Origin of the sequence: Pseudoalteromonas sp. 0802 (assembly GCF_013350085.1) — a bacterium.
Lineage (GTDB): Bacteria > Pseudomonadota > Gammaproteobacteria > Enterobacterales > Alteromonadaceae > Pseudoalteromonas.
Genome location: NZ_JABVXE010000023.1, coordinates 1 through 43,308 on the forward strand (window position 1 = coordinate 1; position 43,308 = coordinate 43,308).

The 43,308-nt window shown below is 37.5% G+C and carries 37 protein-coding genes and 1 tRNA gene; 37 read left to right on the forward strand and 1 reads right to left on the reverse strand.

What is annotated here, in order from left to right; all coding sequences use genetic code 11:
- Positions 1-110: 110 nt before the first annotated feature.
- The 3 genes from HUS61_RS19045 (at position 111) to nagP (ending at position 6,126) form a co-directional block, all read left to right on the forward strand.
- A complete protein-coding gene (locus tag HUS61_RS19045; RefSeq protein ID WP_175083401.1) occupies positions 111-1,538 on the forward strand; it encodes an NAD-dependent succinate-semialdehyde dehydrogenase in 1,428 nt (475 codons plus the stop codon).
- 252 nt (positions 1,539-1,790) lie between these two features.
- Positions 1,791-4,439, forward strand: a complete 2,649-nt coding sequence (locus HUS61_RS19050; RefSeq protein ID WP_175083402.1) for a family 20 glycosylhydrolase — start codon at positions 1,791-1,793, stop codon at positions 4,437-4,439.
- Positions 4,440-4,839: 400 nt separating this feature from the next.
- Complete coding sequence (gene nagP, locus HUS61_RS19055; protein WP_095209730.1) at positions 4,840-6,126, forward strand: N-acetylglucosamine MFS transporter NagP; 1,287 nt, start codon at positions 4,840-4,842, stop codon at positions 6,124-6,126.
- Between the two features lie 648 nt (positions 6,127-6,774).
- Here nagP and HUS61_RS19060 read toward each other — a convergent pair.
- Positions 6,775-6,850 (reverse strand) — tRNA-His (locus HUS61_RS19060).
- 279 nt (positions 6,851-7,129) lie between these two features.
- Between HUS61_RS19060 and HUS61_RS19065 the strand changes: the two genes are divergently transcribed.
- From HUS61_RS19065 to HUS61_RS19230, 34 genes are all read left to right on the forward strand, one after another.
- Positions 7,130-7,948, forward strand: coding sequence for a mechanosensitive ion channel family protein (locus HUS61_RS19065; protein ID WP_054563554.1), 819 nt, complete (start codon positions 7,130-7,132; stop codon positions 7,946-7,948).
- Positions 7,949-7,985: 37 nt separating this feature from the next.
- The gene (locus HUS61_RS19070; protein WP_175079126.1) at positions 7,986-8,765 is read left to right on the forward strand and encodes a YdiY family protein; all 780 of its coding nucleotides are present in this window, start codon (positions 7,986-7,988) and stop codon (positions 8,763-8,765) included.
- A 126-nt stretch (positions 8,766-8,891) separates the two neighbouring features.
- Entirely contained in the window at positions 8,892-11,561 is a 2,670-nt protein-coding gene (locus tag HUS61_RS19075) for an SLBB domain-containing protein (protein WP_175083432.1), read from the forward strand.
- 9 nt (positions 11,562-11,570) lie between these two features.
- A complete protein-coding gene (locus HUS61_RS19080; RefSeq protein WP_258536046.1) occupies positions 11,571-12,488 on the forward strand; it encodes a Wzz/FepE/Etk N-terminal domain-containing protein in 918 nt (305 codons plus the stop codon).
- Positions 12,488-13,561, forward strand: a complete 1,074-nt coding sequence (gene wecA / locus HUS61_RS19085) for a UDP-N-acetylglucosamine--undecaprenyl-phosphate N-acetylglucosaminephosphotransferase (RefSeq protein ID WP_175083404.1) — start codon at positions 12,488-12,490, stop codon at positions 13,559-13,561. The genes HUS61_RS19080 and wecA overlap by 1 nt, the downstream gene beginning before the upstream one ends.
- Entirely contained in the window at positions 13,555-14,736 is a 1,182-nt protein-coding gene (locus tag HUS61_RS19090; protein WP_282658944.1) for a UDP-N-acetylglucosamine 4,6-dehydratase, read from the forward strand. The genes wecA and HUS61_RS19090 overlap by 7 nt, the downstream gene beginning before the upstream one ends.
- 14 nt (positions 14,737-14,750) lie before the next feature.
- Positions 14,751-15,905, forward strand: coding sequence for a LegC family aminotransferase (locus tag HUS61_RS19095; protein WP_175083406.1), 1,155 nt, complete (start codon positions 14,751-14,753; stop codon positions 15,903-15,905).
- 3 nt (positions 15,906-15,908) lie between these two features.
- Positions 15,909-17,057, forward strand: coding sequence for a UDP-N-acetylglucosamine 2-epimerase (gene neuC / locus HUS61_RS19100; protein WP_175083407.1), 1,149 nt, complete (start codon positions 15,909-15,911; stop codon positions 17,055-17,057).
- 7 nt (positions 17,058-17,064) lie between these two features.
- Entirely contained in the window at positions 17,065-18,135 is a 1,071-nt protein-coding gene (gene neuB / locus HUS61_RS19105; protein WP_175083408.1) for an N-acetylneuraminate synthase, read from the forward strand.
- The gene (locus HUS61_RS19110) at positions 18,128-18,784 is read left to right on the forward strand and encodes a NeuD/PglB/VioB family sugar acetyltransferase (RefSeq protein WP_175083409.1); all 657 of its coding nucleotides are present in this window, start codon (positions 18,128-18,130) and stop codon (positions 18,782-18,784) included. The genes neuB and HUS61_RS19110 overlap by 8 nt, the downstream gene beginning before the upstream one ends.
- Entirely contained in the window at positions 18,774-19,829 is a 1,056-nt protein-coding gene (locus HUS61_RS19115) for a nucleotidyltransferase family protein (RefSeq protein ID WP_175083410.1), read from the forward strand. The genes HUS61_RS19110 and HUS61_RS19115 overlap by 11 nt, the downstream gene beginning before the upstream one ends.
- Positions 19,826-20,518 carry a cytidylyltransferase domain-containing protein gene (locus HUS61_RS19120; protein WP_175083411.1) on the forward strand — a complete coding sequence of 231 codons (693 nt, stop codon included), beginning with the start codon at positions 19,826-19,828 and terminating at the stop codon, positions 20,516-20,518. The genes HUS61_RS19115 and HUS61_RS19120 overlap by 4 nt, the downstream gene beginning before the upstream one ends.
- Positions 20,519-20,521: 3 nt before the next feature.
- A complete protein-coding gene (locus HUS61_RS19125) occupies positions 20,522-21,730 on the forward strand; it encodes a hypothetical protein (RefSeq protein WP_175083412.1) in 1,209 nt (402 codons plus the stop codon).
- Complete coding sequence (locus HUS61_RS19130) at positions 21,717-22,952, forward strand: hypothetical protein (protein ID WP_175083413.1); 1,236 nt, start codon at positions 21,717-21,719, stop codon at positions 22,950-22,952. The genes HUS61_RS19125 and HUS61_RS19130 overlap by 14 nt, the downstream gene beginning before the upstream one ends.
- The gene (locus HUS61_RS19135) at positions 22,945-23,979 is read left to right on the forward strand and encodes a glycosyltransferase family 52 (protein ID WP_175083414.1); all 1,035 of its coding nucleotides are present in this window, start codon (positions 22,945-22,947) and stop codon (positions 23,977-23,979) included. Before HUS61_RS19130 ends, HUS61_RS19135 begins: the two co-directional genes overlap by 8 nt.
- Complete coding sequence (locus HUS61_RS19140) at positions 23,972-24,727, forward strand: WecB/TagA/CpsF family glycosyltransferase (RefSeq protein WP_175083415.1); 756 nt, start codon at positions 23,972-23,974, stop codon at positions 24,725-24,727. The genes HUS61_RS19135 and HUS61_RS19140 overlap by 8 nt, the downstream gene beginning before the upstream one ends.
- A gap of 990 nt (positions 24,728-25,717) precedes the next feature.
- On the forward strand, positions 25,718-26,203 hold the full coding sequence (rfaH, locus tag HUS61_RS19145; RefSeq protein ID WP_058583906.1) for a transcription/translation regulatory transformer protein RfaH: 486 nt from the start codon (positions 25,718-25,720) through the stop codon (positions 26,201-26,203).
- 566 nt (positions 26,204-26,769) lie between these two features.
- On the forward strand, positions 26,770-27,888 hold the full coding sequence (locus HUS61_RS19150; protein WP_175083416.1) for a polysaccharide export protein: 1,119 nt from the start codon (positions 26,770-26,772) through the stop codon (positions 27,886-27,888).
- Positions 27,889-27,897: 9 nt separating this feature from the next.
- The gene (locus HUS61_RS19155; protein WP_175083417.1) at positions 27,898-28,332 is read left to right on the forward strand and encodes a low molecular weight protein-tyrosine-phosphatase; all 435 of its coding nucleotides are present in this window, start codon (positions 27,898-27,900) and stop codon (positions 28,330-28,332) included.
- A gap of 14 nt (positions 28,333-28,346) precedes the next feature.
- Positions 28,347-30,602, forward strand: a complete 2,256-nt coding sequence (locus tag HUS61_RS19160) for a polysaccharide biosynthesis tyrosine autokinase (protein ID WP_175083418.1) — start codon at positions 28,347-28,349, stop codon at positions 30,600-30,602.
- A gap of 340 nt (positions 30,603-30,942) precedes the next feature.
- Positions 30,943-31,908 (forward strand): exopolysaccharide biosynthesis polyprenyl glycosylphosphotransferase, encoded by a 966-nt coding sequence (locus HUS61_RS19165; protein ID WP_371319683.1) that lies wholly within the window; start codon positions 30,943-30,945, stop codon positions 31,906-31,908.
- Position 31,909: 1 nt separating this feature from the next.
- Positions 31,910-32,656: a glycosyltransferase family 2 protein gene (locus tag HUS61_RS19170; protein WP_175083420.1), complete on the forward strand. Its 747-nt coding sequence runs from the start codon at positions 31,910-31,912 to the stop codon at positions 32,654-32,656.
- Entirely contained in the window at positions 32,653-33,750 is a 1,098-nt protein-coding gene (gene rfbB / locus HUS61_RS19175; protein ID WP_175083421.1) for a dTDP-glucose 4,6-dehydratase, read from the forward strand. The genes HUS61_RS19170 and rfbB overlap by 4 nt, the downstream gene beginning before the upstream one ends.
- 1 nt (position 33,751) lies before the next feature.
- Positions 33,752-34,627: a glucose-1-phosphate thymidylyltransferase RfbA gene (rfbA, locus tag HUS61_RS19180; protein WP_175083422.1), complete on the forward strand. Its 876-nt coding sequence runs from the start codon at positions 33,752-33,754 to the stop codon at positions 34,625-34,627.
- Between the two features lie 2 nt (positions 34,628-34,629).
- Positions 34,630-35,031 carry an FdtA/QdtA family cupin domain-containing protein gene (locus HUS61_RS19185; protein WP_175083423.1) on the forward strand — a complete coding sequence of 134 codons (402 nt, stop codon included), beginning with the start codon at positions 34,630-34,632 and terminating at the stop codon, positions 35,029-35,031.
- Positions 35,028-35,477 carry an acyltransferase gene (locus HUS61_RS19190; RefSeq protein ID WP_175083424.1) on the forward strand — a complete coding sequence of 150 codons (450 nt, stop codon included), beginning with the start codon at positions 35,028-35,030 and terminating at the stop codon, positions 35,475-35,477. Before HUS61_RS19185 ends, HUS61_RS19190 begins: the two co-directional genes overlap by 4 nt.
- Complete coding sequence (locus tag HUS61_RS19195; protein WP_175083425.1) at positions 35,474-36,574, forward strand: DegT/DnrJ/EryC1/StrS aminotransferase family protein; 1,101 nt, start codon at positions 35,474-35,476, stop codon at positions 36,572-36,574. The genes HUS61_RS19190 and HUS61_RS19195 overlap by 4 nt, the downstream gene beginning before the upstream one ends.
- Positions 36,571-37,839, forward strand: coding sequence for an O-antigen translocase (locus tag HUS61_RS19200; protein WP_175083426.1), 1,269 nt, complete (start codon positions 36,571-36,573; stop codon positions 37,837-37,839). Before HUS61_RS19195 ends, HUS61_RS19200 begins: the two co-directional genes overlap by 4 nt.
- On the forward strand, positions 37,829-38,641 hold the full coding sequence (locus HUS61_RS19205; RefSeq protein ID WP_175083427.1) for a glycosyltransferase: 813 nt from the start codon (positions 37,829-37,831) through the stop codon (positions 38,639-38,641). The genes HUS61_RS19200 and HUS61_RS19205 overlap by 11 nt, the downstream gene beginning before the upstream one ends.
- On the forward strand, positions 38,634-39,908 hold the full coding sequence (locus tag HUS61_RS19210; RefSeq protein ID WP_175083428.1) for a hypothetical protein: 1,275 nt from the start codon (positions 38,634-38,636) through the stop codon (positions 39,906-39,908). Before HUS61_RS19205 ends, HUS61_RS19210 begins: the two co-directional genes overlap by 8 nt.
- Before the next feature lie 41 nt (positions 39,909-39,949).
- Complete coding sequence (locus HUS61_RS19215) at positions 39,950-40,735, forward strand: glycosyltransferase (protein WP_175083429.1); 786 nt, start codon at positions 39,950-39,952, stop codon at positions 40,733-40,735.
- Positions 40,736-40,758: 23 nt separating this feature from the next.
- Positions 40,759-41,934, forward strand: coding sequence for a nucleotide sugar dehydrogenase (locus tag HUS61_RS19220; protein WP_175083430.1), 1,176 nt, complete (start codon positions 40,759-40,761; stop codon positions 41,932-41,934).
- 275 nt (positions 41,935-42,209) lie between these two features.
- Entirely contained in the window at positions 42,210-43,118 is a 909-nt protein-coding gene (gene galU, locus HUS61_RS19225; protein ID WP_175083431.1) for a UTP--glucose-1-phosphate uridylyltransferase GalU, read from the forward strand.
- A gap of 117 nt (positions 43,119-43,235) precedes the next feature.
- A partial coding sequence (locus HUS61_RS19230; RefSeq protein ID WP_175083433.1) for an NAD-dependent epimerase/dehydratase family protein occupies positions 43,236-43,308 on the forward strand: 73 nt, incomplete at its 3' end.

Consider the following 43,308-nt stretch of genomic DNA (forward strand, 5'->3'; position numbering starts at 1 on the left):
AGCTGATAGCTGATAGCTGATAGCTGATAGCTGATAGCTGATAGCTGATAGCTGATAGCTGATAGCTGATAGCTGATGGCTGATGGCTGATAGCTGATTTTGGAGGTTCTATGTCTGATTTGGTTTTTTCTGATTCGTTTATCGACGGTGACTTTTACTCTACGAGCCAGCGTTTTAGTGTAGATAACCCCGCAACCGCAGAGTCGATTACTCAGGTTTCTGATATTGATGAAGCTGGTGTTGAGCAGGCTTTAAAAAGTGCTGACGAGGCATTTAGCAAACTAAAGCAAACAACTGCAACCGAACGTAGTGAAACGCTGCGCCGATGGTATGAGTTGGTTATTGAGCACAAGCAACAGCTTGCTGAGTTAATGACTAAAGAGCAGGGTAAGCCTTTAAAAGAAGCCTTGGGCGAAGTGGAATACGGTGCAGGCTTTATTAAATGGTTTAGTGAAGAAGCAAAGCGTAGTTATGGCGACACAATTCCTGCTACCGACAGCAAGCATCGTTTAACAACGATAAAGCAACCAATTGGTGTAGTGGCTGGTATTACACCTTGGAATTTCCCGATTGCCATGATCACCCGTAAAGTGGCACCCGCTTATGCCGCGGGTTGTAGTTTTGTGATTAAACCTTCGGAGCATACGCCATTGTGCGCTATTGCCTTAGCCTATCTTGCTGATAAAGCCGGATTTGTAAAAGGTGCGCTGAACGTGGTGGTCTCTGAAAACGCAAAAATGGTGGGTGAGATCATGACCGAGTCGGAGCGTGTTCGTAAGTTCACATTCACTGGCTCAACCGGTGTAGGTAAGCAGTTACTATCGCAGTGTGCCTCAACAATTAAACAAACGTCAATGGAGCTCGGCGGCAATGCCCCGTTCATTATCTTTGATAATGCCGATTTAGATGAGGCTGTTGCTGGCCTTATGGGGGCTAAATTTAGAAACGCAGGACAAACCTGTGTTGCCGCTAACCGAATTTTTGTTCAGCGCTCAGTGCTTGAAACTGTGCTTGAGAAACTCACAGACAAAGTAGCTGAGTTAAAGGTAGGTAATGGTCTAGATGACGGGGTAGATATCGGCCCATTAATTTACCCTAAAGCAAAAGAGAAAGTTCAAACGCTTGTGCAAGATGCGGTTGATAAAGGGGCGTCGTTAATCGGTGACAACAGCGAGCTTGAAGGTAGCTTTCAAGCGCCATTAATTTTAACCGATGTGACCCCAGAGATGGATATCTATCATGATGAAGTGTTTGGCCCTGTAGTCAGCATAATCGCTTTTGATGATGAAGAAGAAGTACTTCAACTTGCGAACGACGTACCTTATGGTTTAGCTGCGTACTTTTATAGTGAAAACATCAAGCAAGTTTATCGCGTAAGCGAAGCACTTGAATACGGCATGATAGGTATTAACGAAGGTCTTATCTCAAACCCAGTAGCGCCATTTGGCGGCGTTAAACAGTCAGGCTTAGGCCGAGAAGGCGGCCACCAAGGGTTAGATGAGTATCTAGAAGAGAAGTATCTTTGTGTTAAGGTTTGAGCCGTCAGCCGTCAGCCGTCAGCCGTCAGCCGTCAGCCGTCAGCCGTCAGCCGTCAGACTGATAGCTGATAGCTGATAGCTGATAGCTGATAGCTGATAGCTGATAGCTGATAGCTAACTCCTCACCTTTATTTTTCATAAAATGATAGCGCTGTCATTTTAGTTTTTATATGATAGGAACGAATTATTAACAAAAATGAAAAATAGTACGCAGAAATACCGTACACTCAGGGCTTAAACGAGGAGAAAGTAATGGATTTTAAGAAGTCACTATTCGCGGTAATGCTAGCGACTGCGCCTTTAATGGCTAGTGCAGCATTAACTCAATCGCAAGTTGATCAGTTTGCGAAAGGTACCGAACTGCTGTTTTCGGTAGAAGATAACTTTCGTAATAAAGATGCGGGCTTTTTAGGAAAAATTACCCTCAACAATGGCTCTGATGTGGCGTTACCTGCAGGCGAGAGCGACTGGCAGCTTTATATTCACTCTGTTCGTAAAATCTCAACCGAGCATGTTGCTGGCCTAAACATTGAACACGTTAATGGTGACCTTCATCGCATCGTACCAACGAGCTCGTTTAAAGGTTTAGGTGCAGGTGAAAGTTTAGCGTTGCCGTTTGATGCGCAAGTATGGATTGTAGCTTACAGTGACTTTATGCCTCGGGCATTTTTTGTTTCAGGTAAGAATAAACCAGCCGTATTTGCCAACACTGACACTGAAGACTTTAAACAGTTTGTGACGCCATTTACCCGTGAAAATCAGTTACGCCGTTACAATGAGCCAAAAGATTTATCGGTTTTAGCAACGGCAAAAGTACGTTTCGAGCGTAATAGCGCTGATAAGTTGTCGGTTAGTAAAGAGGATGCTTTAAAGCGTATTATCCCTAAGCCTCGTAAAGTTGATTTTAACCGTGGCAGCGCAACGTTAAACAATAATTGGCAAATCAGTTATCAAGGTCAGCTTAAGCACGAAGTTATGGTGTTTATGCAAGACTTGCAAGATGACTATGGCATTAGCCTTAAAGCACAGCCTGATCATATCAATGTTGGCAAAGACAAAGTAATTCGCTTAAAAGTTGACCCTAAACTCAATAATGCAAAAGCAGAAAGCTACACCCTAGAGATTGATGATGAAGTGATCAATATCGTAGGTAGCGATAACGCAGGTGTGTTTTATGCGATGCAAAGCTTATTGAACCTCATTCCTGCAAATAGCCAAGGCAGTGCCAGCTTACCGCAGTTAGAAATTGAAGACTCACCGCGTTATGGTTGGCGTGGTATGCATTACGATAATGGTCGTAACTATCATGGCAAAGAGGCAATGTTCAAGCTGGTTGAGCAAATGGCTCGCTATAAAATGAATAAGCTACACTGGCACTTTTCAGAAGATGAAGGCTGGCGACTTGAGATCCCAGGCCTACCAGAGCTTACCGACGTTGGTGGCTATCGCTGCTTTGATTTAGAAGAGCGCGAGTGCTTATTAACTCAGCTTGGCACTGGACCGTTTAAATCAGGCTCAGGTAATGGTTATCTGAAACGTGATGAGTTTGTTGAGCTATTAAAGTTTGCGAAAGACCGCCACATTCAAATCATCCCAGAAGTTGAAGGGCCAGGCCATGCGCGTGCCTCAATCAAAGCGATGGAAGCGCGTTATCACAACATGTTAGAAGAAGCTGAGAAAGCCGCTAAAAACAACATAAAAACGCGCTCGGCAAACAAAGAAATTCAACACATAGATATGGGGCCAGCAACGCAATATTTGCTTACTGATCCAAAAGATACCTCTGTGTACATGACCGTACAAAACTACAAAGATAACTCAATGAATGTGTGTATGGACTCAACCTACGCATTTTTAGATAAAGTAACTTATGAACTTCAGCAGATGTATCGCGAAGCAGGTGTGCAGTTAAAGAACCTGCATATTGGTGGTGATGAAGTCGGTGCTGGTTCGTGGATAGGCTCGCCAATCTGTCAGGCGTTATTTGCTGATCCTAATAACGGTGTAGCTGGCCCGGCTGATTTAAAACCTTATTTCACACAACGTGTTGCAACCTTACTTGAAAAGCGCGGTATTTCTCCGGGGATTTGGGAAGATGGCATCATGTATGACCGTGAAAACTCGTTTAAACGTGATGAGTTCCCTAACAAAACCTTTACCGTTAATACTTGGGATAACATTTGGGAATGGGGTGTTGCCGATAGAGCATACCGCCTAGCAAATGCCGGTTATCAAGTGGTGTTATCACACGGTACGCATTTGTACTTTGACCACCCATACGAAGCAAGCCCTGAAGAGCGTGGTTATTACTGGGCCACTCGTTACACAGATACTAAAAAAGCCTTTAATTACATGCCTGATGACGTGTATGCCAATGCCGATTACACCCGCACTCGTGAGCCAATTGTTAATTTAGAAGCGTTGGTGGGTCGCCCATTACCTAAACTTGAAAAGCCAGAGAACATTCTGGGCATGCAAGGTCAGGTATGGTCAGAAACAATCCGTACTGAAGAGCAAGTATTAGCAATGATCTTCCCGCGTATTTTGTCTGTTGCAGAGCGCGCATGGCATAAAGCCGATTGGGAAGGCGAAAACGTCGATAGTAAAAAACAAGTAAAAGACTGGGCTGAGTTCTCAAGTGCTGTAGGCTTAAAAGAGCTTGATAAGTTAGCCAAAGATGGCATCAATCTGCATTTACCAGTACCAGGCGGTGTGATTGAAAATGGTAAGTTATTTACCAACAGTGCATTTGCTTATTTGAGCATTGAATACAGCCTAGACAACGGCCAAAGCTGGCAAACTTATGCCGAGCCTGTAAAAGTTGATAGTAATGCAAAAGTTGCGCTACGCACCCGTTTAAATGCAAAACAAACCAGTCGCGTGACCGTTGTTGGTGAGTAATGTTTCTGCGATAAATAAATATGATGCCTACAGCAAAGCGTAGGCGTCATTTTTGCTTGCGCGTTTGACTAAAATCTGGCGGCCTAAAAACTGCGCGCGAAATAAATTTCACGCCTACAATAACTCGCACCTCGCACCTCGCACCTCGCACCTCGTAGGCGTCACGCTTGCTTGGCGCGTCTTAAATTCAACACCGTTCGGCTCAAAACTGATAGCTGAAAGCTGACGGCTAATCCCAAAACTTCGCGCGAAATAAATTTCACGCCTACGGTATCTAAAAGAAATATGTCAGCGCTGTCATTTTTGTTGCGATAGTGTTATAAATATTTAATATCTCTTTTATATAATCATCTGAATCAGCAGCGCTGTAGAGTCGAACTGTGCTGTTATGGGAAATGTTATGTCTGAAATGAATAAACAAAGCAGTGTTGTGCCTATGGCGATTGTTGCCACGCTGTTTTTTATACTAGGTTTTGCTACATGGTTGAATGGTTCACTGATGCCATTTTTACAGCAAATTTTGCAGCTTTCACCGTTTCAGGCATCGCTGATTATTTTCTCGTTTTATATCGCCGTGACTTTTACGGCCCTACCTTCGGCGATGATCATCAGAAAGGTAGGTTATAAAAACGGTATGGCGCTGGGTATGGCAACCATGATGGTGGCAGGTTTACTGTTTATTCCTGCTGCAAAAACGCAAATTTTTGCACTGTTTTTATTCGCGCAGCTTGTTATGGGGGCTGGGCAAACGTTATTACAAACAGCGGTTAACCCATACGTAGTAAGAATTGGCCCCGAAGAATCAGCTGCGGCTCGCGTTAGTATTATGGGTATATTGAATAAAGGTGCGGGTGTTGTGGCACCGATTGTATTTACTGCTCTGATACTCAGCGATTTTAAAGGCTTTGTAGGTAAAGAGCTTAGCCAAACTGATATTGATGCCATGGCCAATGGCTTAATATTACCGTATTTAGGGATGGCTATTTTTATTGGTATACTCGGCTTTGCAGTTACTAAAATGCCATTACCAGAGTTAATTGATGACGACGTTGATGAACAAAAACCGGGGCAGGTAAAAGAAGCGCTGAGCCATCCGAGTCTTGCATTAGGAATTGTGGCACTTTTTGTTTATGTAGCTGTTGAAGTTATCGCTGGTGACACCATTGGTAGCTTTGCGTTGTCTTTAGGTGTTGAAAAATACAGTGTTATGACGTCATACACCATGGGTTGTATGGTGCTAGGTTACTTTTTAGGGATTTTACTTATCCCAAGAGTGTTATCGCAGCAAACAGCGCTGACAATTTCAGCGGTATTGGGTTGTGTGTTAACTCTAGCGATTGTTACAGGTAGCAATGAAACTGTATTTATATCAACATTATTTGGATTAAAATCGGTACTACCTGATACATTATTGCTCATTGCTGTGCTAGGCTTTGCTAATGCTATTGTATGGCCTGCAGTTTGGCCGTTAGCATTATCTGGTTTAGGTAAGCTAACTAGTGTAGGCTCTGGTTTGCTCGTTATGGGTATTGCCGGTGGAGCGTTTGGTCCATTATTTTGGGGCCTGGCAAGTGGCGGCGTAAAAAGCGCAGAAGCACAACAAATGGCTTATATTGTGATGTTGCCTTGTTATTTATTCATACTTTTCTATGCTGTTAAAGGCCACAAGATGAAAAGTTGGAAGTAATTATGAGTTTGAGGCTGGGTGAAAAGCGCACTGCCTTGAACTTTGAAAAGCATTTCTAGTAAATAGAAATAATCCCGTGTGTAATGCCACCGAAAGGTGGCATTTTTTTGTTTGGGGTTTGAAAAATTAGGCGCTAGGTATTAGGGGATAGGGTCTAGGCTTTCGCGTGAAATAAATTTCACGCCTACGATATGTCGCATCTCTCATCTCGTGGGAACGGCTTTAGCCGTGAATTATCCTTAAAGACTTCGGCACTAAAGTACCTCCTACATCGTAGGCGTCACGCTTGCTTGGCGCGCCTCAAACACGGCACTGCTGCTAACATTTCGCGCGAAATAAATTTCACGCCTACATTCCCCCGCATCTCGCATCTCGCATCTCGTGGGAACGTCTTTAGCCGTGAATTATCTTAGAGACTTCGGCACTAAAGTACTTCCTACATCGTAGGCGTCACGCTTGCTTGGCGCGTCTTACATTCAACACCTATCTGAAGGGGGAATGTATTGCGATCAAACAACACAGTTCGGCTCAAAACTGACAGCTGAAAGCTGACGGCTTTTTGAATTGAAAATAGGTGTTAAAGAAAAATCTTGAAATTCAAAATAAAAAATATTTAAGAAAATATAGGGATTTACAAAGGGGGAGAAGTGGGGCGACTGATGGGGCTTGAACCCACGACAACCGGAATCACAATCCGGGGCTCTACCAACTGAGCTACAGCCGCCACTGAGATACACCTCGTTTGGTGTGGCGCGCATATTACATAATTAAGGTTGGCTTGTGAAGCCCTAAATTGAAAAAAGTAGAAAAAACTTATTTGCCTCAGAAAATTCAGAAAACCACCACTGGTCAGCTCGCGTTCAGTTTCGCAGATTAGACTTGCGGCTTTTGTAATTGAGCAAATACTCATTTCGTAGTTTTATGCGTAATTTAATGATTTTTTAACCAAAGATCATATATAATTTGTACAGCGTGATGCTACAAATGAACTTCAGGAGAGAACATGGATACAATAATGAACTGGATCAACGAGAATTCAGGTTTAATCATACATTACGCCGTTCAGGCGGTTCTAGCGCTAATCATTTTCTTCATCGGTGGTCGCATCGCTAAATTCTGCGAAGGCTTAACTGAAAAAGCATTTGATAAAAAGAAAGTCGATAAAGCTGTAGGTTCATTTGTTGCTAGCATTGTCTATGCAATTGTATTTGCTGCAACAATCTTAATGGCACTATCTCAATTAGGTATTGAAACTACTTCATTCATTGCTATTTTAGGTGCGGCAGGTTTAGCAGTAGGTTTAGCACTTCAAGGTTCATTATCTAACTTTGCATCAGGTGTTTTAATCATCTTACTTCGCCCTTTCAAATCAGGTGACTATGTAGAAGCTGGCGGTAAAGCGGGTACGGTTAAGAAAATTGAAATCTTCTCTACAGAATTACGTACACCAGACAACAAAGTAATTATCATGCCTAACTCATCAATTATGGGCAGCCCAATTACAAACTTCTCTCGTGAATCAACTCGCCGTATCGATTTAGTTATCGGTGTTGGTTACGATGCAGATCTTAAAGAAGCAAAAGCAGTTCTTAAATCAGTTTTAGATAAAGAAGAGCGCTTACTAAAAGACCCTGCATACACAGTAGCAGTATCTGAGCTTGCAGATTCAAGCGTAAACTTTGTGGTTCGCCCTTGGGTTAACTCAGCTGATTACTGGCCAACGTATTTCGATTTAATGGAAAACATTAAGATCGCATTAGACGATGCCAACATCACAATCCCATTCCCGCAAATGGATGTTCATTTGCACAAAGAAGACTAATTAAGTCTAACGTACAAGTAGTAAAGGTTATTTTTTAATGAAATTAAAAGCATTATCAATTCTAGTTGCAGCAAGCGCTGCAACTAGCGCATTCGCAGCAGATGAAGCCAAAACTTGGGATGTAACCAGTGAATTAGGTGCTATCGTAACAAGCGGTAACACTGAAACAACCACACTTAAAGGTGGTATCAAGGTATTACATAACCTAGAAAACTGGAATAACGAGTACAAGTTAGACGGCATCTACAAAGAAGATGAGATCGAAAACGACCAAGGTGTAAAAGAAACACAGCGTACCAACGAAAAGTACTCAATTTCAGCGCAAGGTAACTATAAATTAAACGAAAAGCACTCACACTTATTCATCTACGGTTCGCACGTATCTGATTACTTTGGTGCATACCGTAACGAATCAGTTATCTCAGCGGGTTACGGTTTACGCTTAATCGACCGTTCTGACATGTGGCTAAATGCTGAAATCGGTCCAGGTTATAAGTATTTCCAATACCCTGATGACAGCACAGAAGTTGATGACAACGGTAATTCACTTGCAGGTGAGCGTGAGGGTGAAGCAATCGCCTTAGGTAAAGTTGATTACAACTGGCAAATTTCAGACAGCGCACGTTTTACTCAGTTAGTATCAGTTGAATATGGTGATACCAATACTAAAACACGTTCAGAGTCTGCAATCCTTGCTAAGATCAACGGCTCACTACAAATGAAAGTAGCTTACAACATCACTCACAACTCAGATGTTGCCGATGATAAAGAAAACACAGATACAGAAACGTCACTAACGCTAGTTTACAGTTTTTAACTAAATAAATCGTTTTGTTGACAATTTAATGACAAAAAGGGACGAAAGTCCCTTTTTTATTTCCCTGTATTTCAGGTAGAATAGACAATCTTTTTGACTGTAGAACTATGGATATCCCTACTTGTGATGTTATTTAAAAGACTCTTCATTACTTTTTTGCTGTTAACTTCCGCATCAGTATTGGCTTTTACTCCTACAGCCGCACAAATCGAACAATTTAAAAAGCTTCCTAGAGCGCAGCAAGAGGCACTAGCAAGGCAGTATGGTGTAGATTTATCGACGATTACAGGTAAGAAATCTTCAACCGAGCAAATTGAACAAGAATCAACAATACAACCTCGTTTAGAACAAGAAAAAGAACAATTAACAGATGAAGAGCGCTTTGCTCCGAAAGTTGATGAAGTAAAGCCTTTTGGTTATGACTTGTTTGCTGGTGAGCCAACATCATTTATGCCAAGTGAAAATGCGGCAGTTCCTGATACCTACTTAATTGGTCGTGGAGATACACTTAACATCAACTTTTACGGTAAAGAAAGCGAGAGCTATGAAGTTGTTGTTGACCGCGAAGGGCGTATCAGCATTCCAAACTTAAGTCCTGTTCAAGTGGCGGGTCTGACTTTTGCAGAAGTCAAAGAGTTAATCAAAGCAAAAGTTGAACAAGAAGTAATTGGTATTAAAGCATTTGTTTCAGTAGGTAAACTTCGTAGCATTCGTGTGCTAGTGCTTGGTGAAGCGTACAAACCGGGTAGTTATTCTGTTTCATCACTGACTACCGTATCGCATGCACTATTTGTTAGTGGTGGGGTATCTGATATTGCTTCACTACGTAATATTCAAGTTAAACGTGCGGGGAAGGTTGTTGCAAACTTTGACTTGTATGATCTATTAATCAACGGTGATAGCAGCAACGATATTATTTTAAAGCCTGGCGATGTGGTGTTTATCCCATCAGTTGGCTCACAAGTCGCTGTTGAAGGGTTGGTAAAGCGTCCTGCTATTTTTGAGCTAAAAAAAGGTGAAACAGCAGCACAGTTATTAAAAATGGCGGGTGGTTTAAAGCCGCAAGCTTACGCTAAAAAAGCAATTGTTGAACGCTTCAATAACAATAATATGAAAGAAGTATTATCAATTGACTTTAGCGGTAATCAAATTAATTATACCCCTCGTGATGGCGATCGTATTCGTTTTAATCCAGTAAGCTTCCAATATCAAAACAGCATTAGTTTAATTGGTGCTGTTGCACGTCCGGGTCATTATCAGTGGCATCAAGGTAAACACATCTCTGACGTTCTAACTTCAGTGCGTGGTGACTTGCTGCCTCAGGCTGACTTAGGGTACGGATTACTTGTTCGTGAAGTTAATGTAGCAGGCGATATTCAAGTTTTTCAATTTGATATAGCGCAAGCGATTGTTAAAGCTGCTGAGCATGATCTAGAGCTTAAAGCAAACGATAAGCTGTTTGTATTTAGCCGTTATCAAGAAAAGCAAGCTGAAGAAAGTGCTCTTGCGAATATGGCGCTTACCGAAGAGCAGCAACAGCAGCAATATAAAGTCAAGCAATGGCACGAATACCAGCAAAGAGAATTTGAAAAATATATTGGTGTCACAGGTACTATAGAAGATTTAAAGTTAAATGAAGACAGTGCTAAATCGATTGCTGATATTGCTAAGCACAATTTAAATAAAGATAAAGAGTTGCTTGACCCAAAAGATTACGCAGTTTTCAGTCGGTTTAATCTATTAAAGCCAATTATCTCTAAACTAAAGCAACAGGCTTCAGTCGCTTTGGCTATGCAACTTGTAGAAATAAATGGCCATGTAACTTACCCAGGTGTATATCCGCTTACAGTTAATGGCGAAGTAAATGATTTGATAGCCGCCGCAGGTGGTTTGCTTGAGTCTGCTTATACCGAGCAAGCTGAAATAACCCGTGTAATGGATGGTGATGCGTCAAAGGTTAAACATATAAAGTTTAATTTACAAGCCGCATTGTTGGGTAGTAATGGTGAAAATATCGCACTACGTAGTAAAGATAGTATTAACATTTTCTCTATTCCTAACTGGCAAGAAAACGTAAAAGTAGAGCTGAAAGGTGAAGTTAAATTCCCAGGGATCTATACAATTCGTCGTGGCGAAACATTAAGCAACTTACTAGAACGTGCTGGCGGTTTTTCTGAATTTGCCGCGCCAAATGCAGCTATTTTCACTCGCGAAGCAATTCGCAAACAAGAACAACAGCAATTAGCAAAACTTTCGGAAGATTTGCGTCGTGACATTGCATCGAAAAGCTTTGAGAATTCTGTAAGTAGTAACAGCCTTTCATATGATGAAATGAACAAGTTATTGAACGATCTCGCGAGTGTAGAAGCCGTTGGTCGTTTAGTCATTGATTTACCACTTATCGTTGAAGATAAGCAAAGGCTTGTTCTGCAAAATGGTGATGCGCTTTATGTACCAAGTAAGCGTGATTCAATTAGTGTAATAGGTGAAGTTAACTACGCAACCTCGCACTTATTTAAAAAAGGAATCACGGTTGATGACTATATTGATCTAAGTGGCGGCCTGAAGGAGCGTGCAGCAGATGAACGTATTTATATCATCAAAGCAAACGGCTCTGTTAAAATCCCAAGTACAGGTAGCTGGTTTGCAGTAAATGACGCAAACACGCTTGAAGCAGGTGACACCATTGTTGTACCAATGAATGCAGATTACATGGACAATCTCACTCTGTGGAGCACTGCAACACAGATCGTTTATCAGTTAGGTGTAGCTGTTGCTGCTATAAGTAGTATTTAAAGGTTTAAGATGAATAACAACCCATATGAGCTTACGGTCGGAGACTTTATAGCGAGTATCATGAAAGATAAGTGGTTAATCCTATTTCTGACTACGGCTTTTTCGATCGTATTCTTAGTTTTGGCTTTATATTTACCAAATAAATATAAGTCTGATATTTTGCTGATGCCAGTAACTGAGCAAGAAAGTAACCTAGCAGGGTTAAGTTCTCAACTCGGAGGGCTAGCTTCTATGGCTGGTATTAACCTTGGTGATCAATCGAATAAAACGGACTTAGCAATAGCAACCTTAAAAAGTCGCACATTTCTAATGGAGTTTATAGCGGATACTGATATCAAGGTTGAGCTTTTAGCTGTAAGAAAGTGGGACGTTGTTACTGGTGGTTATACATATGATGAAGATGTTTATGACCCAAATACCAAACAATGGATTCGGGATGTTTCGCCTCCAAAGCAAGCTGAACCTAGTCTGTTAGAAGCCTACGTATATTTTGTAGAGAATCTTTTAGAAGTAGAAGAAGATAAAGAAACAGGGTTTGTAAGAGTTACTATTAAACATATTTCATCTGTGTTTGCTGAAGAAATGGTTAAGAAGTTGATCCAACGTCTAGACAATAAGTTGCGTCAAGATGCTGAAATTGAAGCTGAAAAAAGTATTGAATATCTTCAGGGAGCAATTTTAAAAGCAAAAAATGCTGATTTAAAGTCGTTGTTGTATACATTAGTAGAGCAAGAGTTTCAGAAAAAAATGCTTACTAATGTTAGAGAAACTTATGCATTTAAAGTTATTGATAATGCGGTGGTTGCTGAAGATAAATACTCACCAAAAAGAGCTCTTCTATGTATTTTTGGCTTTATTTTAGGGGTGTGTTTTAGTTTATTTATTGTGTTTATTAAAGCTTTAAAAAGACCGAAGGAACAAGAGTAATGTACTATTCTATTTTTGTTTCTTTACTATCCACCTATGTAAGTATTCTTCTTTTGAATTCACTTTCTAATAAGCTAGGCTTAATTGATAGGCCATGTAGTCGTAAGTTACATCAAGGAGAAGTACCGCTAGTTGGTGGTATATCCATATTCTTTGGTATTGCTGCTGCTTTTATTATTTGTTCTGAGTTACAGCAAATAAGTATTTTATTTCTTATTTCTTCAGCAGTTATTGTCTTTATTGGGGTATTAGATGATAAGTACGATTTAAGTGTTCGCTCACGTATTATAGGGCAGCTTTTGGTTAGTTCTTTACTAATATTTGGATTGGGCGATTACATAAGTGATCTTGGGAACCTATTTTTGTTAGGTAATATCGATATTGGTAAGTTTGGAATCACTTTTACATTTATAGCTATATTAGCTGCGATAAATGCATACAACATGATCGATGGTATAGATGGGTTACTTGGTGGATTAGCTATTGTTTCTTTTACTGGAATTGCATTTTTAGGGATTAGCTCACATCATTTTTCTAGTTACTTGTCTGTCATTTTTATAACTGCATTAATTCCATTTTTTTTGGCAAATTTAGGCATATCACCTTTTAAAAAAGTGAAGATCTTTATGGGGGATGCTGGTTCTATGTTAATTGGGTTGGCTGTTATATGGGCCTTAGTTTATGGTTCACAAGTGACAGCAATTGGTGAACCAATATTTAGGCCTATATTTGCTCTTTATGTGGTAGCGATCCCTTTAATGGATATGATTGCAATTATGTTTAGAAGGCTCAGTAAGGGACAATCGCCTTTTAAACCAGACCGTGACCATATTCATCATATTTTCATGCGGTCGGGGTTTAGTTCCAAACAAGCGTTAGCGTTTATTGTTTCTTCGGCTTTATTGATATTATCAATAGGTATCTATGGTGAACTAAATCAAATAAAAGAACTATATCTATTATTAATAATTATAAGTTTGTTTGTTATTTATATTTTTGCAATTAAACATGCTTGGAAAGTAACTAAAATTTTTAAGGGCATTCTGAAGGGGATTAGACAGTGGAAATTTTAAACCTGATTGGTCGTAAAAAAGTGTTATTCAGTGAAGATGTAAAGAACGCTGAAGAAATCCTGAAAAAAGAAGTGTCAAGTTCACGTTTCCTTGTCCTAGGTGGAGCTGGTTCTATTGGACAAGCTGTCACAAAAGAAATCTTTAAGCGTAACCCTAAAAAATTACACGTAGTTGATATTAGCGAAAATAATATGGTTGAGCTAGTACGAGATATTCGTAGTTCGTTCGGTTATATTGATGGAGATTTTCAGACCTTTGCATTAGATATTGGCTCAATTGAATACGATGCCTTTATTGAGGCTGATGGCCAATATGATTTTGTTCTGAACTTATCTGCTTTAAAACATGTACGTAGTGAAAAAGATCCATACACACTGATGCGTATGATCGATGTGAACGTATTCAATACAGACAAGACTATTCAGCAGTCAATTGACAACGGCGTTAAGAAGTATTTTTGTGTATCAACTGATAAAGCAGCAAACCCTGTAAATATGATGGGCGCTTCAAAGCGTATTATGGAAATGTTTTTAATGCGCCGAAGTGAACAAATTGATATATCTACAGCGCGTTTTGCAAATGTTGCTTTTTCTGATGGTTCTTTACTACATGGCTTTAATCAACGTATCGAAAAAAAACAACCAATCGTTGCGCCAAGTGATATTAAACGCTATTTCGTGATCCCTCAAGAGTCAGGGGAGTTATGTTTAATGTCGTGTATCTTTGGTGATAATCGAGATATTTTCTTTCCAAAACTTAGTGAGTCATTACATTTAATCACGTTTGCTGAGATTGCTGAAAAGTACTTAGCTGAAAAAGGCTATGAAGCATATTTGTGTAAAAGTGAAGATGAGGCTCGCGAGCTAATTAAAACTCTACCAGCACAAGGTAAATGGCCTTGCTTATTCACGACAAGTGATACAACTGGAGAAAAAGATTTTGAAGAGTTTTTCACAGATAAAGAAACTCTCGATATGGAGCGTTTTGAAAACCTTGGCATTATTAAAAATATGCCAGAATATGATGCAGAATTATTAGCTTTATTTGAAGATACAATCAGCCAATTTAAACAACAAAAATCATGGTCAAAATCACAAATAGTTGACCTGTTTTTTAAAATGCTCCCAGATTTTGGTCATAAAGAAACTGGCAAATACTTAGATAGCAAAATGTAAATGAGCTTTTGATTATGACAAATAAACTAGTTTCATTTATAAAAGAACTTTATCAGACAGATGAGTTTATTCCGCTTCATGCACCAAGCTTTAATGGCAATGAACAGATCTATGTTTCAGAAACAATAAAAAGTACTTTTGTATCGAGTGTTGGTAAGTATGTTGATGATTTTGAAAGGCATATTGAAGCATATACTAAAAGTCCAAAAGCAGTAGCGACAGTTAATGGCACAGCGGCACTACACGCGGCTCTTTATATGGCAGGTGTTAGAGCAAATGATATTGTAATAACGCAAGCCCTAACATTTGTTGCAACATGTAATGCATTGCATCACATGGGGGCTGAACCAGCTTTTGTAGACGTGTCACCAGTAAGCTTAGGGTTGTGCCCCAAAGCATTAGCTGTTTTTTTAGATGAACACGCTACTTTAACCGAGCATGGCGCAGTACTTAAAATGACTAAGCAACGCATTAAAGCAATTGTACCCATGCATACCTTTGGTCATCCAGTTGAGCTAGATGAGCTTATGCTTATTTGCCATAATTGGGGAATTAGTTTGATTGAGGATGCTGCAGAAAGTTTAGGGTCTTTTTATAAGGGGCAGCATACAGGGACATTAGGTGACTTTGGCGCTATAAGCTTTAATGGTAACAAGATAATTACTACAGGCGGTGGCGGTATAGTGTTATGTAAAACGTTAGATTCAGGCGCACGTACCAAGCATGTAACGACAACGGCAAAAGTTCCACATCCTTACGAGTTTTATCATGATGAAGCAGGGTTTAATTACCGAATGCCTAATTTGAATGCCGCACTAGGGTGTGCTCAAATGGAAGTATTGTCTGAGTTTGTAAAGAATAAACGTAAGTTAGCACATTTATACAGTGATTTCTTTAGTGGTTCAGAGTTCAAGTTTGTGACTGAACCTGATTATGCGCATTCAAATTACTGGCTTAACGCGATTATCTGTCCAGCTCCTCAAGTGCGTGAAGCCTTATTAAAAGAAACGAATGAAAAAGGTGTAATGACAAGACCTATCTGGCAGCTAATGCATCGTTTACCAATGTATAAAAATGCCCTTAAAGGCGATCTTACATACTCAGAGTATATTGAAAGCCATTTAGTTAACATTCCAAGCTCACCTGTCAAAAGTTTAGCTGAGGTATAGCGTATGAAAGTTGCTGTATTTACAGGTACTCGTGCAGAGTATGGCTTGTTGTATTGGCTGTTAAAAGATATTCAAGACGACCCTGAGTTAGTTCTTCAATTATTAGTTTCGGGTATGCATTTATCTCCCGAGTTTGGCGAAACGTATCAACAAATAGAGCAAGATGGTTTTTTCATTGACGAAAAAATAGAAATATTGCTTTCTTCTGATAGCGCTGTTGGTACTGCGAAAAGCATGGGGCTAGGAGTTCTAGGCTTTGCAGATGCTTTAAATCGTTTGAAGCCAGATGTATTAGTAATACTAGGTGACCGATTCGAAGCGCTTGCTGCTGCTCAAACCGCGATGATTTTAAGAGTCCCTATCTTACATTTACACGGTGGTGAAATAACTGAAGGTGCATATGATGATGCAATACGACATGCTATTAGCAAGTTAAGTTATTTACATGGTACTTCAACTGAAGAGTATCGTCAGCGTGTAATTCAATTAGGAGAACAACCTGAACGAGTTAAAAATGTTGGTGCAATAGGGCTTGATCACTTAAAGCGTGCAGAGTTTATGGATGTTGCAGAAATTGCACGCTCATTAGACTTTCCACTAAACCAACCTTACTTTTTAGTAACATACCACCCAGTGACTCTTGCTGACGAAAAGCCCGAACAAAGCTTTAATGCCCTTCTCGATGCTTTAGATGAATTCAAAGATCATCAAGTTATTATAACTTACCCTAATGCAGATGATGGTGGGCGACGTATTATTCCTTTACTTGAGCAGTACGCAAAATCAAATCCACAACGTGTATGTGCTATTCCTTCACTTGGTCAAAAACGCTATTTAAGCACAGTAAAGAATGCGGCTGTAGTCATTGGTAACTCATCGAGTGGCATAATAGAAGTGCCATCATTTAATGTTCCTACAGTGAATGTTGGGGTTAGACAACAAGGCAGATTAGCTGCTAAAAGCGTTCTTAATTGTGACCCTAACAAACAGTCGATCATGGAGAGTATAAAATCGGCAATAAAACGAGAGTATAAAACGTCTAATGAGCATATACAGAACCCTTATGGTGCAGGGAATGCAAGTGGACAAGTAATCGCTATGCTCAAAAATATGCAGTTTGAACCAAGTAAATCTTTTTATGATTTAAAGTGAGAATTTTATGACTTTGATTATTGCTGAAGCTGGTGTAAACCACAATGGTAGCGACGAGCTGGCTTATGCATTAGTAGATGCAGCTTATCAAGCTGGAGCTGACATTGTTAAGTTTCAAACATTTAAAGCAAAAAATATTGTAACTGAAGAGGCTGAGCAGGCTGAATATCAAGTAACAAATAGCGGGCAAAAAGAATCGCAATTTTCAATGCTTAAGCGTTTAGAGTTAAGCTATGACACTCACCACAAGCTTGTGAAGTATTGTCATGATTTAGGAATCGAGTTTCTTTCTACAGCTTTCGATTCAGAAAGCTTAAACTTTTTAGTTAATGACCTTGGTATAACACGATTAAAACTGCCATCGGGCGAAATTACCAATGCCCCTCTAGTATTAGAGCATGCAAGAACGGATTGCGATTTAATCGTATCAACTGGGATGGCAACTCTTTCTGAAATTGAGCAGGTGCTATCAGTTATTGCATTTGGTTATTTAAATAAATCAGACTCCCCGACTGATGAGCTTTTACAAGCTGCTTACTTTAGTGACGAAGGTAAGCGTTTATTAAAGCAAAAAGTAACTTTGCTGCATTGTACAACAGAATATCCTGCTCCCTATAGTGATATAAACCTTAATGCAATGGATACCATGGCAGACAGTTTTAAACTTGCAGTGGGTTACTCAGATCATAGTGAAGGGATCACCGTGCCAATTGCAGCTGTAGCGAAAGGCGCTGTATTAATAGAAAAGCACTTCACGGTAGATAAAAGTCTGCCAGGACCTGATCATAAAGCTTCATTAGACCCTGCTGAACTAAAGGCCATGGTAGAGGGAATTCGCACAGTAGAGCAAGTGCTAGGTGATGGCATCAAAGGCCCAAGAGCATCAGAAGTAAAAAATAAAGCCGTTGCTCGTAAAAGCTTAGTCGCTGCAAAAGATATTGCAGTCGGTGAAGCCTTTAGCGAAAGTAACTTAGCAGTAAAAAGGCCAGGAAGTGGAATCAATCCAATACATTTTTGGCGTTATTTAGGCAGTCAAAGTAAGCAGAGTTATAAAGCAGGTGATTTAATAAATGAGTAAACCCTTAGGTTACTTAATTATTGGTGGCGGAGGACACGCAGCAGCTCTTGCCGAGATATTATTGAAACAAGGAAAAAAGCTTGTAGGCATAGTAGCACCAGAGATTATTGCAGGGCAGGTTGTTTTTAAAACAATCCCGCATTTTAAGAATGACGATGACGTTTTGAGATTTGATAAGCAAGAGGTCATGTTAGTAAATGGCATAGGTGCTATGCCTAGACAAAATTTAAGGGAAAGGCTTTACCATTATTACACACAGCAAGGCTATCAGTTTGCAACAGTTATTGCAGAGTCAGCACTGGTATCCGAATTTGCACTATTAGCTGATGGTGTACAAGTAATGAATAATGCAGTTATAAATATAGGCACTCGAATTGGCGAAAACAGTATTATAAATACGTCTTCAACGATTGATCATGATTGTACTATTGGTGGCCAGTGCCATATTGCTCCTGGTGTAACTATGAGTGGCCAAGTCACTGTTGAAAATAACGTACACATTGGAACTGGCGCTAATATTATAAATAATGTCGAGATAGGACAAAGTGCGATTATTTCTGTTGGCGCGAATGTGACTAAGCCGATTAGAAAAAGTTCTGTTGTTTTTGGAGCAAGAGCGGTAGTGAAAGGACAAAGTTATGACAGCTAATTGGCAAAAGGTGATTATTCCGCCAACAGCAAGTATTAGAGAAGCACTTGAAGTTATTGACAAAGAAGCATTACGTGTAGCTGTTGTTGTGCTTGGTTGCGATACGCTTGTTGGTGTTGTGACCGATGGTGATATTCGTCGCGGAATTTTAAAAGGCATAGAGCTATCAGCGCCAGTGAGTACAATAATGAATAAAGAGCCCACTAGCGCAAATGTTGCACTTAGCAGCTGTGAGCTTATGGCTATAATGCAAGATTGTAAAATCTTGTCATTACCTTTGGTCGATGATGAGGGTAAATTAGTTGGTCTAAAAACTCTATATGACACACTAGAAGTTGAGAAGCGTCAAAACCCAGTATTTATAATGGCTGGAGGGTTTGGTACTCGTCTAAGGCCACTAACTGATAACTGTCCAAAACCTATGTTAAAGGTTGGGGGTAAGCCAATGTTAGAGACGCTAATTAATAATTTCAAAAGCCACGGTTTTTATAAATTTTATATATCAACGCATTATTTGCCTGAAGTAATCGAAAATTATTTTGGTGATGGTAGCGCGCTGGGTATTGAGATTACATACGTCTATGAAAAAGAGCCTTTAGGTACAGGGGGAGCTTTATCGTTATTACCTAAGTCTTTACCTAAAGAGCCTTTAATTATGATTAATGGTGATATATTAACGAATGTAGATTTTGGCAAAGTACTTGATTTTCATGTCAAACAACTAAGTGATGCGACAATGTGTGTGCGAGACTATGAAATAAAAGTTCCGTTTGGTGTCATTGAAGGTGAAGGGCATGAGATCACCGATATAGTTGAGAAGCCTACCTATAGGTATTTCGTCAATGCCGGGATATATGTCATCTCAAATAATATTATAAAGTCTCTTCCAAGTAATGAGCATTTAGATATGCCAACACTTTTTGAGCAAAAGCAGCGTTTAGGTCATAAAGTGCTCAAATTTCCAATCCATGAGTATTGGCTTGATGTTGGCCGCCATGATGACTTTAACAAAGCACAAACAGACATTCATGAGCTAGGCATATGAGACCAAAAGTATTAGCAGTTGTACCTGCAAGAGCGGGCAGTAAAAGGTTGCCACAAAAGAATATAAAGTTATTAAATGGCAAACCTTTAATAGCTTATACGTTCGATGAAATTCAAAAGTCAAAATATATTACGACAACTGTAGCAACTTCAGATTGCTCTAAAGTAATACAAATTAGTGAGCAATATGCGAATACATACTCACTTCTGCGGCCAGAAGAATTAGCGTCAGATACAGCATCTTCAGTAGATGTATTGCTGCATGCTGTTGAATACGCGGAGCAGTTTGGTAGTTTTGATATTATATGCTTATTACAGCCAACATCACCTCTAAGAACGGCATCAGATATTGATAATGCCATTGAGCTTTATATAGATAAAAAAGCGAAAGGTGTTGTGTCTATGACTCAATGTGAGCATTCACCTTTATGGTCAACACCATTAGGGAATAAGAGTGACTTTAAAAATTTTATAAGTCAGCTGCAAAATACGCGCTCACAAGATTTACCAAACTATTATCAACTGAATGGTGCAATTTACTTAGTAGATAAACATACTCTATTTAGTCAAAGAAAGTTATTTCTAGAGCAAGATTATTACCCTTACATCATGCCAGCAGAAAATTCAGTAGATATTGATACACAGGTTGATTTTATAGTTGCAGATACTTTATTAAAAAATAAATGTTAGTATATGAACAAACCTCATCCTCTAATTGATAGTATTTTAAATAAAAAGTTAAACATATTAAACCTATTTTATTTGGCTTTGATGTCTGTATTGTTTGGTTTTGATGCTTTTCTCAAGTTAGTAAAGCCAAGTTATAAAGAAACGGGGAGTTTTAATTTTATAATCGGTTTTGTCATATTGGGTTTGCATGCCTTTTTTTATTTTATATACCACTATAGGTTTAAATCAAATAGAATAAAAAAAGAAGAAGTTTGGAGTGTATTTATAGGGTTTTTGCTTCTGACTATTCTTTTAGGAAATAGTTTGGGGTATATTGAATTAGGTAAAGTGATTAGAGATGTTTTCTATACATTTTTCTTTATCATATTGTTCTATTTTATTTTGTATTTTAAAGAAAGTCATAATAATAGTTTTACTAGTGTTTTAAAGCTGTCATTCTTTATCTACTTTATTGTATTTAACATAATAGGGTTGGTTCTTGGTAATTTTGATCATGAAGGCCGCTTTACTGGCATGCAAATGGCCGCTTCTATTTATGGGGGCTGTGTCTGTTTGTTTTTAATAATATTATTAGAAAGTGACTTAAGTAAGTTTTTTAAATACTTTTATTTTTTAGTTGGTTTTCCTTTTTTATTGTTGTCGGGGACTCGGGGAGCTGTTTTATCTCTGATTGTTTATTTTTCCTTTTCCTTTTATCGTAAATTTGCAAAAAACAAGCTTTTACAGTTTGTTATAATTTCTATCTTACTTACTATTGTAGGCTTAATAATTATTAAGTTAGATGAAATTTTGGCTGCTATGTCTGCACTGTCCTCAATTAGATTTGCTTCAACAGAGGATCTTGAAGGGGGATCGCTTGGTACGCGTCTAACTTGGTATTTAATGATTTTTTCAGATTTATACAACGATTCTTTTATAGGTGGTTTTGGTGCAGGCGCCGCAGAAAAGTTAACCGGTCATATAACACACTTTGATTTGTTGCGCTTTTGGTATGATTACAGCTTAGGCTTTATCTTAGTTCAACTACTTCTATTTTTCTATATGATAAAATCAACTAATAAGAATTCATTATTAATCTTTTTATACTTTTTTGTGCAGTATGTTCTCTTTTCATTGCATAACATCTTTCAGGCACCAACCATGTTGTTTTTATTTGCATTATCATTAGTTGTTTTAACTTCAAAAACTGAACAAGTCTATGGAAAAGTTTAAAGGGCCGATTGCACTTGCGTTAAGCGAAGGGGTGACAAAGCTAATTGGTTTAATACTACTCCCTTTGATTACAGCTTCTTTATCTTTAGAGGAGTTTGGCGTGTATGCACTATTTCTAGTTAATTATATTTTTTTTATGGCTTTGTATGTAGCAATCCTTAATAATTTTGTTTTAGTGCGATACTTTAATAGAGGAGGTAGAGTTGTCTTTGAAAGTCGAGGGGCTATTTTTTTTAATATTTTATTTTTTCTTTTTCTGTCATTAATATTTTTGCCTTTTTCTATCTTTTTTAATCTTTGGAATTATTTTTTAATTTTCATAATATCAAGTTTTTCATGTTTGATCTCTCAGCCAGCTCAAATTTATTTAACGATCAAGCAATGTAGACAGGAATACTCTAGCTACGCTAAATTTAGCTTGGTTTACATAGTTTGTTATGCAGCCCTAGCGGTGTTTGCATTTATTGTTGGCTTATCTAACTGGTATGAGTTTGCCCTTTTGATTTTTCTTAGTCATGCGATTCAAACTACCTTTTTATTTTTTTACGAAAAAAGGGTTGTGAGGGCTATTATAATTTCACGAAATCGCTCTTTGAGTGAATACGTAAAGCATTTTAGAGGATTACTAGCAAACTCAATCTTCGGCTGGGCAAGGGTTAATGTCGATAAGTACTTTGTTTTAAGTATTATAGGAAACGCAGCGTTAGCTACATACTCGCTTGGTTTCCAATTAGGTGCTGTTATTGGGTTGTTAAATACGATACTTATTAAAATTTTAAATCCAATTTTGTTTTCATCCTTTAAAAGCCAACAAACTCAAAAAGCAAAAAAAGTCACCCTGTTAATGTTAATTGCTTTTATCCTAATTACACTTATATATATTGCTTTGGTTCCCTATGTTGTTGAATGGTTCTTTAATGATGACTACATAGACTCTGTTTATATTGCCCAGTTAGTTAGCGTTGGATATTTATTGCAAGTTTTGGTGTCTATTTTTGGTGCTGTACTGTTCTACGAAAGAAGAAATTACTTAATTTCTGCGCTATCAATTTTCTCTTTCTTAGTACTTCTCCTGTCATTATTAAGTATTTTTAAGCTAGGGCTGTTTAATGCTAACAACGTAGCTCTTTGTTTTGTGTTTTCTTGGTTGGTTCATTTCTTGCTAACTAGTTACTTCGCATTAAAAGAGCCCCTTTTTAAAGGTTTTATATCAAATGGCTAAGCATGTATTCATCGTTAACACGCCGCTTCATTTAGTGATTACGCAATCCATTATAAAAGCAGAAAAATTAGTGGATTGCGTTTTGATAGGCTTTGAATCTGAAAGGTTAAAAAGCTCACCTTTGTTAGAAGTTGAACTTTGGAGTGATGTATATGAATTGCCAAAGTTAAACAAAAAGTTGCCTTTTAAATACAAAAAGCAACTTTCTTGTTTAAAGGCATTGCAAAATACAGTTGTTTTTTGGGGAAATGACTATCAAGTTGAAAATCAGGTCATCGTTAAATTAATTAATCCACAAAAAATATTTTTATTTGATGATGGGATAGCAAGTTATATTGATAATATAAGAGAAGTCAGTAAGCTTAAGCGCTTTGCTATGCAAGTTTTCTCAACTTTTTTTTTAGCAGGGGCACTAAAAAACTACTCAGGAATAGGTTGCTACACACATCACGCCAGATATTGTTTAAACGAAAAATTATCGAACACAAGTAACAATAAAGAGTTTAGAAATATAAGCTTAGGCTTCCCTAAAAGCGTTATTAATCAAGTAAAGGAAGAGCTTAATAAACAAAATTTTGCTGGGCCAGTAGGTATATTGTTGACACAGCCAATAACTGAGTATAGTGCTATGTCCTTAACTAAGGAGGATAGTCACTTGATTAAGCTTGCTAATCATGCAGATAAATTACGATTGAAGACACTGTTAATAAAACCCCATCCGGGAGAGTCGGAGCTGAGAAAGTCAGAGCGGTTATCTTTGATAAAAAATAACACAAAAGCAACGGTTGTTGAATTTAATAGTATGGGTGAATGGCCAATAGAACTTCTTGCTGATCAATCAATAAGTACACCTTTTAAAAACGTATTATCTGTGTACAGCACAGCATTGATAACTTTAAAAGTTTTGCGAGAAAACTTAAACTGTACTAGTTCATTAACATTGTCAGATACTCATGATAATGAGCCCCTTGCACAGCTTTACACGATATTTAAAAAAATAGATATTCAAGAGGTTAGCAGTGACTAAATCAGTCAATTTGTTAGATTTAAAAATAAAATCTAAGTACCAGCTCAATGAGCTATTAAGTAAGGGTCAGGGCAATGAGTTTATATTGACGACATTTGTAAATCCTTTCTCTTATAATGTTTTGTTAGCAAAACCTGAACTAGTGGGTAAAATGGATGTAATTTTATCGGATGGCTCTTTGCATAAAACATTACATAATTTATTTAACCCGAATAAAGTCGATAGAACTAGCTTTGACTTCTCTTCTCTTGCAGGTGATGTTTTTTCAAATGCTGAGGAAAATAATTCAAAAGTAGTGCTGATTGGTGCAAAGCCTGGCTTGGTCGACATAGCTAAGTCTAATTTTAAAGAAATGTACCCTAGTTTAAATATTGTACTTACTCACCATGGTTACTTTAAAGATGAAGCAGAACAAGAAGCAATAATAAAATTGGCAGACAGTTGTGACCCCGACATCGTAATTGTTGGAATGGGAACTCCTCATCAAGAGTACTTTTTAGTGAAATATAGCCAAATTGCAAGTAACTATTGTCAATTATATACATGTGGGGGATTCATTGAACAATCTGCTATTAAAGCGGATTATTACCATCCGCTTATAAAAAAGCTTGGTTTAAGGTGGTTGCAACGTGCGGTAATGCATAGTCATGTAAGGCAGCGCCTAATAAAAGATTATCCTCGCTTTGTAATAAAGTATATCGCAGCACATTTGAGAAATAGATTGATAAGTAAGGCGCCTAAAAAATGATCCTACTAAGTATAAACTTACAACAATTAGGCTACTAGATTTTTTGACAAGTATCATTTAATTGGTCTTTAGATGGCAAAGTCTTATTTTGTGATCTTCTTCAAGAAGAGATTCATAGTTTAATGAGCGAAGTCACTTATCTTAGATTAAAAAGTTTAAAGTATCCTTGCTATATATGCGTTGGCTTATAGAAAATATTGCAAGTTAAATATATTGTCAATGATTGGCTGAACGTTGATTTATTAGTTTGAGTGACGGTTTAGACGAATAAGAAAGTATCCTAACTGATGCAAAAAAGTTATTTCTGTTCTTCATTATTATTTGCACATAAGTTATTTTTGCGTACTTTATTTAGGCATGTTGAGGTGTGCTTCGAATTTTGAACAACTAACATGAGTGGTACGTTTAGGCTATTATCTTTGTGAATACTACCCCCCTAAGTTATGCTTGTTACTATTTACTTAAAGTTATTAGGTAATGACTAGCTAACTGGACAAAATATGCTTGGTAATTTAGTTCACACGATTATTTATACGAATACTACTCGAAAAGACTCTATCGCAGAGTCAGTCCTAGCCAGAAGCCAAAGGTAGTGGGTATTCATGGTTTAATCATGAAAGCAAATTCAGACAACTTTAGAGCATCTGCTATTCAAGGCATTATGCAATGTATTAAAGCTAAGGATGTTGAATTAATATTTTTTGAATCTTAATTACATGAAGCAACTTTCTTCGGTTCTGAAGTTACTCATGATTTGGCTGAGTTAAAATCTTTGGCTTATGTAATTATAGCCAGCAGAATAGTTACCACACTCGACAACGTTGCTGAAGAAGTGTACACAAGAGGTTTGTTTGGTAGTGATTAGTTCTCACTAAGGGTAATAGCAATTTTGTAATAGACACGCTTAAATTCTCTGCGTATAATCGCTCGCTCATAAAAACCAATCCTTTAGGGTTGGTTTTAGGGAAAATGAGCATTTCAGGTGTGACTATGGAAAGTTGGTACTTACTTTTTTGTAAATCAAAACAAGAGCTAAGAGCTCAAACTAACCTTCAAAACCAAGGTTTTGAAGTATTCTTTCCCGAGCATAAAATTGAACGAATCGTAAAGGGTCGCCGTTCAATTCGTACGTCTCCTCTTTTCCCTAGTTATTTATTCATAAAGCTAGACTCGCAAAACTGTAACTTTTCTGCAGTAAAAAATACCCGTGGGGTAAGTGGCTTTGTTGCTTATGGTCATAAATTTCAAATCGTACCTGAGCAGTTAATTGCTCAACTCAAATCTATGAGTGATATGAGTGAGGTAACATCTTCGCTACCAAAAGCCGGTGATGTTGTTTATCTAAACACAGAGTCATTTAAAAATGTTCAAGCTATTTACCAAGAGTCAGATGGTGACATGCGTAGCATTTTGTTAGTTAATTTATTGAACAAACAAGTCACCGTAAGTGTAGATAACAAAGAAATCAGTTTATAAGTCGCGATTCAAAACGACATTAACGTGGGAACGGCTTTATAGCCGTGAATGGGGAAGAATATTCGGTGTTAAAACACCTCCTACGGTGTAAGCATTAAGCTTTTACACGTGAAAAACAAAAAATAATAATAAAATCAGAACGTAGGAACTGCAACCTAGGGGCGGAAGCGTGCCCGGAGGGCTAGACAAGCAAAGAGTTTTGCTTTCAAGATGGAGCGAGAGGAGCTCTGCGACGAACTGGAACGGAAGCGTGCCCGAAGTCCGTAGGAACGGCTTTAGCCGTGAATGGTTGAAAAATGTTCGGCATTAAAACACGTCCTAAGTGTATGTTCTTTTATTTATAACGCGATACCGCTTGCAAGCATACACAAGCAATGATTTCTAATTTTGAAGAACTTAGATGTTCTCATTAACTATTTTGCAAAAAACTGTCACAAGTGAGCGTTTACTAAACACTCAGTCTTGCGAACATCTAGATGCCATGCTTTAATTAGGCAGCAAAAAAATAAACAGTAATGGTTTTATTTAAACTGGACGTTTTAAAGAATATTATTTGGGAAATAACAATGGCGCTTAGCTGTAAAACAATTGTGACGTCATTTGCGTTACTAGCAATGACAGGCTGTACAATCATCCCCGGCAGCCATTTCGAAGGAATCGAGTCGGGTGAACAAATTGATAATGTAGAGAAGGAACTCGAAAAGGTTAATATTCAAATCATTGATTCCTCTTTAATCAATCAACAAAAGCAATCTCAAGTTAAAAACTTCACACCTTCCAGTTTAGATGGCATAGATACATCTAATTACCAGTACAAACTGGGCGTAGGTGATGTACTTACGATCGGTGTTTGGGATCACCCAGAATTAACCATTCCTGCAGCTGTACAGCGTACTGCTGAGTTCGATGGCTTTCGTGTTCAAGCAGATGGCACAATTACCTATGCATATGCACCTAATATTCAAGCTGCTGGTAAAACAGTACAACAAGTACATGCTGAGCTAGTAAAGCGCTTAAGCCGCGTAATTGAAGACCCGCAAATAGATATTAAAATAGTCGGTTTTAGAAGCCAAAAAGCCTATGTAACAGGTGAAGTAAATAAACCCGGTGTACTGCCAGTAACAGAAGTGCCACTCACATTAATCGATGCATTAAACCAAGCTGGCGGCCTAACCGAGAGTGCAGATTGGCGAACAGTTACTTTTACTCGCGGTGATAAAACCGAGGTTATTAAACTAGATGATTTTTATGCTAAAGGCGATATCTCGCAAAACCGTTTGTTACAGCATGGAGATATAGTGCACGTAAGCAGAAACGATATGCAAAAAGTGTTTGTACTTGGCGATGTAAAACGCGCTGGTACAGTGGGGGTTAATCGCTATGGTTTAAATTTAGCGCAAGCATTAAGTGATGCTGGTGGTTTAAATGAAAACACAGCAGATGCGAATGGTGTATTTGTTCTGCGAAAACGTAATTTAAACACAGACGGCGTAATTGCCGATGTATATCAACTGCATGCTAAAAATGTAGCAGCCCTAGTACTAGCAGAACAATTTGAGCTTGAACCGCACGATATTGTGTATGTAACTTCTGCACCACTTGCCCGTTGGAACCGCGTAATTAGCTTATTACTACCTTCGGTAAGTACAGTTGATTCACTCAACGACGTAGCAAACACAAACTAAGGGTTAAGTATGTTTGATTCTGTATTAGTAGTTTGTGCAGGTAATATATGCCGAAGCCCTACTGCCGAATATGTATTAAAAAGTAAACTACAAGGTAAAAACGTTGCTGTTTCGTCAGCTGGGTTGACCGCCCTTGAGGGCAAGCCTGCCGATGCGCAAGCGCAGCACATAGCCACAGCTCATAATATTGATATGAGCGAGCACCAAGGTAGGCAAATAACCCCAAATTTGGTGGCAAATAATAGTGTTATTTTAGTGATGGAGCAGCGCCATGTTAACGATTTGTGCGCACGCTACCCACAAGCTCGCGGTAAAACATTTTTACTAGGAAAATGGATTGGCGATAAAGAAATCCCTGATCCTTATCGCCAGAGTCAAGAAGCCTTTGAGCACGTTTACGCATTAATCGATAGCGCATGTAGCGCTTGGCAAAAGTATTTATAAGGAAAGGCTAGTACATGAATGCTCAGCCCACTGCTATTGCAGCAAATAATAAGCAAAATAGAACAACGCAAGACCAAACAGCGCAAGAAATCGATTTAATGGCGCTACTAGGTGCATTAATTGATCGTAAGTATTTTATTGCAACCGTCACCGCAGTTTTTATGGCTATTGGTGTGTTTTATGCGGTATTTGCAACACCTGTTTACCAAGCAACAGCTATGATTCAAGTTGAAGATGGCGGCGCATCGGTCCCTGGTTTTGACGATATGGCAGGTATGTTCGAAAGTACCTCTGCTGCAGTAACCGAAATAGAGCTACTTAAGTCGCGCTCTGTTATTGGCGAAGCTGTCGACACGTTAAAACTCGATATAGTGGCGCAGCCTAAGTTATTTCCAGTGATTGGTAATCGAGCGTTTCGTAAGTTTACACCTATGCAAGCTGGTGAAGTAGCAGAGCCAAGCTTTGGTGCATCAAGTTATGCATGGGGTGGCGAAAGTATTGATGTATTCAGGTTTGATGTGCCGAGCTCAGCGATTGGTGAAGGTTTTACACTGATCGCAGGTGAGGGTACAGGCAAAAATAAAAACTTTACTCTTATAAATGGTGAAGATGAAGTTGTATTAAAGGGGAAAGTGGGCGAAGAGCTTACTAATGGTAAATTTAGCTTAACGATACGTAGCTTAATTGCTCACCCAGATACTGAATTTACAATTGTACGTAAAGACCGTTTAAACACAGTTTTAGATTTACAAAAAGATATTGGTGCAGGTGAAAAAGGTAAAGACTCTGGTATTATTGATTTAAGTTTACAGAGCGAAAGTGCTGAACTTGCAGAAAAAGTACTTGATAAAGTAGCAGCAATCTATGTGCGCCGTAATGTAGAGCGTAATAGTGCAGAGGCGCAAAAGTCACTTGAATTTTTAGAAGTGCAATTACCCGAGGTTAAAAAGCAGCTTGAGTATGCTGAGCAGCGCTTTAACGACTACCAAATTAAACGCCAATCAATAGATATCACCTTAGAGACGCAAGGTGTACTTGAGCAAGTAGTGGAGCTCGAAACCAAACTACAAGAGCTAGAGTTAAAGCGCTTAGAGCTAAGCCGTAAATTTAAAGAGAGCCACCCAACCTACCAAGGTGTACTTGAACAAATTGAAGCGGTAGAAAAACAAAAACAAAACCTAGTTGGTGAGGTAGGTAACCTACCAGAAACTCAACAAGAGCTGTTACGCTTAAAACGCGACGTTGAAGTTAGCAACCAAATTTACACGCTACTTCTAAGTAAAACTCAAGAGCTTGATATTGTACGCGCTGGTACTGTAGGTAATGTACGCATAATTGACCACGCTGAGGTAAATACCTCAAAGCCAGTTAAACCTAAAAAAGCGCTCATTGTTGTAATGGCAACTATGCTAGGTGGCATGCTAGCAGTAGCCATAGTGCTAATTCAAAAAGCAATCCATAAAGGGGTAGAAGACCCTAACGAGATAGAAGCCCTTGGCTTACCAGTATACGCAAGCGTACCTTATTCTGATTATCAAGATAAATTAACCGGCTTTAGTCGTGCCCGTAAGGGTAAAGATAAACCTAAATCGATTCTAGCAGTCGATAACCCCGCTGATTTATCGATAGAGGCGCTACGTAGCTTACGTACAAGCCTGCACTTTGCGATGATGGAGGCAAAAAACAACATTATTGCAATCTCTGGCCCAAGCCCAGGTGTTGGTAAGTCGTTTATATCGGTTAACTTGGCAACAGTGCTAGCACAAAGCGGCAAAAAAGTACTTATCATCGATGCCGATATGCGTAAAGGTTACTTGCAAACTCAGTTTGGTATGAAGTGGGACGATGGCTTAAGTGATTTATTATCGGGCAGGCTTAACCTTGAGCAAGTAACTAAAACATCACAAGTGAAAGACTTAGATGTTATCACCCGTGGTCAAATACCACCAAACCCATCTGAGCTGCTAATGCACAGTAACTTTACTAAGTTGGTAGAGCAAGTTAAAGAAAAATACGACATTGTAATAATAGATACACCACCAATTTTAGCAGTAACAGACCCTGCAATTGTGAGTGCCCACACTGGTACTACCTTACTGGTAGCACGTTTTGGTCAAAACCATGCCCGTGAAGTAGAGCTTACCCGTAACCGCTTTGAACAAAATGGCATTGATGTAAAAGGTGTGGTATTTAACGGTGTATTACGTAAAGCGAGTAATGCCTATGGCTACTATGGGTATTACAATTACGAGTACAAATCGGGCAATTAATTACTGGCTTTGCTTGTAGGAGCAAAGTTTATTGTGAGGTTTAAAAAGATCCCATTATTTTTAAGACTATCAGTTGGATAATCCATTAACACAAAAGTGGCTGATATTAGTGATGATAAACAAAGTAGAAGTTATGCTTCTTTCAAATGTATTTTCTTGGTTGTTTTCTGTTTAATACTAAGGTAGCAGAACTTGGAGATATTGAATTTTTTATTGTTACAAATGTAATAAAATTAGAGTAAAATACATACTTAAGTATTGAGAAGTGTTTATACAAAATTACAAAATGGAGTGGGCAATGAGCCTAAAAGTAATTTCACTTAATGATGATCAAAATAACATGGATGATTCTTTTGACTTAGGATCATTTCAATTGAAAGAGCATTTTAAATCAAAAAAAGAAGTGCTATCGCAGGATAGAATTTATGTATATTGCCCACCTGAACTTGCAAACAGCATAGGCATTATTGTTGAAGATTATTCATTTGATATAGTAGTCAACGATTACACTGTAACTGATTTTACAAAAAAAGTGATATGTCACTATCAAAGCAGTGATTTAACTAAAGCACAGCGTAAATTTTTAGTAAAAGCTACAGAATATGGTGCTTGGGTTGAGCCTTTGGTCAGCTATTTAGATGATAGGTTAGGTTATACAGAAGTGCGATTGCTCCATAGTAGTTATTTCTTACACCAAAAAGCTTTTTCAATACTGTCCCACAAAAAAACACAAGTAACTAAGCGCTTCGTAGATATAGTAAGCGCGGTATTATTGCTGATAGTCACTTTGCCATTTTCCATGCTTACGATGTTATTAATTAAGCTTGAAAGCCCTGGGCCTATTTTATTTAAGCAAAAAAGAACAGGTCAGTATAATATCGAGTTTGAAGTATTTAAATTCCGCTCTATGCGCAATGATGCTGAAAAAAATGGGGCTCAATGGGCTTCAAAAAATGACGCGCGAGTTACAAGGGTCGGTAAATTTATTAGAAAAACTCGAATCGATGAAATACCACAGTTAATAAACGTCATAAAAGGTGAAATGTCAATTATTGGCCCTCGACCTGAGCGAGAGGTATTTATTGAGGACTTAGAACAAGAGATACCATATTACCGTTTTAGACATGCAGTAAAACCTGGGGTGACAGGCTTAGCTCAAGTTAAATACCCTTATGGCGCGTCAGTTGAAGATGCTGTTTGGAAACATAAGTATGACATTCATTATATTAAACATCATACGTTGTATTTAGATATAAAAATACTTTTGTTGACTGTTAAAACGGTACTATTTGGAATGGGTCGTTAATATGAATGAGCCTTTAGTTTCCATTATTATGCCTGCGTATAATTCAGAAAAGTATATTTCTGAAAGTATCGAGTCAGTTATACTGCAAACTTTTAAAAACTGGGAGTTATTAATTACAGACGATAGATCATCTGACAATACTCAAAATGTTGTTGAACAATATTGTGCAAAGGATAGTCGCATTAAGTTATATGTAAATAAAGAAAACGGTGGGGCGGGAGCTGCAAGAAACAACTCGATTACGCATGCGAAAGGGCGCTACATTGCTTTTTTAGATTCTGATGATCTTTGGCACCCAGCAAAGCTTGAGAAGCAAATTACGTTTATGCTCGAGCACAACTACGGCCTAACTTATACTTCGTATCAAAAGTTTACTGGGAACTCTTATTTAGGGGTAGTAACTCCACCTTTAAGTACAAACTATAGTAAATTACTCAGTAGTAATGTGATTGGTTGTTTAACGGCTATTTACGATACTGAAATTGTTGGAAAGCAATTTATGCCGCTCATACGTAAAAGGCAAGATATGGGGCTATGGTTGAAGGTTTTAAAGATAACACCTAAAGCTTATTGTATTCGTGAAACACTTGCTTATTATCGTATAGATTCAGGCATGACTCAGAATAAGTTTTCAGTACTTAAGTGGCAATGGCGTTTCTATCGAGAGGTGGTAAAGCTTAACTTATTAAAAGCATGTTATCATTTTAGTATTTACTCAATTAAAGGTTTTATAAAACATTCTGTATGAAAATACTTGTAACTGGTGGGGCCGGATTTATAGGCTCGGCGCTAATACGTCATATAATAAACAATACAAAAGATAGTGTTTTAAATGTTGATAAATTGACATATGCAGGTAATCTTGAGTCACTTAAATCGATTGAGCAGAGTGAACGATACAGTTTTGCAAAAGTTGATATATGTGATGCACAAGCATTAGAAGAGGTTTTATTTAAGTTTAAGCCTGATGCTGTTATGCACTTAGCAGCAGAAAGTCATGTTGATCGTTCTATCACAGGTCCAAGTGACTTTATTCAAACGAATATTCTAGGTACTTATACCTTGCTGGAAGTTGCAAGGGAATATTGGAATGATCTCGAGGCAAATAAAAAGTCTGCATTTAGGTTTCATCATATTTCTACAGATGAAGTATATGGTGATTTACCACATCCAAATGAAGTTAAAGACTACAAACAAGAGCTACCATTATTTACCGAACAAACACCTTACGCACCAAGTAGTCCTTATTCTGCAAGTAAGGCATCAAGCGATCATTTGGTTCGAGCCTGGCAACGCACATATGGTTTACCAACGATACTCACTAATTGCTCTAATAACTATGGGCCATATCATTTTCCAGAGAAACTAATTCCGCTTGTTATTTTAAATGCGCTTGATGGTAAAGATTTGCCTATTTATGGTAGAGGTGATCAAATTCGTGATTGGTTATATGTAGAAGACCATGCCAGAGCGTTGTATAAAGTAGTGACAGAAGGCGAAGTAGGTGAGACATATAACATAGGCGGTCATAACGAAAAACAAAATATTGAAGTTGTTCAGGCAATTTGCAGCATTTTAGATGAGTTAGTGCCTAAAGTTACTAAATATGCAGAGCAAATTAAATTTGTGAATGACCGACCAGGGCATGACCGCCGGTATGCAATAGACTCTTCAAAAATGAATAAAGACCTCAACTGGACACCTATTGAGACTTTTGAGACAGGTTTACGTAAAACAGTTCAATGGTATTTAGATAACGTACACTGGTCTCAAAATGTACAAGATGGTACATACCAGCGCGAACGTCTTGGCGAAATAAACAAAGTAACTCAAGGTAAATAAAATGAAGGGAATTATACTCGCTGGCGGCTCGGGAACTCGCCTGTACCCTATCACTATGGGTGTATCAAAGCAGTTATTACCTATTTACGATAAACCAATGATTTATTATCCGCTATCAGTTTTAATGTTAGCGGGTATTCGTGAAATACTAATTATTACAACTCCTGAAGACAGCGATTCTTTTAAACGTTTACTGGGTGATGGTTCGCAGTTTGGTATTGAGCTAAGTTACACTGTACAGCCTCGCCCTGATGGGCTAGCGCAAGCTTTTATATTAGGTGAAGAGTTCATTGGTAATGACGATGCATGCCTTGTATTAGGTGATAACATTTTTTACGGTCAAGGCTTTACTCCAAAATTAAAGCATGCAGTACAAAATGCAAAAGAAGGTCAAGGTGCAACTGTATTCGGTTATCAAGTAAAAGACCCTGAACGTTTTGGCGTAGTTGAATTTGATGAAAATCAAAAAGCTATTTCGATTGAAGAAAAACCCAACAATCCAAAGTCAAACCTTGCTGTAACAGGACTTTATTTTTACGACAATTCAGTTGTTAAATTGGCAAAAGAAGTTGAACCTTCACATCGTGGTGAATTAGAGATTACCTGCCTTAACGAAATGTATTTAAAGCAGAATAAGCTTAATGTGGAAATTCTTGGTCGTGGTTTTGCTTGGTTAGACACCGGGACTCACGAAAGTTTACTTGAAGCAGCTCAGTTTGTTGAAACGCTTGAAAAGCGTCAGGGTTATAAAGTTGCTTGTTTAGAAGAAATTGCCTTTAATAATGGTTGGTTGTCAAAGCAAGAAATTACAAACTTAGCTAAACCTTTAGCAAAAAATGGTTATGGAAGGTACTTGTTAGAGATTTTTAAGGATTAAGGATGAGTTTAGTAAAACTATTAAGCTTTAAATCGTTAGGCGATGAGCGAGGAAACTTAATATCCCTTGAGCAAAATAAGAATGTACCATTTGAGATAAAAAGAGTTTATTACTTATTTAATACAGACAAAGATGTAACTCGGGGGTTTCACGCCCATAAAGCATTACAACAAGTAGCTATTTGTGTAAAAGGTAGTTGCTTGTTTACTTTAGATGATGGTACTAAACGCGAAAAAGTTAAGTTAGATGACCCGACTGTTGGGTTGTATATTGGTAATAACCTGTGGCGAGAGATGTCAGAATTTACTTATGACTGCGTATTAATGGTAATTGCTAGTGAACTCTATGATGAGAGTGATTATATCCGTGATTATGATCAGTTTTTAAAGGAAGTAAGCTTATGATTCACTCGATGAGTGATGTTCAATCTAAGGACGTTGGGGAAGGTACAAACATTTGGCAGTTTTGTGTTGTATTGCCCAATGCAAAAGTAGGTAATGAATGTAATATCTGTTCACACTGTTTAATTGAAAATGATGTAATTATAGGTCACAGGGTAACCGTGAAAAGTGGCGTTCAACTATGGGATGGTGTGACTATAGAGGATGATGTATTCATTGGCCCAAATGTGACCTTCACAAATGATATACGACCTAGATCAAAGCATTATCCAGATAAGTTTTTGAATACTGTAGTTTGTAAAGGTGCGTCTATCGGCGCAAATGCAACTATTTTACCTGGTATCAAGATTGGTGAGTACGCGATGGTAGGTGCAGGTTCTGTTGTTACTAAAGATGTCCGAGCAAATACTATAGTAGTAGGGAACCCTGCAAAAGAGATAAGTAAATGATCCCATTTTTAGATTTAAAGAAAGTAAATACACAATACCAACAGGAGCTTAAAGATGCTTGCTCACGCGTTATTGATTCTGGTTGGTATTTAAATGGTAATGAATTAAACGCATTTGAAAGTGAGTTTTCACAATACTGCCAAACAAACTATTGTGCGGGGGTTGCTAATGGTTTAGACGCACTTTCTCTAACTTTACGAGCTTGGAAGGAGCTCGGACAACTTAGCGATGGTGACGAGGTAATTGTTCAAGCCAACACTTATATAGCTTCAATACTTGCTATTACTGAGAATAACTTAGTGCCTGTTCTTGTAGAGCCCGATGAAAAAACATTTAATTTAGATGCAAGTAATATTGAAAAAGCTATTACTTCTAAAACAAAGGTTATATTACCTGTTCATTTGTACGGGCAAATATCACCAATGAAAGAAATCCTAGAAATTTCTAAAAAGCACAAACTACTAGTACTTGAAGATTGCGCACAGGCTCATGGCGCGGAGCTTGATAGTAAAAAGGCCGGAAGTTGGGGGGATGCAGCTGCATTTAGTTTTTATCCTGGTAAAAATTTAGGCGCTCTAGGTGATGCAGGAGCTGTTATTACAAATGACAATGAATTATTTAAAACTATTAAAGCTCTTGGTAATTACGGAACGTCAGAAAGGTATGTACATCAGTTTAAAGGTGTAAATAGTAGAATGGATGAAATCCAAGCGGCTATGTTACGTGTAAAATTAAAGCACCTTAACAGTGAAATTAAAGCACGCCAAAAGGTGGCAAAAAGTTACTTGGAAGGAATAAATAATTCGTTAATTGGGCTACCACAAGTTGGTGATTTAAAAAACCATGTTTGGCACTTATTTGTCATAAAAATTAAGAATAGAGAAAAGTTAGTTAATTTTTTAGCAAAAAATGGAATACAAACGCTTGTTCATTATCCTACACCTCCACATAAGCAGGAAGCTTATGAAGAATATAATAACATGCAGCTACCTGTAACTGAAAGAATTCATGAGCAGGTGTTAAGTTTGCCAATAAGTCCTGTACTAACTGATAAAGATCTAGCTTATATTATTGATACGGTTAATTCTTTCAAATGAATCTAGCTAGAACCTCTTTATTGAGTCTTGCATCAACATTAGTGAAACTTTTGAGTGCCTTGGTAATTAACAAGGCACTAGCTTTATTTGTTGGTCCGGCAGGTGTAGCAACTGTAGGCCAATTTCAGAATTTTTTTCAGTCTGTAATGTCACTATCGCAGTGCGGTATTGTACCCGGTGTTACAAAGTATACTGCTGAGTTTAAGAGTCAACCGGCTGTTCTATATGAGCTCTTTTCTACATCGTTAAAAATTACTTTGTCAGTTACACTCATTATTAGTGTGGTTATTTTTTCTATATCAGAGTATTTATCTTCTAGCCTTCTTGGTAAAAAGGAATTAAGCTATATATTCAAAATATTGAGCGTTAGTCTTTTCTTATACGTGTTAAATAGTCTTGCTTTAGCTGTTTTAAATGGGCTTAAAGAAATAAAAAAGTATATAGCAATTAATATAAGTCAAAGTTTAATCGGCTTGTTTTTGAGTTTGATTCTTATATATAATTACTCACTCGACGGAGTGCTGCTAGCTATAGTTCTCAATCAATCTATAGTGTTTTTATTCTTAATATTTAAATTGAGAAACCATTTTGTTGCAAGATTTTGTTTTTTTACAGCTAAATTCAATAAAGAACATGCAATTAATTTGTCCAAATTCTCTATAATGACATTGACTTCCGCCTTGTGTATGCCAATAGCTTTGATGTTAATTCGAAGCGAGATTACTTTAAAATTTGGAGAGGATTTTGCTGGGTATTGGCAAGGTGTATGGTATATTTCTTCGATGTATCTATTTTCTGCAACTACGGTGCTTTCAACATATTTCTTACCACGCTATTCTGAGATTAATTGTAGAGAAGAGTTAAAGAAAGAGTTGTTTAATGCATATAAATTTATTACTCCAATACTATTAGCGGTAACGCTGCTTATTTACTTTATGAGGGAAAGTTTAGTCGAGTTACTTTTTTCAAGTGACTTCTCACCTATGGTAGAACTTTTCTTTTGGCAGCTTGTTGGTGATTTTATAAAAATATGTTCTTGGTTACTCTCATTTTTACTATTATCTAAATCAATAGTGAAGGTATTTGTTTTTCTAGAAATATTTACAACAATCACATTTGTTTTCTTAGTCAAATTGTGTACAAATATTATGGGTATTGAAGGGGTTGTATTTGCTTATTCATTGAATTATTTTATATATTTTCTTACTTTACTTTTAACTGTAAGGCACTTCTTTTTTAATCGAAGAGGTAATAATGTCTTGTAAAATATCTGTTATTATACCATATTATCAGCATGCTGATTTTATAATTTCTACAATAGATTCTGTATTGTGTCAAACCTTTAGCTCTTTTGAATTGATAGTGATAAATGATGGTTCACCTTGTGGTATGCACCAATTGCTTGAAAACTACAGTTTAGAAAGAGGGTTTAAATATATTTACCAAAAAAATTCTGGGGTATCTGCAGCAATAAACCGTGGGATACTTGAGTCAAAAGGTAAGTATATAGCTATTATTGGCTCTGATGACTTAATGTACTCGGATAGATTGGAAAAGCAATTCAATATTATGGAGAGCTTGAAAATTGATGCCTGCGCAACATATGTGCAAAGGATTGATAGTAAAGGGCGTTTTCTTGATCAAAATAATCCAGCTCCACAAGCTTTTGTTGATTTTGGATATTTTTTTAGTACCTGTTTCTATTTTCCTGCACCAAGTGTAATGTATAGGAAAAAATCATTAATTAACATAGGATGTTTCGACGAAAATAAATCAATTGAAGATTGGGGAGCTTGGCTTAAATTATCACAGTCGGGGTGTGTAATGTACTTACTTGGGGAGGTCTTAACTAAATACAGGATACATAACAGCACTACTTCAAACTATGTTAAAATGTATAGCGGGATAGTTGATATACTTGTGGACTACAGGCAGTTTAAAGTTAGGGCGTTATATTTATTAACTTTTAACTTCTTAAGGTATTACTTAAAAAGTTTTGGAAATGGTTGTATGAATAAAATTTTAAGGATTTATTTCAGTGGTTTAAGAAGAGTTTTAAATGGCTGATGTAGCTCTGTTTTTAACGCCTTTGCTATTTCTTCTGGTGTTTTATCTTGTAAAAAGTACTATAAGTGACGGTTTTTTATTTTCTGCTCCATTAATATTTTATCAGCTAATATTTTCCACTTTTATAGGTGTGCTTTTAGTGTATTTATCTTTTTTAGAGCCCATTAGATTGGAGTCTATTAGTGATGATACTAAAGAGACTGTTTTTGTTTTTGTTTTTTACTCAGTGATGATTATTTTAATAGGGTATTGCTTATTTATAAAGTTCTTTAGCATTAACTCAGCACTTTTAAGGTATGATATAAATGTGGATGAAATTAAATCTTTGATAAGGGTGGGGATCTTTTTTATTGGTTTTTACACTCTTTTTAAGTTTGTTCTAAATTATTCTGTTTCACCTTTGGTGTCATTAATAAAAGGTGATTTCGTTAATGCTGCGTTACTACGCGCTGCTATTCAAAAAAGAGAACTTTCTGTTGATTTAGCTTACATTGGAAAGATAGCGTATTTATTCTGCTTTTATTTACCAATTGCATCCCTATATACTTATTTGGGAACTAAAAATAAAGTTTTTATAAAATACTTCATTATTTCATTAATTATTTCAGTGCCAAATTTGATGTTTGATATACAAAAAGCACCTATGCTTATTCTGGTTATGGGATTTTTTTTCGCTTACATTCAGTTTTATAGAGCTTCAGTTTCAATGATATTTAAACTCTCATTGTTAATGCTTTTTCTTATCTTATTTTATGGTTTTTTTATGGGGAAAGAGGGGGGGCTTAACGAGGTTGTCATTAGTATTATGGATAGGTTGTTGGTTGGGCAAAACCAAGGGATGTATTATTTCTACCAGTACTATCCACCAAGTCTACAGGGGGTTTTTTCAGATTTGCCATTTTCTGAACTTCTTGGTGTTAGGGAGCCTAAACCAGATGAATTAATACTTCCTTACATCTATAAAGATCTTACAAACTTAGTGAATTCAAATACTTTTTTTATTGGGGAAGCATGGGCCTTTTTTTCTTGGGAAGGTGTGTTTATTGTTCCTTGGATTGTTGTACTAATACTATCGTTTTACTTATATTTCTTTAGGTTTCTCATTATAAAGAATCACTATATTTGGTGGCCAGCTTCATTGGTTTTTTTTGCTACTATTCCAATAAATCAATCTTTACAGTTTATTTTGTATCAAAAGTATTTTTTCTATTTTTTGTTCTTTCTAATTATTCCTATTATATTTATTAAAAAAGGTAAGTTGAGTTAATTATGGTGTATATATGCGTATCTACAACCTATGATAGGTTAATGACTTTAAGCCCTTTTATAAATATAGATAATAATGAGCATGTATCTTACATAGTCTCGTGTCAAGGGAACAGAGTAATTCCAACAGATGAATATAGAAAAAAGACTTTGGAGATTTTTGGTAATAATGTTTTAATTTCTTTTATCGATGGCTTTGGCCTATCAATCAATAGGAATAATGCTATTTTTCAAGCACTCAAAATTGCCGATAATAAAGATTATATATATATTTGTGATGATGATGTTGAGATTAACTTTCGAGGACTTAAAAAGCTTACCTCTCTAATGGAAGATAAAAATTTAGAATTTGCTGTAGGAAAGGTCGAAACTTTTGATGGTGAGGAGTTTAAGTGTTATAAAAATGATAGTTTCAATATATCATCACTGTCATGTGGCAAAATAAGTAGTATAGAGATTATTGTATCTGTTGAATTTTTATCAGAAAATTCGATTCGGTTTAATGAAATGTTTGGATTAGGTGCTAGGTACCCTTCAGGTGAAGAGTTTATTTTTTGTAACGATTTACTCAAAGCAGGTGGAAGAGGTTTCTTTTTCCCTATTGTAGTTTGCAAGCACCCTCCAGTTTCAAGCGGCACTGATTTTTTTACTACAAAATCTAGAGTACAAGCTAAAGGTGCTATGTTATCTGCTGTTTATGGTACCCCTTGTGGGTTCTTCCTCGCTCTTTTGTTTAGTTTGAAAAAGTTTCCTAAGTACATGAACTCAATATCTTTTTTTTCATTCACGAAAGAGATTTTAAAAGCAGCTCTAAATTACAAAATTTAACGTAGTTTTTTAGGTATTATTGTATGAAAACATTTCGGATATGTGTTGTGGGTACTGGTTATGTTGGTTTATCTAACGCAATGCTTTTAGCGCAGCATAACAAGGTCGTTGCTTTGGATATTGATGAGCAAAAGGTTGCTCTATTACAAAGTAAACAATCGCCAATCGTTGATACGGAAATTAGCGATTTTTTACAAAATAAGCCACTTAATTTTACTGCTACAACTAATAAAGAGTCTGCGCTTTTGAATGCAGAGTTTGTAGTTATTGCCACCCCAACTGATTATGACCCAGAAACCAACTATTTTAATACTCGCTCGGTAGAGTCGGTAATTTCTGATGTGTTAGCAATAAACCCAACCGCAACTATGATTATTAAATCGACAGTGCCTGTGGGTTATACCAAGGCGGTTAAAGAACAGTTTGGCACTGATAATGTTATTTTTTCGCCTGAGTTTTTACGTGAAGGTAAAGCGCTATACGATAACTTACACCCATCACGCATTATTGTGGGTGAACAAAGTGAGCGCGCAAAAGTTTTTGCAAATTTATTGGCAGAAGGCGCTGTAAAAACCGATATCGAAGTATTATTTACTGACTCAACCGAAGCTGAGGCGATTAAGTTATTTTCGAACACTTACCTTGCAATGCGTGTAGCTTATTTTAACGAGCTAGACAGCTACGCTGAAAGCCATGGTTTAGATGCAAAACAGATTATTGAAGGTGTAGGCCTAGACCCACGTATTGGTAAACATTATAACAACCCATCGTTTGGCTATGGTGGTTACTGTTTACCAAAAGATACCAAGCAGCTTTTGGCTAACTACCAAAATGTACCGAACAATATGATCCGCGCGATTGTTGATGCCAATACAACCCGTAAAGATTTTATTGCTAAATCGATAATTAAACGCAACCCTAAAGTGGTGGGGATTTACCGTTTAGTGATGAAGTCAGGCTCTGATAATTTTAGGGCGTCGGCTATTCAAGGCATTATGAAACGCATTAAGGCTAAAGGTATTGAGGTGGTAGTTTACGAACCAACCTTTGAAGGCGAAGCGTTCTTTAATTCGCGTGTGATCAAAAACCTTGATGAGCTTAAAACTATCTCTGATGTAATTGTATCGAACCGGATGGCCGAAGAGCTGCAAGATGTAGCAGATAAGGTTTATACCCGCGATTTGTTTGGTAGTGATTAAGCTAAACTAGCTTTAAGTGGTAAGCCGAGTGTGCATATTCGCCGCTGAGGTGATAGATGGCACCGTAGGCGTGAAATTTATTTCGCGCGATAGTATTTGCACTAAGAGAAGTGAATGAGAAATAAAAGAGAAAGCCAGAATAAACTTTGGTTTGATTTACTCTTTTTAATTATTGGTTTTAACGAAAATATATGAAAAACCATTCAGCTTGTATCTACTTTGGTACTGTTAGTTTGATGTTATTGTAGATTAAATTATTAAATAAGGGACTAGTTATGAAAGCTGTTATTCCTGTTGCGGGCCTTGGTACTCGCATGTTACCGATGACAAAGGCAATTCCTAAAGAAATGCTGCCTTTAGTTGATAAACCGCTTATTCAATACATAGTAAACGAGTGTGTAGCGGCAGGTGTTAAAGAGATTGTATTAGTTACCCATAGCTCTAAAAATGCCATAGAAAACCACTTTGATACCAGCTTTGAGCTTGAAGCAACCCTCGAAAAACGTGTAAAACGTACTCTGCTTGAAGAAGTACGCTCTATCTGTCCACCCGATGTAACCATTATGCACGTACGCCAAGGCGAGGCTAAAGGATTAGGCCATGCTGTTTTGTGTGCAAAACCAATCGTGGGTGATGACGACTTTGTTGTTGTATTGCCCGATGTAATTTTAGATAGCTACACTGCAGATCAAAAAACCGAAAACATTGCTGCTATGATCAAGCGTTTTAATGAAGTTAAAGCAAGCCAAATCATGCTAGAGCCAGTCCCAGAAGAGAATGTACATAAATATGGTATTGCTGATATCGGCGGCGTTAAAATTAAAGCGGGCGAAAGTGCACCAATTAAAACTATGGTCGAAAAGCCAAAAGCTGAAGAAGCACCATCTAACCTTGCAGTTGTAGGTCGTTATGTGTTATCTAAAGCGATTTGGCCATTACTTGCTAAAACACCAGCGGGTGCAGGCGGCGAAATTCAGCTTACTGATGCTATCGATGAGCTAATGAAGCACGAAATTGTTGAAGCATTCCACATGAGCGGCCGTGCCCACGACTGTGGCGATAAACTAGGCTATTTAAAAGCGATAGTTGAATACAGCATGGGTGACGAAAACTTGGGTGAAGAATTTACTGATTTCGTAACGCAAATGGTTATCCCTTCTGAAAGACACTTGAAGGCAGTCTAATTTAATTAGGTTATTGAACCGTATAGATTAAAAATTAATTAAGGTCTAGAGAATACTAATTTTCTGGCCCTTTTTTGCTGCGTGCGTATAAGAAAATATTACAAAGATGGAAGTTTTATGACCATTTTAGTCACCGGCGGAGCCGGATACATCGGTTCTCACACCGTATTAGAGTTATTACAACAAGGTA

Excerpts from the sequence above, each read along its gene's own strand:
- HUS61_RS19045 (WP_175083401.1), top strand. The coding sequence starts at position 111 with ATGTCTGATTTGGTTTTTTCTGATTCGTTTATCGACGGTGACTTTTAC.
- HUS61_RS19050 (WP_175083402.1), top strand. The coding sequence starts at position 1,791 with ATGGATTTTAAGAAGTCACTATTCGCGGTAATGCTAGCGACTGCGCCT.
- nagP (WP_095209730.1), top strand. The coding sequence starts at position 4,840 with ATGTCTGAAATGAATAAACAAAGCAGTGTTGTGCCTATGGCGATTGTT.
- HUS61_RS19065 (WP_054563554.1), top strand. The coding sequence starts at position 7,130 with ATGGATACAATAATGAACTGGATCAACGAGAATTCAGGTTTAATCATA.
- HUS61_RS19070 (WP_175079126.1), top strand. The coding sequence starts at position 7,986 with ATGAAATTAAAAGCATTATCAATTCTAGTTGCAGCAAGCGCTGCAACT.
- HUS61_RS19075 (WP_175083432.1), top strand. The coding sequence starts at position 8,892 with ATGTTATTTAAAAGACTCTTCATTACTTTTTTGCTGTTAACTTCCGCA.
- HUS61_RS19080 (WP_258536046.1), top strand. The coding sequence starts at position 11,571 with ATGAATAACAACCCATATGAGCTTACGGTCGGAGACTTTATAGCGAGT.
- wecA (WP_175083404.1), top strand. The coding sequence starts at position 12,488 with ATGTACTATTCTATTTTTGTTTCTTTACTATCCACCTATGTAAGTATT.
- HUS61_RS19095 (WP_175083406.1), top strand. The coding sequence starts at position 14,751 with ATGACAAATAAACTAGTTTCATTTATAAAAGAACTTTATCAGACAGAT.
- neuC (WP_175083407.1), top strand. The coding sequence starts at position 15,909 with ATGAAAGTTGCTGTATTTACAGGTACTCGTGCAGAGTATGGCTTGTTG.
- neuB (WP_175083408.1), top strand. The coding sequence starts at position 17,065 with ATGACTTTGATTATTGCTGAAGCTGGTGTAAACCACAATGGTAGCGAC.
- HUS61_RS19110 (WP_175083409.1), top strand. The coding sequence starts at position 18,128 with ATGAGTAAACCCTTAGGTTACTTAATTATTGGTGGCGGAGGACACGCA.
- HUS61_RS19115 (WP_175083410.1), top strand. The coding sequence starts at position 18,774 with ATGACAGCTAATTGGCAAAAGGTGATTATTCCGCCAACAGCAAGTATT.
- HUS61_RS19120 (WP_175083411.1), top strand. The coding sequence starts at position 19,826 with ATGAGACCAAAAGTATTAGCAGTTGTACCTGCAAGAGCGGGCAGTAAA.
- HUS61_RS19125 (WP_175083412.1), top strand. The coding sequence starts at position 20,522 with ATGAACAAACCTCATCCTCTAATTGATAGTATTTTAAATAAAAAGTTA.
- HUS61_RS19130 (WP_175083413.1), top strand. The coding sequence starts at position 21,717 with ATGGAAAAGTTTAAAGGGCCGATTGCACTTGCGTTAAGCGAAGGGGTG.
- HUS61_RS19135 (WP_175083414.1), top strand. The coding sequence starts at position 22,945 with ATGGCTAAGCATGTATTCATCGTTAACACGCCGCTTCATTTAGTGATT.
- rfaH (WP_058583906.1), top strand. The coding sequence starts at position 25,718 with ATGGAAAGTTGGTACTTACTTTTTTGTAAATCAAAACAAGAGCTAAGA.
- HUS61_RS19150 (WP_175083416.1), top strand. The coding sequence starts at position 26,770 with ATGGCGCTTAGCTGTAAAACAATTGTGACGTCATTTGCGTTACTAGCA.
- HUS61_RS19155 (WP_175083417.1), top strand. The coding sequence starts at position 27,898 with ATGTTTGATTCTGTATTAGTAGTTTGTGCAGGTAATATATGCCGAAGC.
- HUS61_RS19160 (WP_175083418.1), top strand. The coding sequence starts at position 28,347 with ATGAATGCTCAGCCCACTGCTATTGCAGCAAATAATAAGCAAAATAGA.
- HUS61_RS19165 (WP_371319683.1), top strand. The coding sequence starts at position 30,943 with ATGGATGATTCTTTTGACTTAGGATCATTTCAATTGAAAGAGCATTTT.
- HUS61_RS19170 (WP_175083420.1), top strand. The coding sequence starts at position 31,910 with ATGAATGAGCCTTTAGTTTCCATTATTATGCCTGCGTATAATTCAGAA.
- rfbB (WP_175083421.1), top strand. The coding sequence starts at position 32,653 with ATGAAAATACTTGTAACTGGTGGGGCCGGATTTATAGGCTCGGCGCTA.
- rfbA (WP_175083422.1), top strand. The coding sequence starts at position 33,752 with ATGAAGGGAATTATACTCGCTGGCGGCTCGGGAACTCGCCTGTACCCT.
- HUS61_RS19185 (WP_175083423.1), top strand. The coding sequence starts at position 34,630 with ATGAGTTTAGTAAAACTATTAAGCTTTAAATCGTTAGGCGATGAGCGA.
- HUS61_RS19190 (WP_175083424.1), top strand. The coding sequence starts at position 35,028 with ATGATTCACTCGATGAGTGATGTTCAATCTAAGGACGTTGGGGAAGGT.
- HUS61_RS19195 (WP_175083425.1), top strand. The coding sequence starts at position 35,474 with ATGATCCCATTTTTAGATTTAAAGAAAGTAAATACACAATACCAACAG.
- HUS61_RS19200 (WP_175083426.1), top strand. The coding sequence starts at position 36,571 with ATGAATCTAGCTAGAACCTCTTTATTGAGTCTTGCATCAACATTAGTG.
- HUS61_RS19205 (WP_175083427.1), top strand. The coding sequence starts at position 37,829 with ATGTCTTGTAAAATATCTGTTATTATACCATATTATCAGCATGCTGAT.
- HUS61_RS19210 (WP_175083428.1), top strand. The coding sequence starts at position 38,634 with ATGGCTGATGTAGCTCTGTTTTTAACGCCTTTGCTATTTCTTCTGGTG.
- HUS61_RS19215 (WP_175083429.1), top strand. The coding sequence starts at position 39,950 with ATGACTTTAAGCCCTTTTATAAATATAGATAATAATGAGCATGTATCT.
- HUS61_RS19220 (WP_175083430.1), top strand. The coding sequence starts at position 40,759 with ATGAAAACATTTCGGATATGTGTTGTGGGTACTGGTTATGTTGGTTTA.
- galU (WP_175083431.1), top strand. The coding sequence starts at position 42,210 with ATGAAAGCTGTTATTCCTGTTGCGGGCCTTGGTACTCGCATGTTACCG.